The organism is Prevotella vespertina (assembly GCF_009728485.1).
In the GTDB taxonomy this organism is placed as follows: Bacteria; Bacteroidota; Bacteroidia; order Bacteroidales; family Bacteroidaceae; genus Prevotella; species Prevotella vespertina.
In genome coordinates this window covers 1-57671 of record NZ_VVIQ01000007.1, presented here as the reverse complement: position 1 = coordinate 57671, position 57671 = coordinate 1, and the positions used below count along the sequence as shown (strand labels likewise).

Here is a 57671-nt window from a genome sequence, read left to right as displayed (position 1 = left end):
ATGGGAGTCTTGGTGCCTTTCCTTTATCATAACATCTGGGGAAAGCAGGAGAAGAACCAAAAGATATTCATGGGCGACTCTGGTAGCTTGACGCTTGGCTATATCCTTGGCGTACTACTGATTAAGTTCTGTATGTATAACCCTCATGTCATGCCTTATCAGAAGGGGGCTACACTCCTCTCCGTCACCTTACTTATCGTACCAACCTTTGATGTTTTCAGGGTTATCATCGTACGATTATTGCACCACAAGCCGATTTTCAGGGCGGATAAGAACCATATCCACCATAAGCTGATACGTGCAGGACTAACTCTGCATCAGACGTTGATTAGTGTTATTGCACTGTCCTTTCTGTTCATAATCATCAATCTCTCGCTTTTCAATCACCTCCTTGTGACATGGATTATTGCGATAGATGTCGTTATCTACATCGCCTTCCACTACACACTCGACTCCTTTATCAGAAGAAGGGGAGCACTTCCTTTCACCGAATAAAGAGGAAGTAAAAAAGGTAAGAGACTAAAAAGCAAAGCAGCGTTATTAATATATACACAAAAGGCAGGCTTACACCTGCCTTTTGTTATTTCGTAGCCATAAAGACTTAAAGCAATATCTTAAACAAAAACTACCCTTCTGCATAGCTTTCACACCGTATTACTTTGTTATGTGCTTACGCCCCGCACCAATGGTGCAAAGCCTCCGCACATCATGTGTTAAGCCTCCGCACATTAGTAAAAGACAGTAAGAATGAATTGATATTGTCATTAGATGACCATATCATAAGCTCCCCCAAACAACTAATACTATAAATTACTAAACACCCAAGACTACAAGATTGAGGCAAAACAAACGTAAGACGTAAGACTTTGCCTCACAACCTCTCGTCTAAGTAGACTCTTCAAGCTACAAACACATAGCCCTTTACCATATTACTTACCTGAATAAGCATCGATAAGTGCTTCCAATGCTGGTATAGGAGTAGAATTCGTATCTTCGACAGCATTGTTAAATTTAAACTGCAAAGAACCATGATTCAAACGTCCTGCGCCATAGAATCCCGTGACCTGAGAAGGAACAAGAGCGGTTGCATCTGGGGTATAAGAATACATTAGTGCTGCATCTGTATCAAAGTTGTTATAGATATTTCCACCATTAAGCGTTTTAACAGAAGCTGGTACCTTTTCGTTACGTGAAATAGCATGATAAAAATCAAAGCTACTGTTATTATCTGCATAACTAATTGGGGTATAAGTACTCTCCGCTCCCTTTTCTGTAAATAAGCTTCCATACTCTTTCACCATACCTCCAGGCTCACCAGAGAATTTGCCTGTACCCTTTGCATCACTTCCCTGCTTTGATATCAAGATTGGATTCTTTGTAGCACGAAAATAGTTGTTTTCAGAGAAAACACTGCAACCCATCGTTGCACCAATTCCGTATTTTGCACATCCATCATAGTAGTTATTCCATAAATGAACGCTCATCGTACGAACTCGTGCATGACGAGAGTCACTATGGTCAAACCAGTTGTGGTGATAAGTGATATAGTTTGGACCTGTTTCTTTCTTCATACCACACATACTCGTCTTTCCAGTGTCCCAGAAATGACAATTATCTATTGTGACAAACTTTGAGTCAGTCTTCACATCAATAGAACCATCTCCCTTAATATGATCACCACCACTCGCCTTTCCGTAGAATAAATCCATGTGATGAACCCATATGTTAGAATTATTTGTGTCAAGTGACACGCCATCGTCCATAGCTCGCATGATACCTAAATTGCGGAATTCAACACTCTTAGCATTCCTTACCAAGAAGCCAAAGCCATAAATACTGGCGTCCTCACCAATTCCTTCTATAGTAATATTCATCTCACTATCTGCTTCCTTTCCCTTAATCTGTATACCTTCTGTACTGCTTCCAAAGGTATCAGTATCACCATTTCTAAGCAAACCTAAGATTCTAACAGACAATGGTGTGGTGATATTACCTTTCTGATAAGCATTAAGAATAGCCTGAAGACCTATGAACGTAGTCTTACCTAAATGGGCACTGACAGTTTTAGCATTGTCTTTATTTACATAAATAACAACAGCACCAGACTTCAACGTACCGTCATCATTATAGGCACCTACACCCGAATAATTCTTATGAGCAAAGCCCTCTCGCACATAATTCAAGACTTTCAGCCCTGTTACCTCACTCGATTGGGCTTCTTTTCCACCCTTCATAGCTACGATTTTCAGAGAATAAGTGCCAGCTTTTAATCCTGGAATATCAACTCGTACATAGCCATTATATACACGTATCAACTCGGAATCAACCTTGCTATAATCAGCATATTGCCCACCTTTCACATAAACATAATAACCATCTGCTTCAGCTACAGGCTTCCATTTAGCGTAAATTGTCTCTAACCATCCTTTTGACTCAGTAATTATCAATCCATTTTCTATTGTCTGACTCTCCACAGTTCTTGATGTATCAGCAGAAACGCAAGCCAATGTATTAACCCATAAAAATAAGAACAATAAGATATTCTTATACAATCTAACCCTCATAAATCTCTTTTTTAATTTGTTTGTAAATACCTTCCTTCTATGTAATATAGGTCATGTTGATCATAAACACATTATGAATTATGTGAGAATCAAACTTAATAAATGTCTACAGATACTCTATTAACTTCAATAAACCCATTCTATACATATTCAAATATACAAAGTTTATCATAAAAAACAAACTAAACAAGAATTCATTATGAAACTTTGTTAATCGCCATTGAATATCTTTATTTGAATTAACTGCATTCTATAAAAATAGGAATAGTACCGACGAAACTGTCATACTATCCCCATTTCTCTTTCTTTCTATATATTGATAAGTTTACTTGAATCAAGAAATCCGCAGTAGAAGAATGGATATCTACAAACTAAATTACGCCTATCTGCTGTTATTCATAGCCATAACGGCTGTGAAAAAGTACTTAGAATTTATCGAAATAGAGCCTTACCGTACCGTCATTTATCACCAACTTACGCCTGTCAACCCTCTCAATACGGAACGTGGGAGTAAGACTCTTAATGCCATAACGACCCAATGTCGCTTCGTAAGCAGTCAAGGGATGGTCGCCATTCTCACGGTCGAAGAGGTAAGGAGACGACAGTCTCAGTTGGTCGTTGTCAATGCGAAAACGATAGAGATAACTATTGATCTGTCCTGTCTTATCCTCCATCTGTAAGAGTTTTGCTTGAAACGACCAGAATATTACTTCGTTACTCACATCTATGTGTGTATTTGTTACAGACTCCTCGATTCGAACTAAATGCCACATTCCCTCTAAATCACCAGCGTCATTATCAGTTTCCAAGCTACATGAAGAAAAGAGAAGAGCTAACACTGGTAACAGAAATACTAATATATTCGATTTAAACATATCTTTTGTGTATTATAAACATTCAACAATCTATACCCTTATTTATTCAGCAATCCGCGTTTACTAAGCGTTAGTTGTAAGCCATAATTAGGACCTTCAAGAATACCACCAAAGTCAGCCCCAATACCCAACTTTACTTCTGTACCTCTTAACCAATTACTTGTTTCACTTTTATTAAACATATAAGAGGTTTCACCTAACAAACTAACATTATGCTTCTTATGCGTATAAGGTTTTTCATAAGTTCCCAATCCTTCTTGCCAAGTTGCTAGAAAGCGCCACTTCAAATAGTCTGTAGGATGCCCACCTAAGCCTAGGTGGAGTGCAATAAATCGATTGTCTTTGAAATAAATAGTACCATCTTCATTATAGATAGGCGATCGATAAAGCGGATTACCCATCGTTTGCCCCCAATGCTGGTAGCCTGGGAAGATGTAATGATTATAGTAGTTGTCTTTTCCTCCTATATGGTCAGGCACTGTGATAGTGTGGTCATGATAGATTGGACCGCTCTGATACTTACTATAAATATATTCAACAACAACGTTATTCAGCCAATTGTCTGGTTTATACTTATACTCAAAACCTAACATCCAATCCTTAAAATCATACAACAAATAACGTCGTTTCTTCTTTTGTTGCCATTCCGTTCCTTCTCCATAACCATCATAATCTAACTGAAACATTGAAGAATGGTCTTCAAAGAACTTATCCGCATAGACGGAAACACAACTCCATTCACCTTCATAGTTTAATCGCATGACCCAACTTCCTAGTTGATCACCCTCTACGTTTTGGTAGGTTGTCTCTCCATTGTCTGCTCCTCCAGGTAAGAAAGCATACCAGAAGTCACGTACACCAGTTCTTCCTTTCGATGGAATAAGATTCCCATGCCCATCAGGAAGATAAGAGATTCCTCCAAAAAGTGATACCATCTCTAGTCCCATCTCTAATGACCAAGGGCAGAACACTTCCTCGTTTCCAATCTTCAAGTAACCAGCTTTAGAATGAAAAAGCACCTTATCAGAATATTTTGACTGCAAACGAGTGAAGTCATGTTGCCAGTTCTTATCGGTCAACATACCATAAGCTATGTGTCCTTTAAGGTGTAGCCAACCATTAGCAAATGGTAAAGTCCAATAGTCACCGAGTGCTAATCGCACTTGTGGAATCGGTCGGGCATTAATGCCCAAAGTCTGTGAACCAGTACTTAAATCAGCATTCTTCATTTCCATTGGTTGTTCCTTTGCTCCAATAGTCAACGTTCCATGCCACCAACTTCCTTCTAAGTAGGCTTGTTGAATAATAACTTTACTAGTATAGTTTACTGGTGCAATCATATCAACACCATAGCCAACTCCAAACCTGTGTCCAGCATCTATATTCAAGGGGCGCTCTATTGCCCCACGCATATAGCCATTCATTACATCCAAAGAACTCAATCCATACTTATTAGCATTCAGCCACAAAGGAGTTTTCCCTTTCGAGAAACTCCCTTGCAACTCCAGTGTATATTCTAATCCTTTAAGTAACTGTACACGAGATGTATCTCTATTGTCTCCTTCCCAAGATTGTGCCCTCAATACACTTGTGAGTAGAATGACAGACAAGGATAAAAGAAGTTTTTTCATATTATAAAGCTAATTCTTTAAATAGACATAGGCTGTGCAGCAAGAAGTAAAATAAGACTTTTACAATCTACATACACATATTCTCTCCTGCAAAGTTAATAAAAAAAAGGGAAATAGCAAACGAATATTTCTTCTTCGACTTTAGGATTACACCTTATTATATTAGGGGTATATCTTCCTTTTCCAACATATTATACACCTTTAGGGAAAATCCCCCTCTATGTAGGGGAAATCCTTTTAGGATGCTAAATAATATTTGTTCCTTTGCAACATGAAAACAGGGATTGGATGGCAAAAGCCTTTCTAACATCCCTAGTTATTCACCTATAAAGATTGAAAAAGTATGAAGAAGCTTATATTAACACTCATTGCAACACTCGTTCTCAGTGCCTCTGCAAATGCTATGAGTTACGAGCAGGCTCGCATACAAGCCCTCTTCTTAACGGACAAGATGGCTTATGAATTAAATCTGACCGAGGAGCAATATGAAGCCGCATACGAGATAAATCTCGATTACCTCATGAGTGTAAACTCTATGGTTGACCTCTATGGAGCTAACTGGACGCATCGTAATATGGATTTCAACTACATCCTCTGCGATTGGCAATATAGAGCTTACATGGAAGCTAATTACTTCTATCGCCCATTAAGGTGGGATGCTGGTTACTGGCACTTCAGTGTTTACGCAAGATATCCACGTCGTGATTACTATTACTTCGGTCGTCCAAGTTTCTATTCTGCTTATCGTGGAGCTCATAGTTGGCGTATGAATGGTGATAGAAGTTGGTATTATGGCAGAGATCTCTTCTACGGAAGAAACAATAGTAACTATTATGGTATGCGTGACAACTTCAATCGTGGTTATTATAATAGGGGTTACAACAATTATAGCTCATACGATTATAATTATCCACAAGACAATCGTCCACGCAGCTTCGGAAACCAACAACGGAGCACATTTGAGAGTTCTATGGGTACGAATCGTACTTATGAGCCACGTGAAAGTTCTACCCGTACAACTGTTACACGCCCTAATAATAATAGTGGATTTGGTGCAGGTCATAGCTTCGGAAATGCTACTAGAGGTAATGAACCAACACGTTCTTTTGGCAATCCAAGCCCATCTTTCAGTACACCAAGAGGTAGTTTCGGTAATGGTTCATCGTTCGGTGGTAACCGATCAATGGGTGGAGGATCATCAAACAATGGTTCTATCTTTGGTGGACATAGATAAACAAAGAATTAAAAGAGAGTTATAAAAATAGGTGTAAATACTAAAACAACCACTAGAAAACTTAATTAGAGAGTTACAAAACATAGCTGACAAGCTATTTAATGACAAGACTCAAAAAAGGTTTAAATACTAGAGACTAGATATTGATAGTAATTAGTTCATCTTAAAAGGTTTTAGATTGTGAAAGAGGATTTCATAAGAAAGAGAAAAGAACACTAAGGATTAAAAGAGATGTAACAATCAGAGAGTTATTTAAATGAAGGAGAGAGGAGCCTCACGAGATGTGACGCTCCTCTTTTATTATGCTCTTTTCGGCTATTGATAACCATAAATTCTATTATACGTCACATTCTTCTGTCTTATAAGATATGCCTATTACATTGGAAAGGTGCATCTAAGGAAATAAGAAGGTATGTAGATATAGAGGAAAAAATAGCTTATTTTTATCAAAAAAGTATACTATTTCGTGAGAGAAAATAGTCTAATTTTATATGTGATAACGTTTCTTCTCCAGTATTGAAGATCATTGAGTGCAAGTGAGAATGGTTTCTTTTAAGATGTAGATAGTCCTTATAAAAAGTATAAAAAAGAAATAAGGGAAACTTCTCTGGTGCCCTCGTTTTCTCTTATAGATTATTGGTTAAAACATTTCCAAGTATGAAATAAAATATTTAAATTTGCAGAAAAATAGGTGATGCAGTATCAAGTGACTTGTAATAAGTGCCATCGTTCATTTGCTATTACCAGTGATGGAAGCGATAGGATGCATTGTAATTGCCCTTATTGTGGGCAGCCTTTACTTGTAAATTTGCCTGCAATAGCCCAGCCAGTAATGCCTTCTGTACAGTCAACTAATTATGATGTGCAGGATAAAGGCGGGGACAATTCTTCTATAAAGGTTCTGTTATGTGTGTTAATTGTCCTATTTCTTGGAGGTTTTGCTACCTTTGGCTTTATTTATTGGCAGCAACAGCAAGAGAATGAAAGGAAACTTTTTGCAGCACAACGCAAGGCTCATGCAGACTCTGTTATGCAGATTCGTACAAAGCAGCAGATACAGGAAGCTGCAGTAAAACGCAAGGCTGATGAACAGAAGTCAGTCTGTTCTTTTCTAGATTCATTCTATCGGAAAGCTGTATTTATATCAGGTGATCCAAGTTACTATGTACGTTATTTAACTCCATATTGTCAACAAATGGTGTTTGGAGTTGACGCTTATGATGAGGGTGAAGATGTATGGGGTGAATGGTGGGCTGCCTTTGGTAATTTCAATAATGAGTACGACTTCGATGAATTGCGTCGTAATCTACAAATTACACCATTAGGTGATGACTGGTATAAAGTTCGCTTATCAGAGCATGGTATAACAGTGTTTAGAAAGATTAAAGTTCAGGTAACAGATGGACATGTCCTTATAGATGACGTTAGATAAAACGTATGAAAGGAGGTAAGTAGAGAATGCAATTTCAAATTATTTGTAAACATTGTCATCGTTCTTTCGTGATAACATCAGACGGAGGAAAGACTTTGAAGTGTAATTGTCCTTATTGTGGAGAGAATATGGTTGTTGCTACTCCTAATACAGAACAGTTCGTACAAGGTGCTTCAAATGCACAAGTTGTGCAGGATTCGTCGTCTGTTTTCATGGATAATGTCGCAAATAAAGCAATATTACAGACGAAAAACTGTAAGTCTATAAGTGGAGTAGGGAAGACAACAATAGTCGTTTTTACAATTTTGTTTGTTGGTATTTTGATCTTATCTTCACTCTTATATATTATATTTTCAGCTATGTCGAATTAAACAATAACACTCAAATTATGAAACAAACAAAGATTGTATGTTCAATTAGTGACAGACGTTGTGATGTTGACTTCCTTAGGAAACTTTTCTTTGCAGGTATGAATGTTGTTCGTATGAATACAGCTCATGCAACTCCTGGAGGGATTCGTGAGATTATTCGTAACACACGTACAGTGTCTCCACACCTCGCTCTTTTGATAGATACAAAAGGTCCAGAAGTAAGGACAACTGGGACAGATAATCCTATTCATTATAAAGTAGGTGATATGGTGAAGATCTTTGGTCGCCCAGAAGTCGATACAATGAAAGATATTATAAACGTTTCTTATCCAGACTTTGCTCGTGATGTAAAAGTTGGTGATCATGTGCTTTTTGATGATGGTGCTTTGGATATGTTAGTTGTCGAGAGTTCTGGTCCTATGTTGGTTGCACAGGTACAAAACGAAGGTGATTTAGGATCACATAAGAGCGTAAATGTACCTGGTGAGCATATTGAGTTACCGGCTTTAACAGAGAAAGATAAGCGAAATATTCTTTTGGCAATAGAGGAGGATATTGACTTTATTGCACACTCTTTTGTGCGCTCCGCAGCTGATGTATTGGAAGTTCAAAAGATACTTGATGAGCATAACTCGGATATTAAAATCATCTCGAAGATTGAGAATCAAGAGGGAGTTGATAATATTGATGAAATAATCGATGCCTCTTATGGTATTATGATTGCACGTGGTGATTTAGGTATTGAAGTGCCAATTGAACAAATTCCTGGTATTCAACGTAGTATCATCAACAAGTGTATTTTGAAAAAGAAACCTGTGATTGTGGCTACGCAGATGCTACACACCATGATTAACAACCCACGACCTACCCGTGCAGAGGTGACAGATATTGCCAATGCAATCTATAGCCACACAGATGCATTGATGTTAAGTGGTGAAACAGCTAGTGGTAAGTATCCTGTTGAGGCTGTACAGACTATGGCTCGTATAGCTGAAGCTGCTGAAGCTGATGCACACCAGCGTGGTCATATAAACGTTCCTATGACAAACCTTAATGACCAGCGTGAATTTCTGTCTAGAAGTGCTATTGAGGCGACAGAGCAGTTGGGAGTGAAAGGTATTGTAACTGATAGTGAGACTGGTTTGACAGCTCGTAACCTTGCAGCTTTCCGTGGTCCTAATCCTGTATTAGCTATTTGTTATAAGGAGAAGGTACAGCGTTGGTTGAACCTTAGTTATGGTGTTATTGCTATTCACCAACAGCAACATAAATCTAGCCAAGAGATGTTTATTGCAGCTTTAAGAATGCTACGTCAAAAGGGATACATTGATTTGGAAGATAATATAGCCTATCTCTCGGGGTCTTTCGGAGGTGGAGGAACAACTTTCCTCGAGATTAATAAGGTGGGAGAAGTGTTCAATCGTAGTTATCGTTTCCACTTGCCTGAAGAAGAAACATTCCCTGTTGGGAAAGAAGAAAAATAGTTATTAATTATACGAAAAGGTGTCTAGAATATAATTCCAGACACCTTCTTTATACTTTATGATTACTTTCCCCTTCTTTACTGACTAGCGTTACTATTTTGACTTCAGTGCTAGTTATCCTTGATATAAAGATTTCATCCCACCCATGATAAATCTACCATGGTCGTAATTGTATCTCTTTAAGGGTAGTTCAAAAGATATATTCTATTCCTTTTAAATCTTATAGAATTGCTATTTTCTTTACTCGGCGCTCATGTCTACCACCTTCAAAACTTGCTTTAAAGAACTCATCAAGAATCTTCTCCGCTGTCTTATTATCAATGAAGCGACCAGGAAGGACAACTACATTTGCATCATTGTGCTGGCGTGTTAACTCTGCAACATCCTTGTTCCAAACTAATCCTGCTCGTATACCTTGATGCTTGTTTAGTGTCATTGCCATACCTTCTCCACTCCCACAGATAGCAATACCTGGATAGACTTCACCATTTTCAATGGCCTCTGCTAATTGATGGGCGTAATCTGGATAATCACAGCTTAAATCACTATTACAACCAAAGTCCTTATATGCATACTTGTGTTGTTCCAAATATTGGATAACAAATTGCTTCAATGGGAAGCCTGCGTGGTCGCAAGCTATTCCTACTTTTTTAATTTCCATAAGCTGTTTAGGTTTTACGAACCAGCCTGTCTTGGGGACAGGTGGTTCAAGTTAAACTATTGTGCTAGATATTCTTTGACTTGTTTGTATAGATTCTCTGGGGTAAAACCGAGTTTCTCATCCAGTACTTTATAGGGTGCAGAGAATCCAAAGCTATTGAGTCCGAAGACTTTACCATTTGCTCCAACGAGACCTTCAAGGGTAACAGGTAAACCTGCAGTTAGGCCGAAAATCTTTGCATATTGGGGTAAAATAGCTTCTTGATACTCTTTGCTTTGACGGCGGAAAAGTCCTTCTGAAGGAGCACTAACCACACGGACTTTTATTCCATCATTGCGTAGTAATTCTGCTCCTTCGACGCAGGTCGATACTTCCGAACCACTTGCAACAAGGATAACATCGTAGTCTTCGTCTGATCCTTTGACTATGTATGCACCCCTCCGAGTTTCCTCATAATTAGTTCCTTCTGGTAAGCTCTTTACATTCTGACGTGAGAAGATAAGTGCCGTAGGCGTATCTATATTCTCCATAGCCATCTGCCAACAGATGGTTGCAGCATCACTATCGGCTGGACGAAGAACGCGTAGAGAATCTTGACCAGCATGGTTCTGTAACTTCTCCATCAAGCGAATCTGTGCTTCCTGCTCTACTGGCTCATGCGTAGGTCCATCTTCACCAACGCGGAAAGCATCGTGACTCCATACGAATTTTACAGGTACTTGCATGAGTGCTGCCATACGAATAGCAGGCTTCATATAGTCTGAGAAAACGAAGAATGTTCCCATTGCTGTGAAAACACCACCATGTAGCATCATACCGATACACATACATGCCATAGCTAATTCGCTTACGCCAGCTTGGAAGAAAGCACCACTGAAATCGCCACGAGTAAATGAATGAGTCTTGTTTAGGAATCCATCTGTCTTATCAGAGTTACTGAGGTCTGCAGAAGATACTATCATATTAGGTACTTGCTCTGCAATTACTCCAAGACATGCTGCAGAACCATTGCGTGTTGGAATATCACGTTTTTGAACTAAACCACTCCAATCTATTTTAGGAGCCTTACCTGTGAACCACTGTTGCATCTGCTCAGCCTTTGATGGATTATGTTTCTTCCATTCAGCCTCATCAGCGTGTCTCTTTGCTACAATCTTCCTTAATTCTGCATTGCGATTATCGTATAATTTTTGTACTTCTGGGAATATCTTGAATGGATCATTGAGGTCTCCACCGAGATGCTTAATAGTGTTCGTATAGGCTTCACCACCAAGTGGTGCTCCATGAGTCTTTATGTTATGTTCGTAGCTACTGCCATCAGCTTGCAAAGCACCTTTGCCCATTATTGTTTCACCAATAATAAGGGTTGGGCGTAACTCCTCCTTATTTGCAGCAATAAGTGCAGCACGGATAGCTTCTGGATCATTACCATCTATCTTTATGACATTCCATCCCCATGCCTGATACTTCATTGCAGTATCTTCACACATAACGGCTCCGCATTCTGTAGAAAGTTGAATGTCGTTAGCGTCATAGAACATGATGAGGTTATTAAGACCTAGGTTCCCTGCCAATCTTCCAACTTCACTACTGATGCCTTCTTGTACTCCACCATCAGAGATGTAAGCATATATTTTGTGTTGCATCATAGTATGGCCGAGGCGAGCCTCAAGGAATTTCTCTGCAATAGCTGCACCAGCTGCGTAGGCATGTCCTTGCCCTAAAGGACCAGATGAGTTTTCTATGCCATGTGCTAGGTCGCGTTCAGGATGTCCAGGGGTAATTGACCCCCATTGACGAAATTGTTTGATATCATCGATTGTGAACTTTCTTTGAAGCGTCAGTGCTGCATAAAGCATGGGCGACATATGTCCAGGATCAAGATAAAAACGATCGCGTCCAGTCCATTCAGGCTGGTCTGGGTCATAAACGAGAAACTCAGAGAAAAGAACGTTGATAAAGTCTGCTCCGCCCATAGCACCTCCAGGGTGTCCAGACTTGGCTTTCTCTACCATTGAGACTGCTAGAATTCTAATGTTGTCCGCTGCGCGGTTCATCAGTTCCTTGTCATTCATATAGATTGGATTTAAATTTGATAATGCAAATATAGAGATAAATGTGGAGACCTCAAAATAATAAACTTACATTTTTATAAAAATGTTTTTAGATGCTGCTAATAGTATTTTAAGATCATAATAGAGTTATTCTACTTTTCAGCATACTTATAGTTTATAAACAGAACAATCCTTATATGCTTGCTTGTTGAAGCGATATAGAAGGGCTCCTCTTTTACTAGTTACTTTATCTATAAGACTCGTTTGCTCTATAAAATCAACTTGTTTAATGCGTTTCCTAAAGTTACGTTTATCAACCTCTGTACCTAAGATCGCTTCATGAACATGTTGCAATTGGGTCAAAGTAAATAGTTTGGGCAGCAGACTAAAGCTAATAGGAGCATTGTTGAGGAGTTTGCGTAATTGTTCCAAAGCTAGTTGTACCATTTTCTGATGATCGCCATATAGTTCTTCTAGATGGTCTAATTCAAGCCATTGTAGGTCATTTTCCTCCATAGCTTGATGGTTATAATCTGTTGCATTGATGAGTGCACAATAGGCGATGGAGATTACTCTATCACCTGGATCACGATCTATTTCACCAAAAGCACCTACTTGTCTCATGTAGGGATTCTTAATACCTGTGCATTGATATAATACACGATTAGCAGCCTCTTTCAAGCTCTCGTCTTCTTTTACAAATCCTCCATACAAAGACAATCTGCCACTTTCTGGTTCTACTTTACGCTTACCGACAAGTAGTTTAAGCTTTTTGTTTTCAAATCCTAGGACTATACAATCCACGGAGACTAATAGTTTGGGTTCTCCTTGGTAATATTCATTCATGTTGTAGACATTTATAATAGAGATGTAAAAATACTATTTTTTATGATTATAATCACGTTTTTATCCGTTTATTTTGACTTTCTCAAAGTAAAAAGCCATAAGTCTTTATGAGCTTATGGCTTATACTTTTGCAATTATAACTATCAGAGTTAACAAACCTTATGAGAACCTTCGCTGATGATTACAGGATAGATCTCTGGTTTGTGTCCATATTTAGCATTGAACTTCTCGGTTACATTCTCGATGAATGTCTCGTACAAGTCGTCTTTTACGAGGTTAATAGTACAACCACCGAAACCGCCTCCCATAATACGAGAACCAGTAACACCATTCTCTTTAGCAACATCGTTGAGATAATCAAGTTCCTCACAACTAACCTCATACTCCTTGCTTAAACCATAGTGCGTCTCGTACATCTTCTGTCCAACTGTCTCATAGTCACCGGCGACGAGAGCATCGCAAACAGCAAGTACACGATCTTTCTCGCCCAGTACGAAATGTGCGCGCTGATAGTCCTCGGCACTAACTTCTGCTTTTACAGCCTCTAGTTCTTCCCAATTAGCATCTCGCAATGTCTCGAACTTCTTATTAGGGAAGTGCTTACCAAGTGCTGCAACAACATTCTCACAACTCTTACGACGATCATTATAAGGACTTCCTGCCAACTCATGTTTAACCTTTGAGTTTACGAGAACCAACTTGTAACCTTTTGGATCAAATGGGAAGTACTCAAATTCACGACTCCTACAATCAAGGCGCATGAGCTTTCCTTCTTTGCCAAAGACGCTTGCAAATTGATCCATAATACCACAGTTAACACCGATGTATTTATGTTCTGTAGCCTGCCCTGCCAATGCAATATCCCATTTAGAAATCTTGTTATCAGCAAACAAATCATTCAGAGCACAGCCAAAACAACTTTCCATAGCAGCAGAAGAGCTCATACCAGCACCGAGAGGAACATCACCAGCAAAGGCTATATTAAATCCTTTTACATCAACACCAAGTGCTTTAAACTCCTGAACCATGCCATAGATGAATCGTGCCCATGTAGCGCGTGGACCTTTTGGATCGTCTACCTTAAATTCAACTCGGTCTTTCAAGTCGATAGAGTAACACATTATAGTATCTGTTCCGTTAGGTCTTACTTCTGCCATGATACCCTTATCTACGGCACCAGGGAATACGAAGCCTCCATTATAATCTGTATGTTCACCAATGAGATTAATACGTCCTGGTGAAAAATAAATGTTACCAGTTTTGCCGTCAAAATGTTTAATGAAACGACTTCTTACAAATTCTATGTCCATGTTAGTTAGTATATTTTAAAATGATTGTTAGGGTTTTAATCTTACATTTATGTTATAATAGCAGACAATCCAAAATGAATTATCTGCTATTAGAAAGGGTTTCTTGTTATGCTTTCTTAGCTGGGCGAGAGCCAATCAAAGCGAAGAAGAGGATATAAGCTAACATTGCGACGATTAGCCAATAGCTCTGGATATCACCAATCTTAGTTGCCATGAGGTTCTGAATCAATGGCATGACACCACCACCGACTACCATAGTCATGAACAAACCAGAGGCTGTTGCTGTGTATTTCCCAAGTCCCTCTGTTGCGAGGTTGAAGATTACGCCCCACATTACGGATGTACAAATTCCACATAAGATGATGAACAATACCTTTGTTGGAACTTCTGCATGTATCAATGTACTTTCGGCAAGGTTAGGTACTGTAAGGTTCATCTTGCTAGCTTCTGGTGTGAATATTGCAATTAAAAGGAGGGCAATAGCCACTACAGATGTTACTGTTAACTGTGTGCGAGAAGAAACTTTACCACTGATGAAAGCACTTACAAAACGACCAACAAGCATTAACAACCAATATATACCAGCAATGAGACCAGCTACAGCCGCACTACCAAGAACACCGCCTTCAGATACTGGCTCACTCAGATAGAATAAGAGTTGTCCAGGAATACCCACCTCTACACCAACATAGAAGAAGATGGCAATAATTCCTAAAACAAGTTGTCGATAAGCCAAAGCACCCTTAACACCACCAATGACATCTGCATGCTCTGTTTCAGGCTCGGTTAGTTGGGTGAACCAGACGATAACAAATGAAGCTGCAAAGATACCTAATGCGATAAGAAGTAATGGTGTTACTACCTGCAGAGAAGTGTCTTTTGTAATCTCACCAATCATTGATCCCGCAAGCATAGGGGTTAATGTTGCTGCGAGAGAGTTCAATGATCCACCAGTTTGAATGAGCTGGTTACCACGATTACCACCGCCTCCTAGCAAGTTAAGCATTGGATTGACAACAGTATTAAGAATACATACACAGAATCCGCAAATGAATGCTCCTAGTAAGTAAACAACGTATGTGCTGATAGAATTACCATCCATAGTACTTGAAACGTATTGTACTCCAATACCTACAAAGCCCAATGCTAAGGCAACAAGAGCAGTCTTCTTGTATCCGTATTTAGTAATCATCATACCAGCTGGGATGCCCATGAATAGGTATGCTGCAAAGTTCATCATGTTGCCCATCATACCTGCCCAATCATAGTGTTGTTTCCAGATTGTGCCAAAAGGTGCCGCCATGTTGGTGACGAAAGAGATCATTGCGAACAGGAACATCATAGTGATGATTGCCACTAGAGTTCCTTTCTTCTTTGTTTGATTTTCCATTGTGTCTAGTTTATTTTTTTGTTTATTAATTCATAAGACGGTTATTCCTCCACTCCAAACTTATAGATTGTTTTCTGCGTGTAATCCTTACATGGCTCCAAGATAACTGATGGGAAGTAAGGATGGTTAGGGCTATCTGGGAAGTGTTGAGCCTCAAAACAGATAGCACTACGGCGTGGGAAGGTTGCTCCATGCTGTCCTTTGTATCCATCAGCCCAGTTATCTGTGTACACCTGAACGCCTGGTTCTGTTGTATAAACCTCCATCGTCCTACCGCTATGAGGCTCTTTGATTCGTGCAGCAAACGACAGTTCTCCCTCTTCCCTCTTATTCAGAACGAAACAATGGTCATAACCTGCTCCATTCTTAATCTGCTCATTGTCAGCATCAATATCTTGTCCAACAGGTTTCATCTGACGGAAGTCAAAAGGTGTATCTGCCACCTTTCTTATCTCACCTGTTGGTATAGAAGTCTCGTCAATAGGCAAGTAGAAATCAGCATTAATTTGACATTCTAAGTCATTGATAGTGGGTGTTGGGTTAGCAATGCCAGCCAGAGAGAAGAATCCATGACTAGTAAGGTTGATGATAGTCTTCTTATTTGACTTAGCGAGGTATTTGATAACTAGCTCGTTATCGTTCGTAAATGAATAGGCAACCCACACTTCAATTTCACCCGTGTAACCCTCTTCTCCATAAGAGGATGTGTATTTTAATACAACAGCATGTTCATTTACTTGCGTTGCATCCCATACCTTCGCATTAAAGCCTTCCTTTCCTCCATGAAGAGAGTTAGGTCCATTGTTAATAGCAAGTTTGTATTCCTTGCCATTGAGTTGGAATCTGCCTTTTGCAATACGATTGCCATATCGTCCAATAAGAGTTGATAGATAAGGTTCGGGAGAATTGATAACGTCTTGAATATTATCGTGTCCTTGAATAACATTGGATAGGTTCCCATTTCTGTCAGGAACCATTATTGCGACAATAGCACCACCATAGTTCGTGATTGCCACTTCGTTTCCTTTTGCATTCTTAAGGATATAGAGGTCTGTTTTCTTTCCATCAATAGTGGTCTGGAAGTCCTCTTTCTTCAGTCCACACACATATTGTGCCTCTGCGGTATTTACCATGACGTTTGTTTTTAGTTACTAATTCAATGAGTTGCAAAGTAAATAAAAATAAACGAAAGTCACAAACTTAATCTAAAGAAAAGACAATTACGATTGTGTTAAAAACAATTAATCACGATGCGTTTTAACTGATCTATGTATTACTATTCTTGCTTAATTCGCATAGCAGTAGTGTGTTTTCCTTTTAATAAATGATAATTTTTTCTAGTCAAAAGGACAATTAGGATTTATGAAACAGATAAATGGGATGAAACAAAGGAATGAGGGTGAAGAAAAATGCAAATACATTTTGCCTCACCCTCTAATCGAACTTTCCTATTCTACTACCGGTCCAGAGTGATCTTTACTCCCCTCTCCCTCGGGAGAGGGGTCGGGGGTGAGGCTTTCTTTCTCTTTTCCTTTCCACTCTTCCCATTCAATATCCACATCTGACAAGCCACGCGTGGAAACGCGACCCTTACCAGCACCGCGATAACGGGTTTCAGGAATGAAGCGGACACGCACACCACGAATCAGGGTTGCGTTTACGTCTTCAGGTTTGTCTACGCCGTTTTTACTTGTCACCGCTGTAAAATAGAACGAGCCTACGCCATCAAGCTTCACCGAGCGACCCTGCGACATGTAATCGCCCATCACACCGCCCAGGGCTGTCAACACAGCACGCACATCGGCAGGGCTAATCGTCGACTCGGCGGCAATACGCTTTGCGACCTGCTCGGTTGAAACAGGACTCATCACTAGAACGGACTTTGCATACCATTTACCGTTCACATTCATTTTGATTTTCTTATAAAATCCCATTGATAAAAGATTGTTAATCTTTGGAGCGTAATTGTTAACATCGACGAAATGTACTTTCGTGGGGCACGGAAGTACAATCCGTGCCCCACAGGTCCGACACCCGTGCCCTACAAGTCCGACTTCCGTAGTCGTCAGAATTATGACTACTTTGGCACGGACTTTGCTAAGCTCTGCCTCTAATTTCGCTCCTCAGCATATTAATAATTAATGGGAATAGCAATCATTCCTACCATCTTTTTTTTGATCTGTTAATTCCTATCACATCAAGTGTTTATGCTTAGCACGAGTGGTGCCGATGGTAAATACCAATGGTGTTTTAGACTTGGAGGTTGTCAAGGGGGGTATAATGCTCCTTTCAATGCTGCTCCACGCTTACGCATATCTGCAAACTCTTTTTGGGCTTGCGCCTCAAATTCTCGTTTCCGCTCAATGGCACGCTTGAAACCAGCGATAAGTTCTTCTCTTGTTTTTTCTTTGAATTTAATCATATATTACTCTCCTTTTCGTTCTGCATATATAACTCTTTGCATTGATATTTGTTAGAAAGTAAATGAAAAAGCAGCAAATGATTGCTCTCTTGCTGCTGTATAGTAATAAGGTTTTCTGTATAAGCCATCGAAGTTTTCCTTGTAAGTTTCTGTTCTTATTTCTTTGTCAGATGAACATACAACAAGTAAAAATATATGGTGTGGCTTAGGAAAACCGATGTGTCCATTATTTAATGATTATCTTTTTACCATTGACAATATAAACACCCTTAGGCAAAGCATTAATTTCGTCAGTGCTTGCTTTACTTAGTCATTTTGCTCCATCTATTGTATAGACATCAGCAAGTCCTGAGTTATTATAAACAGTGTTTGTTATGCCAGTAGTACTCTCGATGAAGAAGAATTCTTTCCATTGAGGTGCTTGTTTATAAGCATTAATATTGGCTTTAGGTATGAATAGTTTACAATTCCACTTGTTAATATCGTCAAGAGCATTTATGCCACAGGTTGGTGGTACGACTGCCTCACTCGAGATCTGTGTAATATTGATACAATCAGAGAATGCCTCTTGTCCTATGCTCTGCAATCCTCTTCCAAAGGTAAAATTCTTCAGACTACTACAACCAGAGAAAGCCCATTTGCCAATGCTTTTAACATTGTCTCCAATAGACACGTTATGTAGGTTGGTACAACCATAGAACTCATTATCATAGATGGTGGTTTCTGCATCTGATATTTTCACTGTCCGTAAGCTGGTGTTACGATAGAAAGGAGAGTATCCATAATCACGGGATATATTGTAAACAATCTTGCCACCAATATAAACAGAATCTAATTTGCAATCTCCAAATAGTGGAGAACTAATTGAGCGTGTAATTGCAGTATTATTTGAGCCTAATTTTAAAGTTGTATTTCTATTCTCTATAATAAGTGTTGAAAGATTAGAGCATCCGCTAAAAGCATTATATATTTCCTTTATACCTTTATGGATTCTTATGCTTTTCAAAGAAGAACAATTTTGTAATAATAGAGAGTTGAGTATAGTTACAGAATCAGGGATGATAAATTGTTTTAAGTTACGACAATTCGTAAAAGCAGACCTACCAAGTGATTTTATTTTATTATCTAAAGATAAAGTTATTAAGGAACTGCAATTGCTAAAAGCACTTTCACCAATGTTATTACCAGCTTTTATGTCTACAGATACAAGATTAGTGCATCCGCTAAAAGCTTCATTACCAATACTCCCATCTATATCAATGTATGCTTTCTTTATCTTTGTACAATTGTAAGCTGTATACGGATTAATTTTTCTGACAGTCATGTCAACACCCTTATAGTTGACTTTTTTATTAATTTTGACTTCGTAAGGCTCTCCTGTGTAAGCGCAATCTATAGCGTCACAAGTGCGCTCTGACGGAGATACGGGAACATATTTGATACCGTCCACCTCAAAAATAGAGCTTAAATAAGGATAAACCTTTTTATTTGATAAACTCGTATACAAATCATTGGCAACATAATGAATGCTACCTTTCACATTGCTATATCCGTTAGGAGGAGTGTTAGTTAGCCATATTATTTTTGCATTATTATTGAAAGCTTCGTAACCAATTGCCGTAACACTATTGGGAATGGTTACAGAAGTTAGAGAGCTACAACTGCTGAAAGCTGACTGTTCAATTGTCGTAACACTATTGGGAATGGTTACAGAAGTTAGAGAACTGCAATAGCTGTATTTACAACCGATTATTACTCAATATTTTATAGATAATAAGTCAGAAATATGGTTGTTATTTTTAATTGCACATTCTAAAAGGTGAAGATTTAACGCTTTTATTGATTATTAACTCAAAAAGGACATCAACTTGGGTCGTTTCTTCTCTTTTCCTTGCTATTCGTTTCCGATATTCCACTTTTGTTTTGGTCTATCTCATATGTACTGCAAAGGTATTGATTTTTGTTTGATATTGCTCCTTGCTTGCTCCTTGTCGTAGATTAATTTTCACACAGGAATTTTTGTTCTCTTTCTATAGGGGCTTGAAACAATCCATTTATTGGAAACAATTAAAGACGGAGCTGGTTTGCCCCAGTGCTTTTTAAGAAACAGGGCAATTATTTTATCTCCACAAAGGCTCTTGTTCCCAATTATGAGGAAAGCCTAATAAACGAGTTCTTACTGATGGGTATTTCGATAAAAGCTGCTTGAAATCTGCAACAAAAGTGTTGCCCATAGAAATGGAGTTAAGCCAATACACCACATAGCAGAGTTGCGGATAAAGTGTTTGTTCACGGAACGAGAAATCCGTAATCCATGTGTTTGGCATACGCATAGGCATCATTGGCTTGACAGGAAAGACCCGATTTGACAGTCTTGAATGATGGGCGCAGCAATTACGAAGTACGGGTCTGGGTACGGATTAAAAGGCTAAGTGATTATTTTCAGTCATTTAGCCTTTTTAATTATCTAATTTTTCCCCACATTTTCCCCACAGCTGTCTATTTATATACAGGGCAACCGCATCAAAATAACGTTAGCTTAGGAAACAAACGTAGTTTTCAACCTCCTCCTCTCCCTTATTGTCCATTTTCCTAAAAAAACCATTGGTCCAAATCGAAACTACTACCCCATAAAAATTGATTTTTTGCCCCATATAATTCAAATTTCCCTTGCGGGTAATATTTTTTAAGAAACATGATTTTTGACAACAGGCTATTATTCAGACAAATACAAAATTATGCATTTTTAAGGGGGGATATTGTAAATTGTTGAAACTTCTCATCCTTGTATCCACCCCACTTATCCCTATTAATACAAAATCGACAAGTATTGATTATCAGGTTATTGACATTTTGATGCGGTTGCCCTGATTTATATATTTTAGAAACATATTTTTCCGTAAAGTTATGTACCTTTGTCGGCAAATAAAGATATTCTCGTCAAACAAATATAAATAATATAAACATGGAAAAAAACAGAAAAAAACAAATCGTAGTTTTGAGTATAGCTTTAGTTTGCATTTTCATCTTGGTATTTTCATTGTTCCATAAATCAGCGACAAAAGATAGCGCAAATCCTCCTTTAACAAATGTTTTGACTGATAGCATTTCTCAAATTGTCTCAGCTTGTCCTGGCGAAATTGGTGTGGCGGTTATTGTTAATAACAGAGATACGGTTAAGGTCAATAATAAGAGTGTTTATCCTATGATGAGTGTGTTTAAGGTTCATCAGGCATTAGCTCTTTGTAATGACTTTGACAATAAAGGAATTTCACTTGATACCTTAGTAAATATAAATAGGGATAAACTTGACCCAAAGACTTGGAGTCCTATGCTGAAAGATTATTCAGGGCCAGTCATATCATTGACAGTGAGAGATTTGCTGCGTTATACTCTTACTCAGAGTGACAACAATGCAAGCAACCTTATGTTTAAGGATATGGTTAATGTCGCTCAAACAGATAGTTTTATAGCCACACTCATTCCTCGTTCAAGTTTTCAGATAGCTTATACGGAAGAGGAAATGTCGGCTGACCATAACAAGGCTTACTCTAACTATACATCTCCTCTTGGTGCTGCAATGTTGATGAATCGTTTGTTTACTGAAGGTCTTATCGATGATGAGAAACAAAGTTTCATTAAGAATACGTTAAAAGAATGCAAAACAGGTGTAGATAGGATAGCAGCTCCACTTCTTGATAAAGAAGGGGTTGTTATAGCGCATAAGACAGGTTCAGGTTATGTTAATGAAAATGGTGTTCTTGCAGCTCACAATGATGTTGCCTATATATGTCTGCCTAATAATATCAGTTATACCTTAGCGGTATTTGTTAAGGATTTCAAGGGAAATGAATCACAAGCGTCACAATATGTTGCGCATATATCAGCTGTAGTATATTCTTTATTAATGCAAACTTCAGTAAAATCTTAAACTGCACTTGCTTTGATAATTAATGATAAACAATCTAAAAGCACTCTAATCGTTATCGGAGTGCTTTTAGATTACTAATCAAATTGCTTCTATTATAATTTGAATCCTCTACTTTTTCTTTCTTCCTGTTGCGGCACTCTTGCTCCATATCTAAGCCTGTGCCATTGCTCCCTGAACCAGTCGGCAATCGGCTTCCTGTTTATTGTCAGGTTCAGCCTGCTTTCATCGTCAGGGTCATTTTCCACCCTTAAAATATCATCCTTTATATCAAAGTTCCGCCTGTGTTGCTCGGAATAGATTTTACCGCTACATTTCAGGGCTTCTTTTTTGACTATAAGACTTTCAGTCATTTCTTTAGAGAATCCCAGCATGGCACAAAACTTTTCCATGCGCAGCATTTCCCTGAACATCGGAAACCACCTGAAAGCCTTGTCTATGATTCTGGCGAGCCGTGACAGTTCTTTTTCTTTCATGTCAAGTTCCTGCCTGTGCATTTCTCTGAGATTGTGGATTTGCGTATCATGCTGTTTCTGCATCTGCTGTACTTGGCTCTGCAATTTTTCAATATTGGTGTTCCGTTTTGAAACCTCGTCTTGCAGTTTTTCGTTGGCACGTTCCAGTTCTTTCAGTTTTCCACTCCCGAAAAGAGAAGCAACTCCACTAGTTATGGCTGTCGCTGCCGTGGTGGCTGTCTTCTTTAACTTGTCAGTGCGTATTTCTGATTTCACCTGTTTCAGTTCCTGCTCGGCAAGATTTATCTGTTCTTCTTTGTGCCGTTTGGCTGCATCCATGCGTTGCAGTTCAGCTTTCTGCTTCTCAATGATAAAGTCGTTCCGTTCCAGATGCTCCTTACCAGTGACAGCCTTTGACTGCCCGCGTTCCATCAGCAGGATGTCGGATGCAAGGGTCTGCATCTGCATCATGTCATCGTCATTGAGCTTTCGGCTCTTTCCTGTTTCGTGGTTCATCCAGTCGAAAACGATATGGGCATGATAGTTCGGCTTGAACCATCTGTCCCCGACTTTGAAGCTTTCCCTGTCTTCCGCTTCCGGCTGACCGTTCAGCCAATGCCCTTCATCCTTGTGCAGGAAGATTTGCAGCGGTGTGATTCCCCAGCGTCTTTGACACTCCTCACCGAATTTACGCACGTCTGCCAGTGTGGTGTCCGACCTGACAAGCAGCACTCCTTCACGTATGGGGGAGCATCCCGCAATCTTGACTATTTTACCGTTCTTGCCTTTGCGTTCACGCTCCTTTTCCTGCATGGCACGTCCGGTCTTTTCCTTTACCATCTGTCTGATATTGTCATAATGCATCCGCAAATCCGGACTGCCGAAGTCGGGATTTATCCACTGCTCATTATCGGTGGAGAGTTCTGGAACCACATAGGTTCTGGACTCTCCGATGTGGCGCATGTATTCGGCAGTCCTCCTGTTGTGAGCCTCACTCGATGCGATATTGCAGGGCTTGATATGTATGCTTGATTTTGTTGCCATAGATACTTGTTTTTTGGGTTTGTACTTTATTGTTTGCTTTTCCGCTGTCCGTAAACGCATGGGGTTCTTAGGGGTGCAACCCATAAGCGGAGATTGCAAAGAGAGGGTCACTCTTTGCTCTGGGTTCTCAGGGGAGAAACGCCCTGAGTGGGTCATTAGGGTAAAACCCTAATCCCCTCGGGAGAGCCCACAACTACGTAAGCGGAGCGTGTAGTTATAGTGGGCTATATCAATGGCAAGCCATTGTCTGCAAACTCCAGCCTACGGCTTCCGCTCTCCTCCGTCAGGGAGGTTTTTCATCATCGTTGCCGATTGGAGATGCACCGACCAGCACAAGGTCTAAATCGTCTATCAGTTTTTGCAGGACGGGATTCTTCTCTATCATCCGCTGGAGGATTCTCTCAGCCTCGACCAAGTGGTTGGCTGTACTCATCACCTTGCCCTCCCGTATCTGAAAGATAATCCAATCGGCTATGTCGATATGGGCTTCTTTTTGTTTCGGGGTGGCATTCCTTTCGATGATGTCCGAAACCACCACCTTACAAAAGTACATGCTCTCGGCTCGCTGTTTCCACTCGGCATAAGCATCGGCATCGGGAAAGAGAAGCACGGTTCGCCCTGACAGTACACGGAGTTTCTCTTCTCTCATCTGACTCTTACCACCCGTAGCCAGCCATACATAATCGGGGAAGATAGCAGAACCGATAACGGCACTCTTCTCGGATTCCACCAAGACCACCACCTTGTCGGGATGCGTTTTCAACAAGTGTTCCCCGAAAAGGCATTGGGATAGTTGCCAATCCTCTGCCAACACACGCTGCTTTTTCAATATGCTGTGTATCCAGTTCACTGCCGATGTCTGTCCTCCCTTGATACGGTGTCCGTCTTCGGGATTGTACTGCATCACCTTTCCCGTGCGTACCTTGCCCGTCCTGTCTATCTGCCAAAAGATAACAGAGCCGTCACGGGTAGCCCCCAAACGGTATTCCTCCAACAACCGCTTCAACACCTCTTTCGCCTTGTCGCCATAGTAGGAAGTAAGGAGTGTGAAGAGGAAACGGAAGAAATTGCTACGCTCGCTTTGCGACTTCTCCACATAGTGAGGGGGAATATAGCCGATGGCTGTCGGCTTACTTTGCTGCTTCACTTTCTTCTGCTCTGCTCTTTGCCTGTCAAAAGAGAAATCATTGGTAGTTCTGTGTTCAGGATGCTCTTGAAAATACTCTTTCGGAGTGTAGTGATACCCACAACCGCTTTCGTGGTTACATCTGCCGACCGATGGATGCAACGGCACATTATTTTCGTCCACGTAATAGACGAAAGAATGCCTGTCTCCGCATTTGGGGCAGGTATGCCGTGTTGCCGTTCCTTTATACTTCTGTAATGAATAATTGCCCATAGCTTAGTCCGTTTTTGATGGTTGATTGTCGGCTGTCCCATCCTGTCCCATTGTCCCACACTCTAAGGGTTGGGACAGTGGGACACTTGGGACACCTGCGTTTTTACTCTCTTTGCTGCGCTGGATGATACGGTTTACGGTGGACTTGCCACAATTCACCTGTGAGGCTATCTCCCTGACGGACTTGCCCGATTGGGAGAGTTGCAGAATTTGGCAATCCCTTTGGCTTGATTCATTGTCGCCCAATTTTTTCAAGTGTTCCTTTTCCGTGGAATAGCCCCTGAACACGAACTGCAAGAAAGCATCCACCTTGTCAATCTCGTAAACGATTACATTATCCGCATCATGAGAGAACGTGCCATAGCGCACTTTAAGCTGCTTCACATAGCGAAGCCCTCCGTCTTGGGCACTTTTTCCAATGGTGAACACGCTGTCAAAGAAATTGTAGAGCCGTTTGCTTCCGGCAAGGTCGTTGGATGTGATGGGACAATCCAAAGAGCGTTTGGGCGTATGTGCCAGGACAAGGATAGAGAGCGCATATCTCTTTTTGAGATTGTTCAGCTGAATCATCAGCCGTCCTGCGGCATCGCCTTTCTCCATGGCGCAACACAGGTAGGTAAGATTGTCAATGATGAAAATCTTGCAGTCGGTCTGCACAGCCATCTGTTCAATGCCGCCTATGATAGCTTCCTCAAAGTTGGCATCCAAAAGCTGGTTGCAGTCAATAGACACCCGATAGATTTTGTCGGGAAAGGTGTAGAGCTCTCCATGCTCGTTGGTATAGCGGAGCTGGAACTGCTTTTCGGACAGTTCAAAGTCCAGATACAGCACATTGTCGGTTCGGGCGATGCGGTCGGCTATCTGCACGGCAAGGATGGACTTGCCCACGTTGGAATCGGCAAACAAGCAGGAGAGTTCCCCCTCGTACCAAAAGCTGTCCCACAGCGCACGGGGCGTAGGCAATAACGATGCTTCAAGAATGGTTTGGTTTGCCGTCTTGATATTCATCATGCCTACACTGTCGGGCATACCGTTATGCGCTTGGGATGCTTTTGTGAGGTCGCCACGTATCAGGTTGATATAGTTCTTATCCTCTTCCATATCATTCACCAGTTACGTGGGTTGGGCTTGCGACGGTGGGAAGAGGATAAGGACTTGTTCAGTTCCTCGTCTGACAACGGTATGGGATTCTTTCGGGCGGTTTCCAGCCACTTGTCCAGTTCGTCACGGTAAAGGCAATAGCGTTTGCCGGGCTTGGTGGCAGGGATTGTCCCTTCTGACAGTTTCATGTAGAGCGTACCCTTAGGGATACCTAAATACTCTGCTGCCTCGTCCACAGACATGGGCACGTGGGTGTCCACCGTTTTGGCATTGTTCACACTGCGCTGCTCGGCGAGCAGGCTTTTCAGGCTCATCACTTCGTCTCGAAGCTGAGCGACAACCTCGGGGAGGTCGTTGAAGGTAAGAATTGATTTTTCCATTCGCGTACTCGTCTCTTTTGTAAGACTTGGCGCAAAGGACTGAAATGATATATCCGTGAATATCTCCACGACACGTCATTGCAAAATAATTCCCGAATAATTAAGCCCAGCCATAAATGACGGGTAAAATTACTCGGGAAACGATGTAAAACAGGCGGTTATGAGTTACCGGATGGTTGTCGTTGGTGTCGTGATTATCCTAATTCCGCACATAATCCTCGGGATAGTGGAAATCAAGTTTGCCGTTTTCGGGTTCATCAATGGGAATTTCCGTCTTTAACGGCTCTACCTTGAAATTCTTGATGGTTGATAAGTCTGTATCAGCAAACGATTTCGGGAAAAGGGCTTTGATGAACTTGGCACGGTTATCCCCATTGTAGTATCTCTTGTACAGGAAACGCTCAGAGATATTCCATACGAAGTGACGGAGTGGAATGTTGTTGATGTCTTTGGTAAACGGTCTTTGTATGGGCTTCGGGGTATAAGTGTTAAGATTCATCCATTTGTCCACCTCAGTACAGATGTGGTTCACGGTTTCTTGGTCGGCAATGCGAGGCAGGTAATAATGGCAATACTCCATGACCATGCGGATGCGCTCTTCCTTTTCCCGTTGCTCTCTGCTTGCGTAATTGGCACGGTTCTTTTCGTGAAGATCCGGGGCGATAGTAAGCTCTATCGGTTGTGTTTGGATAAGTGTCTCTTCTTTTGTCGGGGATGATTCGGGTACAGGCTCAGGGACTGATGTAGGTCCAGGCACAGATGTGGCTTCTTCAAGTGTATTTTGTGACAGTTCTTCCTGCACCTCTATGGCTTCGGCAATCGTTTCTTTCTTGCCGAACTTGATTTTGTAGATTTCGTATGTATCAAAGATAAGTGTCTGAAAGGAGAGATAGAGCAACCATCCCAACAGGTTACAGCATACGAATACTATCCACCTGACAAAGTTGTCTTGGTTGAAGCTGTCCGCTATTACCAGCGTGGCAATGGAAGATATTAGGACGATGGCGAAGCCGACAAAGCCCAAGATGATGTATTTGTCCTTGATTGATGATTCCATATTTCGTTGAGAGATTGAATGTTCCTGTATTATTTTGTGCAAAGTTAATGCTATTTTTCCCAATTACTGCCCGTTATTTGCGGTTAGAACGGTCTTTTTCAATGTATTTCACGAAATGTCATCATATCATACTCTGTTTCATACTCTGAGGGGCTTATAAATGGTGGTATCAAGCCAAAAACATAGAGGGGCGATTATAGCCTTGTAGCCATAACCGCCCCTCTGAATACCTGTCAATGTGAGACATTTATGCCTCCTTGCGCTTCAAGGTTATCTTGTCCACCACCTGACACATCTGCTGCGCTGCTATCTTGGAATAGATTTGTGTGGTGGTAATGTTCTTATGTCCGAGATAGGCTTGGATGACAGCCATGTCCGTTCCCATTTCCACGTGCAGGCTTCCGAAGCTGTGGCGGGTACAGTGAAAGGTGATTTTCTTGGTTATCCCTGCTGCCGTGAGCCACCGTTGGAGTGGTCCTTGCAGCATCTTGTCCTTGAAATCCTCAAAGATAAGTCCCTCGCCCCGTTCTCCCAGCAGTCCATAGGCTTCATCACTGATGGGGTTATGCACTATTTCTTTGGTTTTCTGCATACGGGTGGTAACGAACATCCTGCCGTTGGTGTATGGTTGTATCTGCTGCCACGTGAGCTGTCTGATGTCGCTCTTTCTCAGTCCCGTAAGACAGGCGAAAAGAAAAGCTTTTTTCAAGACCTCCTCCTCACAGGGTGTTTCGGCAAGCCGTATCAGTTCCTCTTGGCTCAAATGCTCCCTGATGGTGGGAATGCACTCGATGCGGTCTAAGAAGCCGTTTGGGTTCTCCTTTATCTTCCTGTCACGGTAGGCGGTGTGCAGCACGGCACGGAAAGTTGACCAATAGCCTGCTGCGGAGTTGATGTGCAGCTTTTGGTTGGTGTGGATGGATTGGGGTGCATCAAGCAGGTATTCCATGAACTTGCGGCACAAATCCACATCCACCTCCTCAAAGGTGCATTTGCCGTTCACGAACCGCTGGAAATGCTTGTATACGTGCTGCCACTTGATATTCTTGCGGTCAGCCAGTCCTTTGAAATAGGCAAGGAAATCGCCCTTCATCTTGGTCTTGTCAAAAAAGCCGTTGTTTTCATTGAAAATGGCTTCGTAGCGCTGGTTGCGCAGGATGACCGCTTTCTTCATCATGCGTGCGTTGAAGTCCCGTTCCTGCTGGTTTGCAGGTTTGGCGAAGATGTAAATTCCTAAGGCTTCACGTGTAATCACTCTCATGGTGACATTGTCACGGTAGCCGGGATAGTAGTCAAGGCATAGTGAATACTGTGTCCCGTTCTTAATCTTGCGCTTACGCAAGGTAACTGTTTTGCATTTACTCATAATAATTATGTTTTAATTGGTTGTATACATTTTGGAGTTGTATCCATGTTTCCGATGGCAAAGGAACAACGTGAAATATCCGTGAATACCTCCACGATACATCATTTTGAAATAATTTTCGATAATCCCGATTTTTCACGGTTATTTGTTCCTTTCAGCCATGACACGCTCCACATCTGAGCGCAAAAGCAGGTTTTTCACACCCACCTTTATCTTTTCGATGTGCTTCACCTTGACGATATGGCAGATGTTGGCTGACGAAAGACCATAGATTTGCTGCACCTGCTCAACGGTATAGTAGCGTTCATCGTTCACAAGGTCAGTTCTGCGGAGTTCGTTCAAATGTGATTTGGAGTAATAGGTACGCCCGTACTCTCTTTTAGTGGGTATCTTATGGCGATAGGTGTAGGCACGGAGTGCGGTCGGCTTCATGCCGAACAGTTCCTCCACCTCCTCGGTCAGTAGCCAGTCGGTAATTTCGCTAATATCAACTGCCACACCGAAAAACTCGTCAATATGCTTCTTGCTGTAATAGTTCTTTCCTGCGATACGGCAGATGGGGATATGGTTACGCTTGGCGGAAGTGTAAAGCCATGACTGCTTTACCTTAAAAAGGGACATCACCTCCTCGCCCGAATAGAAGTCCAACACTTCTTCGCTTTCCTTTTCCCTTTTTTCTCTTTTGGCAGGTAAGGAAGATGAAGATGATTTCCTTGGTGTGGAGGTGTTGCCGGGCAGGATGCGGTGATAGGGATTGCCCTCCAACATCTGCTCGATGTCGGCTCTGCGGATGAATGCCATGCGGTTGCTGATGCGTGAGGCTTTCAGCTTGCCGATGGCTACAAGTTTGTAAATGTACTGTCGGGAACAGCCCATGAGGATGGCTGCTTTGGAAAAGGTGAGATACTCCTGATGCTGTATCTCCATCAAGGGTTGGGCGACTTTGAAGAGGTTGTTCTTCTGCATCACTCTGGCTCGTTTGGCTTCTGCCTGACAAGCCTCACTGCAATATCTTTGCATACCGCTTCGGGTTACAAAGGACTTGCCGCAAAAACTGCATTTTCTGGTTGCTTTCATACCGTTTTATCGTTTAATGGTTCATTTCTTCAATCCTATATCTCTGAAATGGTAAACGGATGTGAACGGAAGTCAACCATTGTCGCTTTTCTACACAGTGTGACTGTTTCCGCATATCGGGGCGGTTATTGTCGCTTGTCGTAAACGGTTGTAAACCCTTGTCAACTGTCTGCACGGTGTGACAAAAAACAAGCCCCGCAAATTCTCCACGTCAGAAATACGTCTCAAAAATATGTGGAAATTTGGGAAGCGACAAATGGCAACCGAAAAGTGTTAAATTTTAGAATATGCTGGTAATTAAAGATTTACACTCGGATATTTCTGATTAGTTTTGGTTGTTCTATGGTTATAAATACAATAGCTGAAAGCACTGTTGCCAATTGTTGTAACACTATTGGGAATGGTTACAGAAGTTAGATGACTGCAAAAGCTGAAAGCACTGTTGCCAATTGTTGTAACACTGTTGGGAATGGTTACAGAAGTTAGAGAGCTACAATCCTCGAAAGCAGACCGTCCAATTGTCGTAACACCATCACCTATTATAATTCTTTTAATATCAGGATATCCCCATCCCCATGGTCTACTATCTGAATAATCATACATTTTCCCTTTTCCAGTAATGGTCAAAACTCCATCATCTGTAAGGTGCCATTTTAGATTAGGTCCACAAGTGCCTGACTCTTGTGCGTTAGCTGATAAGCCCATGAGTAGGGCTATTAATAAGATGTAAATTTGTTTCATGTTAGTACTTTTATATAAATAATACTTTTTTGATTTACGCGGAAAATCAAATACAAAGATAAACAAAAATTATTATAAAATGTTTTTTATAAAAAGTTTATGTAACATTTTGCTTCTTTTTTCAAGATAGTTATTGTTGAGAGATGGTCGTGAAATTATGAAAATCAACTTTGCAGTCACTTCTATCACTTCTTATATGCTTATAATATATTGAGTATAAGCACATAGGAAAAAGTGTTAAAAGTGACAGGAAACGGAATTTAAACTTTATGTAGTGATAGGGGATTAATGGAGAAGGGACATTTGCTACTTCTTTTGTAAGCCTGTCAGTAAGTCGGCAACCACGTAGCTGGAGCCACCAACGAAGATGAAGTCAGATTGGGCGGCATCATGAAGGGCGGCTTGGTAGGCTTCAAGGACGGTTGGGAAGATATTTCCGTGCAGGTCGTAGTCGTTGGCTGTTGCGGCAACCTTCTCTGCAGGGAAGGCACGATGCGTACTTGGTTGTGTCCAATAGTAAATGGCATCGTCGGGGAGCATAGACATGACAGCATGTAGGTCTTTATCATCCACCATACCAAAGACAATGCGTTTCTGCGTACATTGTTGACGTTTGATTTGTTGGGAGAGGTAAGTCCATCCACCAACGTTGTGTCCTGTATCGCAAATCACCAATGGATTAGCCTGTAGTTTCTGCCACCTACCCATTAAGCCTGTCAGTTCACAAACATTGGCAAAGCCTTTAGCAATGCTTTCAGCGTTCTTGATGACACCTTTATTATATAGTTGCATGACCGCAGTGAGCACTGTGTTAGCGTTCTTCTCTTGGTAGCTACCACCCAATTCGCCCACAATATTGCCAAAGAAACGAGTCTGATAAGTGATGCCACCATCGGGGTTAGCGCGAGAAGAAAGCACTGCAGGGATGTCTTCTGCAAAGACAATGAGGGCATCCTCTTTCTGTGCTTTTGCCTTAAAAACAATCTGTGTTTCAGGAACAGACTCACCAATAACGACAGGCACACGATGTTTGATAATACCAGCCTTCTCTGCTGCGATTGCTCCGAGCGTATTACCGAGGAACTGGGTGTGATCGAGGGATATATTGGTGATAATCGATAAGATAGGAGTGATAATGTTTGTGCAATCGAGCCTACCACCTAAGCCCACTTCAATGATAGCAATATCAACCTTCTGCTCAGCAAAGTGCTTGAAAGCTAAGGCTGTTGTTAGTTCAAAGAAAGAAGGGTGCAGCGGCTCAAAGAAGTCGCGTTCCTGTTCAACAAAGTCGATAACCTCCTGTTCTGAAATCATTTCTCCATTGACTCTGATGCGTTCGCGGAAGTCAACGAGGTGAGGACTGGTATAGAGTCCGACCTTATATCCTTCAGCTTGGAGGATAGCAGCCAACGTGTGGGAGCATGAGCCTTTACCATTCGTTCCTGCGATGTGAATGGTGAGAAAGTGGGTGTGCGGATGACCAAAGTGCTCGTCTAGAGTGCATGTCGTTTCTAATCCCTCTTTGTATGCGGAAGCACCAATATGCTCAAAAACAGGGGTGCTATTGAATAGATATTCTACTGTTTCTTGGTAAGTCATGCAGTGTGTTATGTTTGTAATCTTGGGCGTTTGACAATGGATATAATAACATTTAGTCCCATTAGCCGTTACAGTCTAATGGGACTAAAACCATTCATCTTACAATCAGCTAGTCGACTTGTAGAATGAATCGAAGGCATTAATTAAACAGTTTCTTGAAGTTTTCAAAGATAGAACGCTTCGTATTCTTATCACCACGGAAGTTCTCGCTGTCACGCAATTCCTCGATGGCTTTCTTCTCAGACTTCGTTAGTTCCTTTGGAACATAGATACTGATATGTACGACAAGATCGCCAATTCCAGTGCCATAACCCTGTACGGCAGGTAGTCCCTTGCCCCTTAGTCGAAGTGTCTTACCCGGTTGTGTGCCTGGTTCAATCTTAATCTTTACGTTGCTTCCATCAATAGTTGGAATCTCAACTTGCCCTCCAAGGACAGCCGTTGGGAAGTCGAGTAGGAGGTTATAGATAACATTTTGTCCATCACGAACGAATGTTTCATTAGGTTCCTCTTCGATATACACTTGTATATTACCCGTCACTCCGTTGTGCTTTCCAGCATTTCCTTTGCCAGGAACGTTGACCACCATACCTTCAGCAACACCTGCTGGGATATTGATTTCGACAACTTCTTCACCTTTAACGACACCTTCACCTTGACAATGAGTACACTTGTTCTTGATGATCGTACCCTCTCCACCACATACATGACAGGCTGTTTGGGTCTGAATCATACCAAACATACTTTGTTGAGTACGTATTTCTACACCAGAACCATGACAATTTGGGCAAGTCTCGGTGCCACTTCCACCTTCTGCACCTGTACCATGACAATGCTCACAGGTGACGTCTTTGCGCACTTTAAACTTCTTGGTAACACCTGTAGCGACCTCTTGTAAGGATAAGCGAACCTTCAGTCGGAGGTCAGAACCACGATATTTAGGTGCTTGTTGACCACCGCCTCCAAATCCGCCAAAGCCTCCGCCGTGCCCTCCGAATACATCTCCAAACATGGAGAAGATATCATCCATAGAGAATCCACCTGCTCCACCGAATGGGTTGCCACCGCCAAATCCACCGCTCGGAGCATCAAATCCGAATTGATCATACTGCTGGCGTTTCTGCGGATCATGCAATACATCGTATGCTTCCGCAGCCTCTTTGAACTTGGCTTCCGCCTCGGCATCACCTGGATTGCGGTCAGGGTGATACTTAATAGCTAGTTTCCTGTAAGCCTTCTTAATCTCATCTACAGAAGCACTCCTGCTTACTTCGAGTACTTCATAGTAATCTCTTTTAGCCATCTTGTTTATTGTCCTACTGCTACCTTAGCGTGTCGGATAACCTTATCATTCAATGTATATCCTGTTTGAACGCAGTCTATTACCTTTCCTTTCATGGCATCTCCCATGCCAGGAACCATGGCAATAGCTTCGTGGTAATCAACATCAAAGTCCGTATCGTTTGTCTCAATCTTCTTTACTCCCAGTGTCTCCAGTGTCTTGAGGAACTTTTTGAAGATGAGTTCAAAGCCCTCTTTGATGGCTACTGGGTCTTCTGTCTTGTCAGAAAGAGCACGTTCAAAGTCGTCTAAAATAGGTAAGATAGAGGAGATAGTCTTCTCACTTCCATTTAAGATTAGCTCTGACTTCTCTTTTAACGTACGTTTCTTATAGTTGTCAAACTCGGCTACTAAACGGATATACTTGTCCTTCCATGCTTCAGCCTCACTCTGTGCAGCGGCTATAGGATCAGTCTTCTCTTCTGAAGAAGATTCCTCTGAAGAATCCTTTTCATTGTTATCTTCAGTTTGTGTATTCTCTTCGTTCATAGTAGACTCATCATAGTTCTTTTCCAACTCTTCGCCTTCTATGTTTATTTTCTTTTCTTTCTTGCTCATATTAAAGTACTATTAATCGTGGTAGACACCTACAAATTGTATGCCATGTTGGATGTCTTTAGTACATACCAGCCCTCTGTTCCTTGATTTGTTCATCATGGATATAGTCGTCGTAAGTGGTTAACTTATCGATAGTACCACTTGGTGTCAACTCGATGATACGATCAGCAACAGTGTTGATGAACTCGTGGTCATGTGAACTAAACAGGATATTACCCTTGAAACTAACCAAGTTATTGTTAAATGCTTGGATACTTTCGAGGTCAAGGTGGTTCGTTGGTGTATCAAGGATGAGGCAGTTTGCATTCTGTAATTGCATACGGGCAATCATACAACGCATCTTTTCTCCACCCGAGAGGACGTTTACCTTCTTCTCAACCTCTTCTTGTTTGAACAGCATTCTACCTAAGAATCCCTTCATAGCAACCTCATTACCTGGACCGTACTGAGATAGCCAGTCGACCAGATTTAGGTCACAATTAAAGAACTCAGTATTGTCTAGTGGGAGGTAAGCTGTTGTAATTGTAACACCCCAGTTGTACGTTCCTTCGTCTGCTTTTCGATTACCATTAATAATCTCAAAGAGGGCTGTCATTGCTTTTGGATTGCGTGATAAGAATACGACCTTTTGCCCCTTTTCTATGTTGAAGTTTACGTGATCGAACAATACAGTGCCGTCTGGATCAACTGCTTTAAGGTCTTGTACCTCTAGAATCTGGTTACCCGGTTCACGTTCCATACTGAATATAATGCCTGGATACTTACGACTTGAAGGGCGGATCTCTTCAACGTTTAGACGTTCCAACATCTTCTTTCGAGATGTAGTTTGCTTACTCTTTGCAACGTTAGCAGAGAACCGGCGGATGAATTCCTCAAGTTGTTTCTTCTTCTCTTCAGCCTTCATTTTCTGGTTTTGAGCTTGTCTCAATGCAAGTTGTGAGCTCTCATACCAGAACGAATAGTTACCAGCAAAGACCGTAACTTTGCCGAAGTCGATATCAATCGTTTGTGTACTAACAGTGTCCAAGAAGTGACGGTCGTGTGAAACAACTAACACCGTCTGATGCTCGTCAATCTCACTTAGATAGTCCTCAAGCCATTCCACAGTATCAAGGTCAAGGTCATTAGTAGGCTCATCAAGTAGTAAGTTCTCTGGCTTACCAAACAATGCTTTCGCCAACATAACGCGCACCTTCTCTGTATTTGATAGCTCCGACATCTGCTTCTCATGTAGCTCCTCTTTAATACCGAGGTTCTGAAGAAGTTGTGCGGCATTGCTTTCTGCCTCCCAGCCATTCATCTCTGCGAACTTTAACTCTAGGTCGGCAGCGCGGTTACCATCCTCTTCTGTCATCTCAGGCTTGGCATATAGCGCCTCACGCTCCTTCATATTCTGCCAAAGACTATCGTGTCCCATGAGGACAGTATCCATCACTTTGTACTCGTCATATTTAAAGTGATCCTGCTCCAATACCGACAATCTCTCGCCTGGACCAAGCTCAATAGTTCCCTTGTTAGGCTCTAAATCGCCTGATATTGCACGAAGTAATGTTGACTTACCTGCGCCATTAGCACCGATAACTCCATATATATTACCTGGTGTAAACTTTAGATTAACGTCTTTGTAGAGAACTCTCTTGCCGAATTGGATAGCAAGGTTTGAAAGTGTAATCATCTTTTTCTAATACCTTATTATATAATAATTTGGCTGCAAAGGTACTACTTTTATTCCATTTCCCCAAATCTCTTGCTTTCTTCTCAAGCCTTGAGAAGAATTGTTATTGATAGGTAATAGTTATTGAGGTTGGCGTGTAGCCTATGGGAAGTAATTTCTTCTACTGATTTAATAGATGTATCACTTATTCTTCGTACATTTGCACCCTGATGATAAGAAAGAACCCATATACACAAGAGAAGTATAAGCATTATAAGGTAAGAGATAATGCTCCATTGCTGGAATGGCTGTTAGCTAACCTCAGCGAGAGTAAGAGTAAGGTGAAAGCAACGTTGCAGAACCGAGGTATAAAGGTTAACAGCAAGTGCGTAACGCAGTTTGATTATCCGTTAAGAGCTGGCGACAAGGTTTCAGTAAGTAAGAGTAAGAAGAACGATCTGTTCCGTAGTCGTTATGTGAAGATAGTCTATGAGGATCGCTTCTTAGTTGTGATTGAGAAGAACATAGGTATCCTCTCAATGGCTGCTGGTCACTCTGCTCTCAATGTGAAAGCCGTGTTGGACGATTATTTCCACAAGTCTCGACAGAAGTGCACAGCGCATGTTGTACATCGTTTGGATCGTGACACTTCGGGCTTAATGATATATGCTAAGGATATGCAGACCGAACAGCTCTTGGAGAGAGATTGGCATAATATCGTCTATGACCGCCGCTATGTGGCTGTTGTCAGTGGTGAGATGGAGAACGATGAAGGCACGATTGCCAACTGGCTGAAGGATAATAAGGCTTATGTCACCTATAGTTCTCCAGTGGATAATGGCGGTAAGTATGCCGTTACTCACTTTCATGTGTTGGATAGAACAGTGCGTCATAGTCTTGTTGAATATCGTTTGGAAACAGGAAGGAAGAACCAGATACGTGTGCATTCAGCCGATATGGGGCATCCAGTCTGCGGTGATGTCAAGTATGGCAATGGTGATGATCCTTTGCACCGACTATGTTTGCACGCTTATGTTCTTTGTTTCTACCATCCTGTAACACATCAGCGCATGGAATTTGAGACGCCTATCCCGATGAACTTCAGGCATTTGTTCAAGTAGGAATCTATGATGTTGTAAGATGGAACAATTCGAACAGTTCTTAGGCTTGTTATTGGCTTTAGTCGTTGGTGTAATATTGATTAAGAAGATAACAAGTTGTCTTTTCCGATTAACTATAACCCTTGTTCTATTGGGGATTATAGTCTGGTTCCTGTTGAATTACACGAGTGTCTTTCATTGAGTTAATCTATTAAGAACTTACAAATACAGAAGCTCTCTGTATAGCAACAGAGGCTTTCTTCTATTTAAGAAGGGCGTTTCCTCACATCAAGGAAACGCCCTTCTCGCATCAAAGATATGCCTTTCTCAAATGGAGAAGTGTTCCTCCTCCTCTGCTAATAGCTTTATTGCTGTTATTCAATAGTTCGTATTCTAATTGCTCTCCAATAGGTGTCTCTTCCATTAGAAAGGTTAAGTACGATCGTTGAAAGCCCTTTCCTACAATTTTATACACGCTTGTATAATTAGTTATACACGTGTGTATAATCAGTTATACACGTATGTATAATCAGTTATACACGTATGTATAATTAGTTATACAGCCTTGTATAATTTGTTCTACACGTCTGTAGAATTTGATACATCTTATAGGCAAGCAGTCATCATGGTATTACTCGTTCGATTGAATACTAACTTAAGAAGGGTTGCGAGGGACTATTGTCAGCCGATTCTTATATACCTTAATAATCTATCTAGGCATATTCTCTCCTTTTAAAAGAAGGCTTAGTAAAGTCGTTCGTAAGGAATGTTAGGGGACAGAAAAGCCCTATTCTTTTCCCCCGAATGATGGTAAGAGGAAAGGAATAGGGCTGTTGTTAATGTCGTTCTAATCGCTTACACTATTTGGCGAAAGGATAGAGAACGAAGCTGAAGGTTGTTCGCTTAACTGGAACACGATATTGCTCGGCAACACCAGGACCACAGGTCGCAGTACCAACACCGCTTTGCAGTGCATCTAAGTGTACTGTTACCTTTCCATCACGATAGAGTTGGTTGATGTGAGTAGCGCGATCGACAACACTATCAGAGAATGGTATTATAGAGAACTGGAAGGGTTGCTGCGCTGCAACCATCAGTTGGTTCTTTGTGTCAGAGAACTTCACCCATCGCACATCAGTGCGGTTGCCCGTTGCTTGTGGTTTCACATAATAATGGAACATAGCCTCTGCAGTGGTGTTGTAATGCCCAATCAATCCTGCTTGCTTGCGGTCGTTGTAAGTCTCAACATCACCACGACCAACGTATTCAACCTTCCCGAAGTCGTCATTCATGCGGAAGGTAAGCCCAATGCGAGCAAGCGATTTGATGATTGCAGTGTCTGGGTTGAAGGTTACTGATACAGCCAACGCACCATCCTTTTGTGGTTGATAAGTGAAGAGAGCTGTTCCAATGACGTTACCCTTCTTACCGATAATCTCGGTCTCTGCGCTCGTTACGTCCTTTTTATACGTAATCTTCGTTACCTTCTGCGTGATAGAATCAAGTCCAGCCTCACGCCAGAGTCTAAGTCCGAATTGGTCACGTCCATCGTTATCGGTTGCTGGACGATAAAGACTAAGGCAGAGCGGGGTAGCAAGATATTCCTTGTTTCCATTCTTCAAAGAGGTTAACTCGCCTGTTTTCTCATCCACCTTATAACTTGTGCGTTGCTTCTCACGAGGGAGATAGGTGGTGCAGTTCGCTGCTTGTTTCAGTGTGAACTGATCGTAAGCAACAACATCATTCTTGGTGATAACCAATCCGTCATTGACAGGTTGCCATGCGAGATCAAGGAAGGCTTCGGTAGTTGCCTTCAAGTTAGCAGTAGGGAAGGTGATAGTTGTTGTTTCATGAGGAGCGCAATCCACGTTCTTTGTTCCCTTGGAGAGCACCTTTCCGTTCTCATCAACAATTTGCCAGTTAAGCTGGTAAGCATTGAGATTGGTGAAGTCAAACCAGTTCTTTACCTTAATCGTTATTTCTTTATCGTTTGATACAAGCTCTGATTTAATGTTCTGGTAAATCTTCTTCACCTCTGCAAGATGTGGATGAGGCGTGCGATCGGCAGCAATCAAACCATTCGTACAGAAGTTGTCGAAGCTAGGAACATCCTTTGGTCCATAATCGCCACCATAGCTCCAATACCAGTTACCATTCTTATCTACCTCACGGAACGACTGATCCACCCAGTCCCATATACTTCCACCTTGCAAGATAGGTTCTTTCTCAATCAAATCCCAATAATCCTTCATGCCACCACAGCTATTACCCATAGCGTGAAGATACTCGCACATGATGTAAGGACGAGTGGTGTCAGTGCGTTTAGCGTATGCCTTCATGTGATCAAGTGAACGATACATTGGGCAATAGATGTCCGTGTTGAAGTTCTCTTCCGCACGCTCGTATTGTATCAAGCGAGTCTTATCAGCATTCTTAAGCCAGCGATATGTGTGCTCGAAGTTAGTGCCATTACCAGCCTCATTCCCTAATGACCAGATGATGATACTAGGGTGGTTTTTAGAACGCTCATACATACGGCGAGTTCTATCCATGTGTGCCTTGAGCCATGTACTATCCTTTGCTAATGACTCTTTGCCATATCCCATACCATGTGACTCGATGTTTGCTTCATCGATAACGTACAATCCGTATTTGTCACAAAGCTGATACCAATAAGCGTCGTTAGGGTAGTGAGAGCAACGAACCAGGTTGATGTTGTTCTGTTTCATCATACGAATATCCTGCTCCATAAGCTCCTTGCTGACGGTGCGACCGCGCTCGGAATGTTCGTGACGATTAGCTCCCTTGATAAGAATAGGCGTACCATTGATACAGAGTTGTTTGTTTTTTATCTCGATAGTTCTAAATCCTATCTTGCTACCCGTTTGCTCTGTTACATTACCATCTTTATCCTTTAAGGTGATAAGTAACGTGTAGAGATTAGGGTGCTCAGCGTTCCATGCAGCTACATTCTGTACATTCTTTGTGGTGAAGTTAACGATAGCATCGGCATCTTTCGGGTTTACAGTCTTATCTTCGGAGAGCACTTTGTTGCCCTTGTCATCCGTTAAGGTGTAATTGACAGAAGCAGCTCCTGTACCTTTAATATTGGTAGTTAGACTGAAAGAACCATTGTAGCTACCATCCGTCTGTTTGTCAACAGAAGCAGTTGTGTTATAGTCTGCTATGTATTGCATAGGTGTGGAGTAGAGATAAACATCCTGTTCAATACCGCTGATACGCCAATAGTCCTGGCATTCGAGGTAAGAACCAGAGCTCCAACGATAGACCTCCATCGCAATTACATTGTCCCCCTTGTCATTAAGATACTTGGTTATATCCCATTCAGAAGGCATCTTCGCACCTACATTGTAACCAACATATTGCCCATTGATCCATAGGTAGAAGAATGATTTAACGCCTTCACAACATAGAACGACACGGCGTCCCTTCCATGCAGCAGGTATAGTGAATGTACGACGATAGTCGCCTACTTCATTCTCTGCAGATGGTACATGAGGTGGGTTCTTCTTAAAGTTGAAGAGCTTATCATCAAACTCGTATGTCTCATTGACGTATATAGGTAAGCCGTAACCTTGTCGTTCCCAGTTGCCTGGAACATTGATGTCATTCCATCCCTGTACGGCAAAGTCAGGTTGATAAAAGTTCTTTGGGCGTAGCTCGGGGTTTCTATTCCAATGGAACTTCCACTTTCCGTTGAGCGACATATAGTAGGTGGAATGTTCGTAACCACCAGGTTGCTGCAATGCGGCAACAGATGAGTAAGGTATCACATAAGCATGTGGTTCTAACTTGTTCAGTCCTGTGCTGTATTGACTCTGCCACTCAGGAGTGGTAGTCTGAGCCAATGAGGATAGAGGAAGTAATATGCCACAAAGAATGCTGAATAGTTTTCTCATGTCAATATCTTGATAATAAATTGATAATATAAAAGTCTGTTCTTATTTCTTTCTTATATTGCTTTTGTTTCTTGGTTGAGTCTTTCCTTTCCTTGCAAGAGCTGCATCTTTGAGGAATTGCGTGCGGTCAACGTGTGGAAGAATCGTGTATTCTCCGTTTGTGATGTCATTCAATGAGAGACTAACAAACTCTATGTCATAGCCATCATTTTGCCCACGAACTTCGTAAAGGAAGCCTATGCGATGGTTAGACATATTAACCATTGTGGAGTAACAAGAAGACTCGTCAGTTACACGTAGTCCTTTTTTCCAATTCTTTCCAAGTGCTGCTGCTGTTGAGTAATCAGCATAACGGGCTATTTCCTTATAATAGAAACCAACGCTATCACGCTTTGCGCTGAGAGGGACAGATTGTAGGGCAACGAAGAGTTGTTTGTCATCAATATTCCTCTTAGCTGGTACGATGAGGATACCACCATTACATGCATTTACTTCCTTAGCGGTCATGTTCTTAGGCATTACCTCTTTACCCCATGATCCAGTAGCCTCTTTTGCATTGGTATATGTGAACACATTGAATCGTCTTCCACCATATACATTCCTGCAACTAAGTAATACACTACCATCTGGTAACTCCTCTAACTTTGATTCATCTTGTGCTATTGAAGGAGCGACAGAAGGATTACCAAGAGTATGCCAAGTATATCCGAAGTCATCTGAATAGATTACAAATGTACCGCAGATGTCCACGCCTTTTTGCCTGATCGGATGTGCTATATAAAGGCGATAGAACTTACCTTTACGTATATAGCGGCTTTGCATGATCTTACCAGATGTAAGGAATATACCATCAGGTTTGCCTCCGTTGGGTAGTTTCCCATCATAAAGACCATGTATCATCTCGGTTAGTTCAATACCATTGTCCCATGTCTTACCACCATCCTTACTATGGAAGAATACAGCATGTTGCGGATTCTGTCGGGTTGCTGTCTGGTATCCTGACTTTCCCGCAACGCAATGTAGGAGGACATTGTCAGATGTTCTATCTGCTACAATACTTGGGTCTCCAAAGGCAGCACGTACAGGGTTAGTTGCATGTTCATTGCCACGTGCAACGCAAACAGAGTCTGACCAAGTTCGACCAAAGTCTTGGCTTGTCTTCATAACAACGTTAATCTGCCATAAACCATTGCGATTGTTCCATCCTATATCACTATGGTTTAAGCGATAGTCGCATACTGCTAATAAAGTTCCTTTGCGTGTTTCTGTAATTGCAGGGATGCGGTAAGGGACGGTGCTATGAGCTCCGTCAAAGACAACGATTCTAAATTCACCATCATCTTTAGGTGTTTGGATAGTCTTTGCATACCCTGTCAAACATGACAAAGAGAGAATAAGTGAAAAGATAATATGCTTTCTCATTTTTGTTAAATGGGGAAGTTTTTGATTGTTTTGTTTAGTAATAATCACTGTTCTAATCGATAAGAACATGATTATATTGGGGTTTGTATAAACTGTACCTACCCTTAGCAGGTAGGTACAGTGTTATTTCTTAGAACAATGTAATTCAAAGAGTCTCTTTTAATTACAGCTGTCCTAAATGCTAAATCTTATATTCGACGAATGCTTCCATTGCTTCATAGCAAGCTAAACCGAGGTCATCGTATAGTTTAGCTGTTCCGCGATTGCGGTCTTCCGAACGCTGCCAGAAGAGTCGCTCATCGTTTCCGAGGAATGGAGCACTTTCCATCTGACTCTGGTGCTTGAGGATAGAGTTGCGCTTAGCACGTAGCTCTTCAGGACTGATAGGAACACACATTTCTATGTTCTCAATTTCCCATTCTGCCCATGCACCACGATACATCCATACGCGACAATCCTTTAGCCACTCTGCTTTAGCTTCTTTCTCAAGATCTAAAGCTGCAAGTACTGCATCGGTGCACTTGCGGTGTGTACCATGAGGGTCAGCCAAGTCACCAGCAACATAAATCTGATGAGGTTTCACCTTAGTGATGAGGTCTCTAACAATGTTTACATCAGCCTCGCTCATTGGGAGCTTTTCGATCTTACCAGACTCGTAGAAAGGAAGATCCAAGAAGTGTACGTGGTCGAGTGGAATCTGATTGAATGTACAAGCTGTGCGAGCCTCTCCACGACGGATAAGTCCCTTGATTGTGCGTACATCTTGTGTGTCGATATCACCTTCCTTCTTGCCTTTCAAGAAGTTCTTAATCTCTTTGTATTTAGACTTGATAACCTCATCTTGCTCGTTGCCGAATATTTGGTTAAAGCCATTGATGAAGTGCATGAAGCGTACAACTTCCTCATCTCCAACGGCAATGTTACCCGATGTCTCATAAGCTACATGTACATCATGACCTTGTTGTACTAGACGACGGAGAGTTCCTCCCATTGAGATAACATCATCATCAGGGTGTGGAGAGAATACAATTACTCTCTTCGGGAATGGTTTAGCACGCTCGGGACGATAGGTGTCGTCGGCATTAGGCTTACCACCTGGCCATCCTGTGATAGTATGCTGAAGGTCATTAAAGATCTTAATATTAGCATTGTAAGCTGAACCATAGAGTGCTAATAACTCACTAAGACCATTCTCATTGTAGTCTTTATTCGTTAACTTAAGGATTGGTTTACCAGTGATCTGGCACAACCATACCAATGCTGAGCGTACTAACTTATCGGTCCACTTGCATGAAGCAACAAGCCAAGGATGCTGGATGCGAGTAAGTTTTGCTGCAGCAGAGAGGTCGATTACTACATGAGCATCATTATGTGTTTGTAAGTAGGATGCAGGTACTGTCTCACTAATCTTACCCTCAACAGTTTTCTTGATGATATCTGCCTTTTCCTCGCCCCATGCTGTTAAGAAAATCTTGCGAGCGGCAAGTATAGTGCTAATACCCATAGTGATAGAGCATGGAGGAACGGTTTCTTGTGAACCAAAACTCATCTTCATCTCTTCGCGTGCAGTCTCATCAATGAGGATAAGGCGTGATGCAGAAGTGAGACTAGAACCTGGTTCGTTGGTCGCAATATTACCCATACGACCAATACCCAATAAGATAACATCAAGTCCTCCAAGCTCTTTAATGCGCTGTTCGTAGGCACGGCAATGTTCTTGTACCTTGTCTTGAGCAATCGTACCATCTAATGTATAGATGTTTTTCTCTTCGATATCTATATGATTAAGGAAGCGCTGCTTCAATTGATTGATACTACGATTTACATTCTCCGCATTCAGTGGGAAGTACTCGTAAGCATTAAACATAACAACATTCTTGAAGCTCAATTTGCCAGCCTTATGACGCTTGATAAGCTCCTCAAATATTGGTGTGAGAGATGAGCCAGAGCCGATACCTATGACGAGTTGTCGTCCCTCTTGTTCTCTCTTCTTAATCTCTGTTTCAAGTTGATTTGCTATATCGGCAGCACCTTCTTCTATGGTAGGGAATATATCAGTAGGCACTTTCTCAAAGCGCGTAATCTCTGATCTCTCGATAGCAGTTGATGGGTGATAAAACTCTTTAGGAACTTGGTTTAGTACGATTTGTGAACTTAGATTTAGTTTCATTATAGATTCTCCTTTTCTATATCTTTAAAGTATTTATATGTTTCAACAGTCAACTTGTCTGTTGCAGACTCATCACATACAATTGTTCCGTGCTCGTGCATCTGAAGGGCGCTGATAGTCCATTTCTGAGTGATACCTCCCTCAACAGCAGCACGAAGAGCCTCAGCCTTGTTATGACCATTTACAAGGATTAGAACCTCTTTTGCGTCCATAACCGTACCAACACCTACTGTTAAAGCATGTGCTGGAACCTTCTCTGGGTCATTATCGAAGAATCGAGAGTTTGCTATACGAGTGTCAGATGTCAGTGTCTTGATACGAGTACGTGAACGAAGAGATGAACCTGGTTCGTTGAAAGCAATGTGACCATCAGGACCAATACCTCCGAGAAAGAGATCGATACCGCCTGCTTCACGAATCATATCTTCATAGTGTTGGCATTCTGCTTGTAAGTCTTCAGCATTACCATTAAGTATATGGATGTTCTCTTTGGGGCAATCAATGTGATTGAAAAGATGCTCTGCCATAAATGAGTGATAGCTCTGTGGATGACTTTCAGGTAGTCCCACATACTCATCCATATTGAATGTGATAACGTTCTTAAAGCTCACTCTACCTTCTTTGTAAGCTTTCACTAGCTCAGCATACATACCCTCTGGTGATGAACCAGTAGGCAAACCGAGTACAAAAGGTTTAGCTTGATTCTTTGCGGCATTGATACGTTCAATAACATAATTAGCTGCCCATTTAGATAACTGATTGTAATCGGGTTCTATGATTAATCTCATAAGTTTTGGTTTTAATTATTTTGTTTGAATGTTCTATTTGTTATTTAAGGGCTTATTAGGCCTTTTCTTTCTTTGTTGTATCTGGATAAGTGAAAGGTACGAACCATGTAATTAGTAATGCAGGAATGGTACATATCAAAACAAAGATAAAGAATCTGCGATAACCAAGAATGTCACTACAGAGTCCACTTAGCATACCAGGCAACATTACTCCTAGGTTCATAATACCACTGGCGAAGGCATAATGCGCCATTTGATGCTTACCAGGCGCAACCTGTTGCATCATGAATAATGATAATCCTACAAATCCGAAGCCATATCCGAAGTACTCCATTACGATACCCCCACCTATCCATATCAAGTTTTCTGGTTGATAAATAGCCAAGAGCGTGTAGGCTATAAAGGGGATGTTAAATACTAATGCGAGGGAAAATAAGCTCTTCTTCAATCCTCTATGAGCAATGTAATAGCCAGCAAGGATAGAACCGATGACAAAAGCAGCAGCTCCGAATGTTCCATAGCAAAGTCCAATCTCTTGTTCAGTAAGCCCTAGACCTTGTTCAGCGCGGGGTGCTTTAAGGAAGAGAGGGACAATCTTCATGACAAAACCTTCTGCAAAACGATACAGAATGATGAAGAAGATATAGTATAGAATATGTGGTTTCTTGAAGAAATCAATGAATACTTTGAGTAGTTCATTTAATGAGTCACTAAGAGATTGAGGTGTTTCTTGTGCCTCTTTCTTTGGATTCGGAAGGATGAAATAATGGTAGATACCAATAGAAACCATTATGATAGCAATAATCAGCATGATGAATGTCCATGCCTTCGTAACGCCGAATATTTTGATGAGACTACCTGCAAGATATACCAATCCACCTGTTGCTGCAATCTTTGCAATGTTATAGAAGGCTCCTTGCCAGCCTATCCAGCGTGCTTGTTCCTCATTAGAAAGTACTGACATATAGGTTCCGTCAGCAGCAATGTCATGTGTGGCACCAGTCATTGCTATTACTGCAAGCATGGCAATGGTGATTGCGAAGAAAGAAGGGAGATGTAACGCAAAAGCTACTAATGCGAACAACAATCCCGTAAGTATCTGTGTGAGTACAACAAAGAACTTCTTTGTTTTGTATATTTCAAGGAATGGGCTCCATACAGGTTTGAATGTCCATGGAAGCATGATGAGTGATGTCCAAAAGGTAATTTGAGCATCAGATACTCCCATACCTTTATACATTAACGTGCAAACCATATTGAGAACAACGAAAGGCATACCCATTGCGAAGTAAAGTGTTGGTACCCATGTCGCTGGACTATGCTGCTTGCTTTGGTTTTGGTCTACCGTCATTTGGTTCTTAGTCTTTAGATTCATTTCGTTTATTTGGATGTCTTTTAAAGTGGATTCAAAGTTACAAATTTACTTATACTTATGGAAATATTTAACTATAATTTATCAATTAAATGTGTTATTTCTAGGCTATATGTCGTTTATTATTGCTAGTTCCGCTTTTAAGAGTCTTTATATGCTTTTTGTGATAGCATAGTTTGATTATCTAAGGATAATGTCGTAATTTTGCGGGGAGTAATACATAAATTAATTTACAATCAATTACCTATTCGTATGCAGAATAAAGCCTACTCGAAAATTCTGAGGGCTACGATTGCAAGTTCTTGCTTGTTTTGTATGCCTGCATTGCTCCCTGTAGCGCACGCTCAGGAGCATAATTTTGTTGTTATTAATCCATCTGACTCTCCTGCAGACATTGTTAAGAAAGCTGCAAATGTTGTTCCTTCGGCACGTCAGTTCAACTGGCAACGCCAGGAGTTGACAGCTTTCTTGCATTATGGGGTAAATACTTATACAGGCAGGGAGTGGGGCGATGGAACGGAGTCTCCAGCAATCTTCAATCCAACTAACCTCGATGCCGACCAATGGATACGTGAGTTGAAGGAGGCAGGATTCAAGTGTGCCATCCTTACATGTAAGCATCATGATGGTTTCTGTTTATGGCCTTCAGCTTATACTGACCATAGTGTGAAGCAGTCACCATGGAAGAATGGAATGGGCGATGTGGTTCGTGAGGTCAGTGATGCCTGTCATAAGTATGGTATGTCATTTGGAGTTTACCTCTCGCCATGGGATCGTAACTCTAAGCTCTATGGTACAGAGGAATATAACGATTACTTTGTTAAGCAACTGACAGAGTTACTCACGCAATATGGAAAGGTAAGTGAAGTATGGTTTGATGGTGCATGCGGTGAAGGACCTAACGGTAAGAAGCAGCACTATGACTTTGTGCGTTGGTATGAAGTTATTCGCAAATTACAACCTGATGCAGTGATAGCTGTGATGGGACCAGACGTTCGATGGGTTGGAACTGAGACTGGTAAAGGTCGTGAAATGGAGTGGAGCGTTGTTCCAAAGGATAATCTCGATCAGGATGCCATAGCTAAGAACTCTCAACAGGAAATGCTGACTCAGCCTGTTGGCGATATGCGTGGAGAGGATTTAGGAAGTCGGAAAGTCATTGAGAAAGCAAAGTCTCTCGTATGGTATCCTGCAGAGATTGACGTGTCCATACGCCCAGGTTGGTTCTATCATAAGGAGCAGGACAATCAGGTAAAGACTCCCAAAGAGTTGATGAATATCTACTTCTCATCAGTTGGAATGAATGGAGTTTTACTCTTGAATCTCCCTCCGAATAAGGAAGGTCAGCTTGCGGAGGCAGATGTGAAGAGCCTTCGTGGTTTCCGTCAGTTATATGATGCTACCTTTAAGCATAACCTTTTAGCGAATGCGAAAGTTACTTGTCAGTTACTAGAGGGTAAAGGTCAGAATCTGATAGATGATAATTATGATACATCCGTCCGTCCGAATATGAAAAAGGGTACGGCTGTGTTCCTTTTTAAACTCAAGCAACCAGCGACATTCAATGTGCTTTCTGTGCAAGAAGACATCCGAAAGGGACAGCGTGTAGAGCAGTTCTCATTGGAGGTAAAAGATGCCAAAGGACAATGGAAGAAGGTGACGGAGGGTACTACGATAGGGCATAAGCGCCTGTTGAAATTCGCTCCTCAAACAGCGAAAGAAGTACGTTTGGTAATTCATCAAGTGCGTGATATCCCCACCATTAGTGAGGTTGGTCTCTATCGTTTGGTAGAGTAGGAGAGCGGCAGACAGACCTGTCTTAAATAGAGCAAACGCCCTTCTTGATGCGAGATAACGCTTATCTCAACTCAAGAAGGGCGTTTCTTTGTTTGCAGGAGAACCTATCTTTTATCCCATTCGATTGATGGTCGCTTTGTAGTATCATACTGATGATACTTCTGGTTCTCCTATGTGTAGCAATGAATAGCACATACGTGTCACAAGTAGTAGCACATATGTGTCATGCGTGGTAACACATATGTGTAATGAGTGGTAACACATATGTGCTGTATGGAGATGACGCAAAAGAGGCTGTACCTCATCTCATTATCCACTTATTGTAGTGGTAAGAGAAGCGATACAGCCTCTTGTTCTTGCTTGTTGTAAACACCTGTGAGGATGTTTACTTATTATCGGAATTACTTAAAGATTTCAATCTCTGATAATGAGCCAAACGCCTCAGGTGTATGGTACTCAATCTTTAGGTAGCGTACGTTTGTAGTCTTCGTAGCAACGATGTCATTCCAGGTTGTTTGGTTCATCGTAATCTTGTCAGACATGAGTTTCCAGTTAGAACCATCGGTACTACCATAAACCTTTACGTAATCAGGATAGTAAGCATAATCTTCGTTGACAAATATTCCTAGGCTTATACCCTTTACACTTGTTGTTTGCTTCAAATCGATAGTGAGGTCGGTTGTACCTTGTGGGAGGTAAGTGTACTGCTCAGTATCTTCATCTGACATATCTTCTATTGATCCATAAGAGAAGTCTCTAGAAGTAGTGATAGTGTAATCTGAGCTAGAGATTTTGCTACCTGATGGAGTTGAAGATGATGCCTCGAAGTGGATATCAGCTACATTAATAGGGATGAGCACCTCTCCGCCTTGGATGTAATGCTTGTTGCCAGCCTTGTCATAATATACTGCACGCATTGGAAGGATGTATAATCCCTCTGCTGTGAACTTCTCTGGATGCTGCAATGTTACGGTAGTTTGCACATCTGATAAGTTCTTTGCACTTACCTGTGAAGCGACAGCGATACCCTCAGGAGCAAGCTTCGCCTCACCCTCACTCTTGAAGAGAGAGTTGTCACGCTCTAGTCCTACCTTGCAATCTTCAGTAAGCTGCTTGGTTGTAGCAAATTGGATATTCAATGTTGTGCCACTTGTATATGTAGTAGAAGAAGCACCAATCTTTGCTATACCACCTTCACCAATAAGCTTAGCAGTCCATACATCCTTAGGTTGAATAACGATGTAAGCATAGTCCTGCTTGTTTGTTGATGGATTCTTCAAGTCAGCACTTGAAGGCGTAATACGTACTGGTACGACTGTTGGTTTGGTAATCTTCTGGAGATTATTTACAGTGACTGGTATGTTTACTTGAGTAGTGCCAGTAGCAAAGTCAAATACTCCGTTGTTAGGAAGAGATATCTGATCAGCAGTAGCCACCTGATAATCTTTGTAAGTAGTAGCCAACAATGGAGCGTCAGCTGCTAATGCCACCTGAATCTTAGTAGCGTTAGTAAGATTACGACTAATGTTTGCTGTGAAGTTGAATGTGTGACTATTCTCACCCACAGGGATGTCACCAACGAAGTCGTTGGTATATTCCTGAACATTAGTTGGGAAGTAAACCAAGTTGTTTCGTGGGTCAGAGCCATGGAAATAACCTGGGATGTCGTATTCTCCATCGTAGTTGTAATCGTGGCTACAACCCGTAAAGGTTGTAGCTGCGAGTGCAACTGCTATAATATATATGTTCTTTTTCATATTGCTTAGTTACTTATTGAATGTTTATTCTGGGAACTTCTCATTCGACCATGTTATAAGGCTTTGGTCATACTCTGTACCATCGCCAGAACCTGGAACATAAACCTTGATAGTATTCTGCTTCTTTGATACATCCTTGATACCAGTCTTCTTGTCTAATGGAGCATAGAAGAGTAAGTCTGGATTGTCAGGAGTTTCAATGTATAAGTTATCAGCTATCTGGAATGCTGTGAGTGCTTTGTCATAGAGACGAATCTCACGAACATAGCCCTCGAATGCGCCCCAACTCATGTTCAACTTAGTGAAAGTCTCAACCTTTGGTACGTCAAACTCGTTATCAAGTACGCCATTGATGTAGCATCTTACATGCTGGTTCTTGTAAACCCAAGCAATGTAATACCACTTACCTGGCTGTAGCTTTGTTTTAGCAAATGCCTTAGGATCGTCTGTCTCACCCACCTTCATCTGCAAAGCACCATCAGCAGTGACACGAGAATAGAAGTCTGGAGAGAGAACTGCCTGGTTATCTTTGTTGCGATCAAGCTTGATAGCGTAAGACATTGTCCACTCATGTAAGCCTGTGTAAGGTGTTGGGAAAACGGTCTTCAAGTAGAAGTTCTTCTGACGTAGAGCGGTTGTATAGAGTACGCGGTCGATAGCGAAGATCTTTACAGAGCTTGAGCCTAAGAGCTTAGCACCATCAACTGAAGCAATCTTTACAGGTATTGCATACTTTGTTGAAGCATCTAAATCGTCACCAAGTGGCTTAACGTTTACATCGATAGTACCATTAGAGATATTTGCCTTATCAATGGTGAGATTCTCTGTTGATAGGCTGTAATACTTTGCAGGCAATAGCTTATAATGTGTGCCATTTGCCTCATTGTACTTTGTAAGCTCTTGCTCATCAACAGCAAACTTCAGAGTAGCATTAGATGATAGTCTGTTTGCTGCACGAGCAGTGAAGCTAGCCTTACCACCCGCTGCGTCTACTGTGAGCTTAGAGATAGGAGCAACATCTGCACCATCAATATATATTGCGTTGGGTAACTTGCCTTCATTACCCACCTCATCATAGTCTACATTTGCACATGACCATGTGAGACATGCAATAGAAGCGATACCTAAGAATTGAAATATATGTTTCATCTTGTCTATTTATGTTTTAGTTATTTTATAGCAGGATTCATGATCTGGATACCCTGACGTAGGTACTTGTAAGAAGGATTAGCTGCGTAATCTTTCTCCATGTGGTAACTACCGATACCGCCCTTACGTCCCTTTAGTGGTTGCCATTGAGCCATACCAAGGTAAGATGTGACAGTCTTTCCATCACGAGTCGTGAAGTTTACACCACCCTTAGCAGAGTAAGCCTCGAAGTTCTCTGTTACGATGAGCTTGCGAGCTACCTCCTCAGCTGATTGCTTTGACGCAAATTTGTTAGCAACCTGCTGGAAGCGTGTGTCAAGATCAGTGTAAGAATAGCAGTTGTAAGCCTGAAGAATGTAGTAGTTGAAGTAGAGAGCCATATCTGCAGAGAACCAGTAAGGTTCACCATCAACGACTAGCAGTTTCTTTCTACCTTCTTCTGTCTCAGCCTTTGGCCCGATACGCTTACCCATAGTGCGGATGAATAGATTCATACGATCGCCTTGCCACATCTCTTTACTGGTCTGGAATGGTTGTGGGATATAAGGCTCTGCGTCGAGATCGAAACCATCGAGGTTGTACTTATAGATTGTGTCGCAAATTGCATTAGCATACTTTACAATAGCGGCATTGATCTTCTCTTCATCACCATCTACCCAACCCCAGTAGTTGTGGTTGTATTGTTCCCATGTCTCACCTTTATCCTTTGATGCTTTAGGCTGTGCAGGGGTTACACCTTTACCGATGTCGAAAAGAAGAGCACATGCCAATGCACGGATACCTTTCTCTTCTTGGGCACGCTTCAAGTCTGCCTGTTGTGCCTTGGTTAGATTAGAGAAACCATCCCAAAGAGATACGAAGTCTGTACTATCAGGGAGATTATAGAGGCAGCGTGATGCTGGATTCTCACCTGTCCAGCCACCAAACCACCCGAAGGTGACTTGGTGATCTGATAGTTTGTACGCACGGAGGTTAGCAAGATAAGCCTCATGTGCTTTTGCCTGTGCAGCATCAGCATCAGCTAAGAGTCCGTCGATATTCTTTGTTGCAGGCTCTGTCCAATCGCTACAACTAACAGTAGCGAAGAGTAATGCTAAGAGACCGAAAATATAATATTTCTTCATGTGAATAATCTTTATAAGGGTTATTTATTCTTCTTATCCCACCATACACGTGTAGCGCCATTGTCAGGTCCATTCAATAATGAAACAGCCTTCTGAACATTTGCAAGGTTCTTGGTGTATTCATCATTTGAGTATGGAATACGTGTAGGACGGAGGTCACCATCAACATCACAATCTGTTGCGTTAAGAACAGAAGGGAATATACGAGGATATCCTGTACGGCGGAACTCTGACCAAGCCTCCTGTCCATCAGGATAGATAGCAAGGTACTTCTGTGTGATAATGCGTTCTAAGTTCTTCTCAAAGGTATCGCTGCTTTGCCATTTGATAGTGATCGTAGAGGCTGCAGTTGCATTATATTCAGAGTGTTGTGCATCAATAAAGTTAGCTGGTTTTGCTGTACTATTTGCTGCATAAGCTGTTGCTTGTGCTGAGCTTAAACCATTCTCTTCAAATGATGTTGCAATACCCTTGTCGTAGTATGACTGTGCTGAGCCACCGCCCATGTTCCAACCACGAAGTGCACCTTCAGCACGTAGGAAGTAAACCTCAGAAGCCTTCATGATGTAAATAGGTGTTGCGTCTTGCACATTGAGAGAAGATGACTTTGTCTTATCCAAGTAGTCTGTTGTGTTTGGAATACTTGAACGAACGCCATAGTAACCCTCGATACCATTATTCTTTGACTTTACAAAGTAAGAGGCGATACGTGGATCGTCATAACCCTTGAGGTATGATTCAATCTCTGCACCCATACGAACGTCATTGTAGCTGCCATTGATGATTACTAATGGATTTCGTAGAGAAACACCTGCACCCTTAGATAGCTGTGCAGCGTCTTTAGCAGATTCAATTACACCATAAGGATTATTGATTGCTTTCTCTGCATATTGCTGTGCAAGTGTTGGATTAGCGTAAACAATGCGCATAGCCAAGCGAAGCATTAAAGAGTTAGCAAACTTACACCACTTAGTGTAATTTCCCTCGTAAATGATATCATACTTAGGGAACACATCATGTCCACCATTGCTAAGAGCCTGAACAGCGTCGTCCAAATCTTTTAGCATAGCCTTATAAACATCTTCTTGTGAGTCGTATTCAGCTGTTGTAGCACCAGCGATACCAGCCTTGGTATAAGGAATAGGACCAAAGGTATCTGTTGCTTTGTGAACTGCTGCAACCTTGATGATTTGTGCTATTGCTAATCCTTCAGGATCATTAGCAGTACGCTTCTTAACGTCAAGGAAGTTACGGAAGGCATTACCAGCCATAACATTGTAGGTATACTGGCTCCATGGCTTCAGAGCATAGCTTGGGAAACCACGTCCAACCCACTTATTTTGAGCTGGTGCCATATAGCCAATCCAGCATGCACCTGCTAGTGTGTAAGGAATCTGATAATCATTAACATAACCTGTACCAGAAGAACCTACAGGGAAGATACTCTCTTCGAAAGAAGTAACAAAACCACCAACATTTAGGTTATCTTGTTCCAATTGTGTTTCTGTTGGCTGACGATGATCACGATTTATATCCTCAAAGTCAGCTTGGCAAGAAGCTAATAGTGATGCGGCAAGAGCCGAAACACATATAATAGAATTAATATTTCGTTTCATGAGAAATTCGTTTTAGAAGTTAAGTTTCAAGCTAAATCCAATGTTTCTTAGGCTAGGAGCACTGAAATAGTCGCTACCTTGACCATAAGTACCAGTAGAAGCAGCAACTTCTGGGTCGAATGGAGCCTTGTTGTAAATCATCCATAAGTTATTAGCGATGAGTCCAACAGTAACGCCAGGCCAGCCTTGTCCTAATAGAGTCTTAGGCAATGTGTAGCTTAGACTTACGTTCTGTAGACGAACGTTAGTTGCACTGTAGTAGTAGTAACCCATCAGCTGCTGGTTTGCAACAACCTCGTAGTATTTCTGTGGGTCAACTTTCTGTCCACCAGCAACCTCTACATAGCCACGATCTCTTGCATCTGCTGTTGCCTTAGATACACCGAACTGATCGAGAACAGCCTGTGTTGCAGAAGTTACGATACCGCCAACACGTGCATTGATAAGGAATGAAAGGTTAAGACCTTTCCATGAGATATTGTTTCTCCAACCCAAAGTGAAGTCAGGGTTAGTGTTTCCAATCTTTAGACGTTGACCATTTGGTAAGTCCATAGAAGAAAGGCTACCATCTGCACCAACAGCGATATTGCCAGCAGCATCACGCTTCAAGACCTTTGTGATATATACATCACCCATGCTATCACCCTCGCGAATGAAACCACCACCAGCTGAAGTCTCAGTAAAGTTGATTACCTGATTGTCAATACCTGTATGGTAATTGCGAACCAACTTCTTTACCTTATTGACGTTGCGGCTATATACAAGACGTGATTCAAAGTCAACGGCACCAACATGGTCATTATATGCCAAAGACATTTCTACACCAGTATTGGCAATGTCACCAGCCTGGATATACAAACCAGAATAAGGAGAAGTTGCAGAGAGCTCTGCTAAGAAGGTCTGGTTGTAGGTATTAGAGTGATACCAAGTAAGATCAAGGTTCAATTTGTTGTTGAACATACGTAGGTCTAAACCTAACTCGTATGATCTCGTTCTTTCAGCCTTGAAGTCATAGAAAGGCATGATGGTACGTGTTGAAGGAATACCATTAGAGATAGGGTAGGTCACTGTTCCGCGTGTAACGCCACGATAACGATCAGGGATAGGAGAACCTACTTCAGTATATGAACCTCTCACCTTCATGAATGAAATGAACTCAGGAAGTTTTGCCATCTTAGTAACAATGGCTGATAGACCTACAGAAGGATAGAAGAAAGAAGGTTCCTTTGCATTTACCAAGAGTGAACTCCAGTCGTTACGTCCTGTCATTGAGAGGAACAACATATCCTTCCAAGAGAGCTCTGCACTAGCAAAGACTGCTGTATTACGCTTACGGAACTCGGAGTCATTAGGTATCGCGTTTACAGGGTCAAGTGCTGCAGAAGAGAACAAGTTAGGAACCTTGAGGATCGGACCACCAAAACCAACGCCACTTGAGCGATAGTCTTCGAGGCTGGCACCAAGGTTAGCTGTTAAGCGATAATCAGTACCGAAGCTCTTATCAAGGTTGAACATCATATCCAAGTATGTCTGCTGATCGATGCTCTGAGAGTGGTTGTAGATACCATTACCATATGTACCTGCATACAAGATGCCCTGACCACTTGCGTGGAAACGACTCTCTGATTCAGTGTTAGTGTTATCAACACGTACACGACCAGTAACATTTAACCAAGGAAGAATGTCATACTTCAAGCTACTCATGAACATGTAACGCTTACGCTCTGTAGGAGTCATCATGTCGTTAACAATGAAGTAAGGGTTTTGCAACTGCATACCCTGGTCACCATAAGGCCAATATTGTGTAGCAAACTTGCGTGAAGCGTCGTAACGTTTGTACAACTGTACTGCTGACCAGTCCTCTCCACGTGGGAAAAGGTAAACGGCTGTCAATGGGTTGTAGTACTCACCAGGACGATACATGTTCTGTGTGTTCTGGATGATGTAACTAGCACTTACATCAAGATGTAATTTGTCATTGAGGAAGTCGCTTGTGTTACGAGCTGTAAAGTTGTAACGATTGTATTTGTTGTTAGGTAATATACCAGTTGCATTGGTTGTTGCAACAGAGATATATGTCTTATTTGTCTTTGTACCTGTTGTCAATGTTACAGAGTTGATGTAACTATGACCAGTGTTAAAGAAGTTCTTAGGATTGTAAGAAGATGGAGTTGCTAAACGATCGCCCCAGCTTTCAAAAGAACCTGCTTTGTTGCCATAAGTGTTTTGGAACTCAGGCATAACAAAAGGATTAGAGAACTCCATACTGCTTGAAACAGCAACCTTCACCTTTCCTTCTGCACCACGTTTCGTGTTAATCATGATAACACCATTAGCGGCAGCTGAACCATAAAGGGCAGCAGAAGAAGGACCTGTAAGAACGTTGATGCTCTCAATATCGTCTGGGTTAATATCTGCAATACCTTCACCACTTGGTTGGCTTGAGTAACGACCACCGCCAACATCACCACCACTCTTATTGAGCATTGGCACACCATCGATTACATAAAGAACGTTGTTACCACCGGTGATTGACTTTGTACCGCGCATGACAACACGAGTAGCACCACCAACACCTGACGTTGAAGCGTTGATGTTAACACCAGCAACAGCACCATTCAGACTGTTAACAAAGTTTACGTTCTTAACAGCACTAAGTTGTTCGCCACCAATCTTCTGTACGTTATAACTCAAAGCTTTCTCTGAGCGTTTGATACCTAAAGCGGTTACAACGACTTCGTCAATCTTGTGGGCTTCGTCTTTCAGGGTAATCTTCAGGTCAGAAGAACCTGTTACTTGAACCTCTTGCGTAAGCATTCCGACGTAACTGATGATAAGAGTTGACCCCTTAGGGACGCTTAACTCAAATTTACCATCAAGGTCAGTTGCTGTACCACTTTGAGAGTTCTTTACTCTTACCGTTGCACCAATAATTGGCTCACCGGCATTGTCAACGACAGTACCGTTAACTTTTACATCACCATTAGATTGTTGTGTTCCTAAGATACCTGTGCTTGTAGCTTTGGTAACAGCTGTCACCATATTTTTGCCGAGATTGTCAGATGAACTGACATGACCACTGGCAAACGCATTAAGGCAGCAGCAAGATAGGAAAACACTTACTGGGAGAATCTTTCCTTTTCTCATTGATTATAGTTGAGTTTGTTAATAAATTATCTAACTTAGGGGTCCTTTAGGGGTGTATTTAGGACTTTGTTGTCTAATATTAGGTTGTTCTTTCTTCACCTTTAGGTTTTGCAGATGCAAATATAATATATCCTATTGTAATATAGTATAGTGTACACACATCTTTTAACAAATATAAACACAAAAGAGACTAAATAGAACCTTCCTTCCCTTAATTCCGCAACACTATTATAAATTAAACTTTTTAAGTACCTGAGCAACAAAAAGTTGCTCAGGATTTTGCCATGTCAGAATTTTCACTTATCTTAGTGTTGCAAAAAAAAACAAGAGAATCC

At 41.6% G+C, this 57671-nt stretch carries 43 protein-coding genes (1 of these 43 running past the window's edge); 8 read left to right on the top strand and 35 right to left on the bottom strand.

Annotated elements, in window-relative coordinates; all coding sequences use genetic code 11:
* Positions 1-495, top strand: the 3' end of a protein-coding gene (locus tag F0475_RS07535; protein WP_155716140.1) for an MraY family glycosyltransferase. 612 nt of this gene lie to the left of the window's left edge; only the last 495 of its 1107 coding nucleotides appear in the window; its start codon lies beyond the left edge, outside the window; the stop codon is at positions 493-495.
* 434 nt (positions 496-929) lie between these two features.
* Here the strand turns inward: F0475_RS07535 and F0475_RS07530 are convergent, their stop codons facing one another.
* The 3 genes from F0475_RS07530 to F0475_RS07520 all read right to left on the bottom strand — a co-directional run bounded on the left by F0475_RS07530 (position 930) and on the right by F0475_RS07520 (position 5070).
* The gene (locus F0475_RS07530) at positions 930-2564 is read right to left on the bottom strand and encodes a pectate lyase family protein (RefSeq protein WP_155716139.1); all 1635 of its coding nucleotides are present in this window, start codon (positions 2562-2564) and stop codon (positions 930-932) included.
* 425 nt (positions 2565-2989) lie between these two features.
* On the bottom strand, positions 2990-3439 hold the full coding sequence (locus F0475_RS07525; protein ID WP_155716138.1) for a lipocalin-like domain-containing protein: 450 nt from the start codon (positions 3437-3439) through the stop codon (positions 2990-2992).
* Positions 3440-3477: 38 nt separating this feature from the next.
* Entirely contained in the window at positions 3478-5070 is a 1593-nt protein-coding gene (locus F0475_RS07520; protein ID WP_155716137.1) for a capsule assembly Wzi family protein, read from the bottom strand.
* 343 nt (positions 5071-5413) lie between these two features.
* Here F0475_RS07520 and F0475_RS07515 point away from each other — a divergent pair, with 343 nt between their 5' ends.
* The 3 genes from F0475_RS07515 to pyk all read left to right on the top strand — a co-directional run bounded on the left by F0475_RS07515 (position 5414) and on the right by pyk (position 9591).
* Positions 5414-6304: a hypothetical protein gene (locus F0475_RS07515; protein WP_155716136.1), complete on the top strand. Its 891-nt coding sequence runs from the start codon at positions 5414-5416 to the stop codon at positions 6302-6304.
* A 694-nt stretch (positions 6305-6998) separates the two neighbouring features.
* Positions 6999-7736: a hypothetical protein gene (locus F0475_RS07510; protein WP_155716135.1), complete on the top strand. Its 738-nt coding sequence runs from the start codon at positions 6999-7001 to the stop codon at positions 7734-7736.
* Positions 7737-8124: 388 nt separating this feature from the next.
* Positions 8125-9591 (top strand): pyruvate kinase, encoded by a 1467-nt coding sequence (gene pyk / locus F0475_RS07505; RefSeq protein WP_155716134.1) that lies wholly within the window; start codon positions 8125-8127, stop codon positions 9589-9591.
* Positions 9592-9811: 220 nt separating this feature from the next.
* On the opposite strand, the gene rpiB is transcribed toward pyk, so the two are convergent.
* From rpiB to F0475_RS07470, 7 genes are all read right to left on the bottom strand, one after another.
* Positions 9812-10252: a ribose 5-phosphate isomerase B gene (gene rpiB, locus F0475_RS07500; protein WP_009434582.1), complete on the bottom strand. Its 441-nt coding sequence runs from the start codon at positions 10250-10252 to the stop codon at positions 9812-9814.
* A gap of 56 nt (positions 10253-10308) precedes the next feature.
* Positions 10309-12327, bottom strand: a complete 2019-nt coding sequence (locus F0475_RS07495; protein ID WP_155716133.1) for a transketolase family protein — start codon at positions 12325-12327, stop codon at positions 10309-10311.
* 147 nt (positions 12328-12474) lie between these two features.
* Positions 12475-13152 (bottom strand): NUDIX hydrolase, encoded by a 678-nt coding sequence (locus F0475_RS07490; protein ID WP_009434589.1) that lies wholly within the window; start codon positions 13150-13152, stop codon positions 12475-12477.
* A 149-nt stretch (positions 13153-13301) separates the two neighbouring features.
* The gene (gene galK, locus F0475_RS07485; RefSeq protein ID WP_155716132.1) at positions 13302-14462 is read right to left on the bottom strand and encodes a galactokinase; all 1161 of its coding nucleotides are present in this window, start codon (positions 14460-14462) and stop codon (positions 13302-13304) included.
* A gap of 106 nt (positions 14463-14568) precedes the next feature.
* Positions 14569-15852, bottom strand: a complete 1284-nt coding sequence (locus tag F0475_RS07480) for an MFS transporter (RefSeq protein WP_155716131.1) — start codon at positions 15850-15852, stop codon at positions 14569-14571.
* Between the two features lie 41 nt (positions 15853-15893).
* Positions 15894-16985, bottom strand: coding sequence for an aldose epimerase family protein (locus F0475_RS07475; protein ID WP_155716130.1), 1092 nt, complete (start codon positions 16983-16985; stop codon positions 15894-15896).
* 315 nt (positions 16986-17300) lie between these two features.
* Entirely contained in the window at positions 17301-17786 is a 486-nt protein-coding gene (locus F0475_RS07470; protein ID WP_155716129.1) for an HU family DNA-binding protein, read from the bottom strand.
* 48 nt (positions 17787-17834) lie between these two features.
* Here F0475_RS07470 and F0475_RS11940 point away from each other — a divergent pair, with 48 nt between their 5' ends.
* On the top strand, positions 17835-17966 hold the full coding sequence (locus F0475_RS11940; protein ID WP_262885083.1) for a hypothetical protein: 132 nt from the start codon (positions 17835-17837) through the stop codon (positions 17964-17966).
* Between the two features lie 152 nt (positions 17967-18118).
* On the opposite strand, the gene F0475_RS07465 is transcribed toward F0475_RS11940, so the two are convergent.
* The 3 genes from F0475_RS07465 to F0475_RS07450 form a co-directional block, all read right to left on the bottom strand.
* On the bottom strand, positions 18119-18274 hold the full coding sequence (locus F0475_RS07465; protein WP_155716128.1) for a 30S ribosomal protein S7: 156 nt from the start codon (positions 18272-18274) through the stop codon (positions 18119-18121).
* Positions 18275-18584: 310 nt separating this feature from the next.
* Entirely contained in the window at positions 18585-20024 is a 1440-nt protein-coding gene (locus tag F0475_RS12025) for a leucine-rich repeat domain-containing protein (protein ID WP_394349999.1), read from the bottom strand.
* A gap of 370 nt (positions 20025-20394) precedes the next feature.
* The gene (locus tag F0475_RS07450; RefSeq protein WP_004356044.1) at positions 20395-20616 is read right to left on the bottom strand and encodes an Abi family protein; all 222 of its coding nucleotides are present in this window, start codon (positions 20614-20616) and stop codon (positions 20395-20397) included.
* A 623-nt stretch (positions 20617-21239) separates the two neighbouring features.
* On the opposite strand from F0475_RS07450, the gene F0475_RS07440 reads away from it, so the two are divergent.
* Positions 21240-22205 carry a CfxA family broad-spectrum class A beta-lactamase gene (locus F0475_RS07440; RefSeq protein ID WP_004339683.1) on the top strand — a complete coding sequence of 322 codons (966 nt, stop codon included), beginning with the start codon at positions 21240-21242 and terminating at the stop codon, positions 22203-22205.
* Between the two features lie 92 nt (positions 22206-22297).
* Here the strand turns inward: F0475_RS07440 and F0475_RS07435 are convergent, their stop codons facing one another.
* From F0475_RS07435 to F0475_RS07380, 12 genes are all read right to left on the bottom strand, one after another.
* Positions 22298-23701, bottom strand: coding sequence for a hypothetical protein (locus F0475_RS07435; protein ID WP_004339684.1), 1404 nt, complete (start codon positions 23699-23701; stop codon positions 22298-22300).
* Positions 23702-23984: 283 nt separating this feature from the next.
* A complete protein-coding gene (locus F0475_RS07430) occupies positions 23985-25100 on the bottom strand; it encodes a DUF6371 domain-containing protein (RefSeq protein WP_004292742.1) in 1116 nt (371 codons plus the stop codon).
* A 3-nt stretch (positions 25101-25103) separates the two neighbouring features.
* Complete coding sequence (locus F0475_RS07425; protein ID WP_004338330.1) at positions 25104-26201, bottom strand: AAA family ATPase; 1098 nt, start codon at positions 26199-26201, stop codon at positions 25104-25106.
* A gap of 5 nt (positions 26202-26206) precedes the next feature.
* A complete protein-coding gene (locus F0475_RS07420) occupies positions 26207-26581 on the bottom strand; it encodes an excisionase family DNA-binding protein (RefSeq protein WP_004338328.1) in 375 nt (124 codons plus the stop codon).
* Between the two features lie 199 nt (positions 26582-26780).
* Positions 26781-27638 carry a transposon Tn4555 protein TnpC gene (gene tnpC, locus F0475_RS07415; protein WP_004339687.1) on the bottom strand — a complete coding sequence of 286 codons (858 nt, stop codon included), beginning with the start codon at positions 27636-27638 and terminating at the stop codon, positions 26781-26783.
* A gap of 247 nt (positions 27639-27885) precedes the next feature.
* Positions 27886-29004: a tyrosine-type recombinase/integrase gene (locus F0475_RS07410; protein WP_004338318.1), complete on the bottom strand. Its 1119-nt coding sequence runs from the start codon at positions 29002-29004 to the stop codon at positions 27886-27888.
* 141 nt (positions 29005-29145) lie between these two features.
* The gene (gene tnpA, locus F0475_RS07405; RefSeq protein WP_004292844.1) at positions 29146-30081 is read right to left on the bottom strand and encodes a transposon Tn4555 protein TnpA; all 936 of its coding nucleotides are present in this window, start codon (positions 30079-30081) and stop codon (positions 29146-29148) included.
* A 297-nt stretch (positions 30082-30378) separates the two neighbouring features.
* Positions 30379-30822, bottom strand: a complete 444-nt coding sequence (locus F0475_RS07400) for a leucine-rich repeat domain-containing protein (protein ID WP_155716127.1) — start codon at positions 30820-30822, stop codon at positions 30379-30381.
* A gap of 306 nt (positions 30823-31128) precedes the next feature.
* Positions 31129-32421, bottom strand: coding sequence for a bifunctional folylpolyglutamate synthase/dihydrofolate synthase (locus F0475_RS07395; RefSeq protein ID WP_155716126.1), 1293 nt, complete (start codon positions 32419-32421; stop codon positions 31129-31131).
* A gap of 139 nt (positions 32422-32560) precedes the next feature.
* Entirely contained in the window at positions 32561-33724 is a 1164-nt protein-coding gene (gene dnaJ / locus F0475_RS07390; protein ID WP_155716125.1) for a molecular chaperone DnaJ, read from the bottom strand.
* A gap of 5 nt (positions 33725-33729) precedes the next feature.
* Complete coding sequence (locus F0475_RS07385; protein WP_004384404.1) at positions 33730-34320, bottom strand: nucleotide exchange factor GrpE; 591 nt, start codon at positions 34318-34320, stop codon at positions 33730-33732.
* Positions 34321-34378: 58 nt separating this feature from the next.
* On the bottom strand, positions 34379-35995 hold the full coding sequence (locus tag F0475_RS07380) for an ABC-F family ATP-binding cassette domain-containing protein (RefSeq protein ID WP_004384405.1): 1617 nt from the start codon (positions 35993-35995) through the stop codon (positions 34379-34381).
* Between the two features lie 209 nt (positions 35996-36204).
* Here F0475_RS07380 and F0475_RS07375 point away from each other — a divergent pair, with 209 nt between their 5' ends.
* Positions 36205-37095 (top strand): RluA family pseudouridine synthase, encoded by an 891-nt coding sequence (locus F0475_RS07375; protein WP_004384406.1) that lies wholly within the window; start codon positions 36205-36207, stop codon positions 37093-37095.
* 839 nt (positions 37096-37934) lie between these two features.
* On the opposite strand, the gene F0475_RS07370 is transcribed toward F0475_RS07375, so the two are convergent.
* From F0475_RS07370 to F0475_RS07350, 5 genes are all read right to left on the bottom strand, one after another.
* The gene (locus F0475_RS07370) at positions 37935-40994 is read right to left on the bottom strand and encodes a glycoside hydrolase family 2 TIM barrel-domain containing protein (protein WP_155716124.1); all 3060 of its coding nucleotides are present in this window, start codon (positions 40992-40994) and stop codon (positions 37935-37937) included.
* A 42-nt stretch (positions 40995-41036) separates the two neighbouring features.
* Positions 41037-42416, bottom strand: a complete 1380-nt coding sequence (locus F0475_RS07365) for a sialidase family protein (protein WP_155716123.1) — start codon at positions 42414-42416, stop codon at positions 41037-41039.
* A 181-nt stretch (positions 42417-42597) separates the two neighbouring features.
* Entirely contained in the window at positions 42598-44586 is a 1989-nt protein-coding gene (locus F0475_RS07360) for a glucosamine-6-phosphate deaminase (RefSeq protein WP_155716122.1), read from the bottom strand.
* A complete protein-coding gene (gene nagB, locus F0475_RS07355) occupies positions 44586-45374 on the bottom strand; it encodes a glucosamine-6-phosphate deaminase (RefSeq protein WP_155716121.1) in 789 nt (262 codons plus the stop codon). Before nagB ends, F0475_RS07360 begins: the two co-directional genes overlap by 1 nt.
* A gap of 55 nt (positions 45375-45429) precedes the next feature.
* Entirely contained in the window at positions 45430-46749 is a 1320-nt protein-coding gene (locus tag F0475_RS07350) for an MFS transporter (RefSeq protein ID WP_155716120.1), read from the bottom strand.
* A gap of 249 nt (positions 46750-46998) precedes the next feature.
* Here F0475_RS07350 and F0475_RS07345 point away from each other — a divergent pair, with 249 nt between their 5' ends.
* Positions 46999-48543, top strand: coding sequence for an alpha-L-fucosidase (locus tag F0475_RS07345; RefSeq protein WP_155716119.1), 1545 nt, complete (start codon positions 46999-47001; stop codon positions 48541-48543).
* A gap of 401 nt (positions 48544-48944) precedes the next feature.
* Here the strand turns inward: F0475_RS07345 and F0475_RS07340 are convergent, their stop codons facing one another.
* From F0475_RS07340 to F0475_RS07320, 5 genes are read right to left on the bottom strand one after another with little or no spacing between them, the layout of a single operon-like run.
* Positions 48945-50300: a discoidin domain-containing protein gene (locus F0475_RS07340; protein WP_155716118.1), complete on the bottom strand. Its 1356-nt coding sequence runs from the start codon at positions 50298-50300 to the stop codon at positions 48945-48947.
* Between the two features lie 24 nt (positions 50301-50324).
* Complete coding sequence (locus F0475_RS07335; protein WP_155716117.1) at positions 50325-51449, bottom strand: DUF1735 and LamG domain-containing protein; 1125 nt, start codon at positions 51447-51449, stop codon at positions 50325-50327.
* Positions 51450-51469: 20 nt separating this feature from the next.
* A complete protein-coding gene (locus F0475_RS07330; protein WP_009434534.1) occupies positions 51470-52573 on the bottom strand; it encodes a glycoside hydrolase family 18 in 1104 nt (367 codons plus the stop codon).
* 20 nt (positions 52574-52593) lie between these two features.
* On the bottom strand, positions 52594-54189 hold the full coding sequence (locus F0475_RS07325) for a RagB/SusD family nutrient uptake outer membrane protein (RefSeq protein ID WP_009434546.1): 1596 nt from the start codon (positions 54187-54189) through the stop codon (positions 52594-52596).
* Between the two features lie 12 nt (positions 54190-54201).
* Positions 54202-57336 carry a SusC/RagA family TonB-linked outer membrane protein gene (locus tag F0475_RS07320; RefSeq protein WP_155716116.1) on the bottom strand — a complete coding sequence of 1045 codons (3135 nt, stop codon included), beginning with the start codon at positions 57334-57336 and terminating at the stop codon, positions 54202-54204.
* Positions 57337-57671: the final 335 nt, after the last annotated feature.

Bases quoted from the DNA above. Each gene is read 5' to 3' on its own strand.
- dnaJ (WP_155716125.1), bottom strand. From the start codon at position 33,724: ATGGCTAAAAGAGATTACTATGAAGTACTCGAAGTAAGCAGGAGTGCT.
- F0475_RS07425 (WP_004338330.1), bottom strand. From the start codon at position 26,201: ATGGAAGAGGATAAGAACTATATCAACCTGATACGTGGCGACCTCACA.
- pyk (WP_155716134.1), top strand. From the start codon at position 8,125: ATGAAACAAACAAAGATTGTATGTTCAATTAGTGACAGACGTTGTGAT.
- F0475_RS07375 (WP_004384406.1), top strand. From the start codon at position 36,205: ATGATAAGAAAGAACCCATATACACAAGAGAAGTATAAGCATTATAAG.
- F0475_RS07410 (WP_004338318.1), bottom strand. From the start codon at position 29,004: ATGAGTAAATGCAAAACAGTTACCTTGCGTAAGCGCAAGATTAAGAAC.
- F0475_RS07380 (WP_004384405.1), bottom strand. From the start codon at position 35,995: ATGATTACACTTTCAAACCTTGCTATCCAATTCGGCAAGAGAGTTCTC.
- galK (WP_155716132.1), bottom strand. From the start codon at position 14,462: ATGGACATAGAATTTGTAAGAAGTCGTTTCATTAAACATTTTGACGGC.
- F0475_RS07330 (WP_009434534.1), bottom strand. From the start codon at position 52,573: ATGAAGAAATATTATATTTTCGGTCTCTTAGCATTACTCTTCGCTACT.
- F0475_RS07515 (WP_155716136.1), top strand. From the start codon at position 5,414: ATGAAGAAGCTTATATTAACACTCATTGCAACACTCGTTCTCAGTGCC.
- F0475_RS07490 (WP_009434589.1), bottom strand. From the start codon at position 13,152: ATGAATGAATATTACCAAGGAGAACCCAAACTATTAGTCTCCGTGGAT.
- F0475_RS07320 (WP_155716116.1), bottom strand. From the start codon at position 57,336: ATGAGAAAAGGAAAGATTCTCCCAGTAAGTGTTTTCCTATCTTGCTGC.
- rpiB (WP_009434582.1), bottom strand. From the start codon at position 10,252: ATGGAAATTAAAAAAGTAGGAATAGCTTGCGACCACGCAGGCTTCCCA.
- F0475_RS07420 (WP_004338328.1), bottom strand. From the start codon at position 26,581: ATGGAAAAATCAATTCTTACCTTCAACGACCTCCCCGAGGTTGTCGCT.
- F0475_RS07395 (WP_155716126.1), bottom strand. From the start codon at position 32,421: ATGACTTACCAAGAAACAGTAGAATATCTATTCAATAGCACCCCTGTT.
- F0475_RS07525 (WP_155716138.1), bottom strand. From the start codon at position 3,439: ATGTTTAAATCGAATATATTAGTATTTCTGTTACCAGTGTTAGCTCTT.
- F0475_RS07435 (WP_004339684.1), bottom strand. From the start codon at position 23,701: ATGGCAACAAAATCAAGCATACATATCAAGCCCTGCAATATCGCATCG.
- F0475_RS07440 (WP_004339683.1), top strand. From the start codon at position 21,240: ATGGAAAAAAACAGAAAAAAACAAATCGTAGTTTTGAGTATAGCTTTA.
- F0475_RS07520 (WP_155716137.1), bottom strand. From the start codon at position 5,070: ATGAAAAAACTTCTTTTATCCTTGTCTGTCATTCTACTCACAAGTGTA.
- F0475_RS11940 (WP_262885083.1), top strand. From the start codon at position 17,835: ATGTACTTTCGTGGGGCACGGAAGTACAATCCGTGCCCCACAGGTCCG.
- F0475_RS07360 (WP_155716122.1), bottom strand. From the start codon at position 44,586: ATGAAACTAAATCTAAGTTCACAAATCGTACTAAACCAAGTTCCTAAA.
- tnpC (WP_004339687.1), bottom strand. From the start codon at position 27,638: ATGGAATCATCAATCAAGGACAAATACATCATCTTGGGCTTTGTCGGC.
- F0475_RS07335 (WP_155716117.1), bottom strand. From the start codon at position 51,449: ATGAAACATATATTTCAATTCTTAGGTATCGCTTCTATTGCATGTCTC.
- F0475_RS07370 (WP_155716124.1), bottom strand. From the start codon at position 40,994: ATGAGAAAACTATTCAGCATTCTTTGTGGCATATTACTTCCTCTATCC.
- F0475_RS07465 (WP_155716128.1), bottom strand. From the start codon at position 18,274: ATGATTAAATTCAAAGAAAAAACAAGAGAAGAACTTATCGCTGGTTTC.
- F0475_RS07350 (WP_155716120.1), bottom strand. From the start codon at position 46,749: ATGAATCTAAAGACTAAGAACCAAATGACGGTAGACCAAAACCAAAGC.
- F0475_RS07345 (WP_155716119.1), top strand. From the start codon at position 46,999: ATGCAGAATAAAGCCTACTCGAAAATTCTGAGGGCTACGATTGCAAGT.
- F0475_RS07450 (WP_004356044.1), bottom strand. From the start codon at position 20,616: ATGATGCCTATGCGTATGCCAAACACATGGATTACGGATTTCTCGTTC.
- F0475_RS07400 (WP_155716127.1), bottom strand. From the start codon at position 30,822: ATGAAACAAATTTACATCTTATTAATAGCCCTACTCATGGGCTTATCA.
- F0475_RS07430 (WP_004292742.1), bottom strand. From the start codon at position 25,100: ATGGGCAATTATTCATTACAGAAGTATAAAGGAACGGCAACACGGCAT.
- tnpA (WP_004292844.1), bottom strand. From the start codon at position 30,081: ATGAAAGCAACCAGAAAATGCAGTTTTTGCGGCAAGTCCTTTGTAACC.
- F0475_RS07385 (WP_004384404.1), bottom strand. From the start codon at position 34,320: ATGAGCAAGAAAGAAAAGAAAATAAACATAGAAGGCGAAGAGTTGGAA.
- F0475_RS07495 (WP_155716133.1), bottom strand. From the start codon at position 12,327: ATGAATGACAAGGAACTGATGAACCGCGCAGCGGACAACATTAGAATT.
- F0475_RS07470 (WP_155716129.1), bottom strand. From the start codon at position 17,786: ATGGGATTTTATAAGAAAATCAAAATGAATGTGAACGGTAAATGGTAT.
- F0475_RS07365 (WP_155716123.1), bottom strand. From the start codon at position 42,416: ATGAGAAAGCATATTATCTTTTCACTTATTCTCTCTTTGTCATGTTTG.
- F0475_RS07510 (WP_155716135.1), top strand. From the start codon at position 6,999: ATGCAGTATCAAGTGACTTGTAATAAGTGCCATCGTTCATTTGCTATT.
- F0475_RS07530 (WP_155716139.1), bottom strand. From the start codon at position 2,564: ATGAGGGTTAGATTGTATAAGAATATCTTATTGTTCTTATTTTTATGG.
- F0475_RS07475 (WP_155716130.1), bottom strand. From the start codon at position 16,985: ATGGTAAATACCGCAGAGGCACAATATGTGTGTGGACTGAAGAAAGAG.
- F0475_RS07340 (WP_155716118.1), bottom strand. From the start codon at position 50,300: ATGAAAAAGAACATATATATTATAGCAGTTGCACTCGCAGCTACAACC.
- nagB (WP_155716121.1), bottom strand. From the start codon at position 45,374: ATGAGATTAATCATAGAACCCGATTACAATCAGTTATCTAAATGGGCA.
- F0475_RS07480 (WP_155716131.1), bottom strand. From the start codon at position 15,852: ATGGAAAATCAAACAAAGAAGAAAGGAACTCTAGTGGCAATCATCACT.
- F0475_RS07325 (WP_009434546.1), bottom strand. From the start codon at position 54,189: ATGAAACGAAATATTAATTCTATTATATGTGTTTCGGCTCTTGCCGCA.